58 protein-coding genes and 2 pseudogenes (1 of these 60 cut by a window edge) are annotated in these 54,868 nt (G+C 60.4%); 29 read left to right on the top strand and 31 right to left on the bottom strand.

Translation table 11 applies throughout. The annotated features are described in order from the left end of the window. Positions 1-185 precede the first annotated feature (185 nt). Entirely contained in the window at positions 186-1,403 is a 1,218-nt protein-coding gene (locus tag K5Q02_RS11785) for an argininosuccinate synthase (protein WP_225839409.1), read from the bottom strand. Positions 1,404-1,502: 99 nt separating this feature from the next. After that, on the bottom strand, positions 1,503-2,432 hold the full coding sequence (locus K5Q02_RS11780) for a flagellar protein MotY (RefSeq protein ID WP_225839407.1): 930 nt from the start codon (positions 2,430-2,432) through the stop codon (positions 1,503-1,505). A gap of 150 nt (positions 2,433-2,582) precedes the next feature. Between K5Q02_RS11780 and pyrC the strand changes: the two genes are divergently transcribed. The 5 genes from pyrC to bfr all read left to right on the top strand — a co-directional run bounded on the left by pyrC (position 2,583) and on the right by bfr (position 6,415). Next, on the top strand, positions 2,583-3,629 hold the full coding sequence (pyrC, locus tag K5Q02_RS11775; RefSeq protein ID WP_225839669.1) for a dihydroorotase: 1,047 nt from the start codon (positions 2,583-2,585) through the stop codon (positions 3,627-3,629). Continuing rightward, entirely contained in the window at positions 3,626-4,300 is a 675-nt protein-coding gene (gene rnt / locus K5Q02_RS11770; RefSeq protein ID WP_225839405.1) for a ribonuclease T, read from the top strand. The genes pyrC and rnt overlap by 4 nt, the downstream gene beginning before the upstream one ends. Before the next feature lie 5 nt (positions 4,301-4,305). Further along, positions 4,306-5,238, top strand: coding sequence for an N-acetyl-gamma-glutamyl-phosphate reductase (gene argC / locus K5Q02_RS11765; RefSeq protein WP_225839403.1), 933 nt, complete (start codon positions 4,306-4,308; stop codon positions 5,236-5,238). Positions 5,239-5,521: 283 nt separating this feature from the next. Next, on the top strand, positions 5,522-5,740 hold the full coding sequence (locus K5Q02_RS11760; RefSeq protein WP_070883855.1) for a bacterioferritin-associated ferredoxin: 219 nt from the start codon (positions 5,522-5,524) through the stop codon (positions 5,738-5,740). A 204-nt stretch (positions 5,741-5,944) separates the two neighbouring features. Then, a complete protein-coding gene (bfr, locus tag K5Q02_RS11755; RefSeq protein ID WP_225839401.1) occupies positions 5,945-6,415 on the top strand; it encodes a bacterioferritin in 471 nt (156 codons plus the stop codon). A gap of 258 nt (positions 6,416-6,673) precedes the next feature. On the opposite strand, the gene fpr is transcribed toward bfr, so the two are convergent. Next, the gene (gene fpr / locus K5Q02_RS11750; RefSeq protein ID WP_070883857.1) at positions 6,674-7,453 is read right to left on the bottom strand and encodes a ferredoxin-NADP reductase; all 780 of its coding nucleotides are present in this window, start codon (positions 7,451-7,453) and stop codon (positions 6,674-6,676) included. A gap of 120 nt (positions 7,454-7,573) precedes the next feature. Between fpr and K5Q02_RS11745 the strand changes: the two genes are divergently transcribed. After that, positions 7,574-8,500 (top strand): LysR family transcriptional regulator, encoded by a 927-nt coding sequence (locus K5Q02_RS11745; protein ID WP_225839399.1) that lies wholly within the window; start codon positions 7,574-7,576, stop codon positions 8,498-8,500. Here the strand turns inward: K5Q02_RS11745 and K5Q02_RS11740 are convergent. Further along, complete coding sequence (locus K5Q02_RS11740; RefSeq protein WP_225839668.1) at positions 8,497-8,868, bottom strand: diacylglycerol kinase; 372 nt, start codon at positions 8,866-8,868, stop codon at positions 8,497-8,499. The genes K5Q02_RS11745 and K5Q02_RS11740 overlap by 4 nt on opposite strands. A gap of 80 nt (positions 8,869-8,948) precedes the next feature. After that, positions 8,949-9,599, bottom strand: coding sequence for a response regulator transcription factor ErdR (gene erdR, locus K5Q02_RS11735; protein WP_225839398.1), 651 nt, complete (start codon positions 9,597-9,599; stop codon positions 8,949-8,951). Positions 9,600-9,751: 152 nt separating this feature from the next. Between erdR and K5Q02_RS11730 the strand changes: the two genes are divergently transcribed. After that, positions 9,752-10,648 (top strand): DMT family transporter, encoded by an 897-nt coding sequence (locus K5Q02_RS11730; protein WP_225839395.1) that lies wholly within the window; start codon positions 9,752-9,754, stop codon positions 10,646-10,648. On the opposite strand, the gene K5Q02_RS11725 is transcribed toward K5Q02_RS11730, so the two are convergent. Further along, a complete protein-coding gene (locus K5Q02_RS11725) occupies positions 10,632-11,342 on the bottom strand; it encodes a tRNA-uridine aminocarboxypropyltransferase (protein ID WP_225839393.1) in 711 nt (236 codons plus the stop codon). The two genes, K5Q02_RS11730 and K5Q02_RS11725, sit on opposite strands and share 17 nt — an antisense overlap. Positions 11,343-11,591: 249 nt before the next feature. Between K5Q02_RS11725 and K5Q02_RS11720 the strand changes: the two genes are divergently transcribed. Together K5Q02_RS11720 and K5Q02_RS11715 are read left to right on the top strand one after the other, a co-directional pair. Then, positions 11,592-11,993 carry a quorum-sensing-regulated virulence factor family protein gene (locus K5Q02_RS11720; protein ID WP_225839392.1) on the top strand — a complete coding sequence of 134 codons (402 nt, stop codon included), beginning with the start codon at positions 11,592-11,594 and terminating at the stop codon, positions 11,991-11,993. A 77-nt stretch (positions 11,994-12,070) separates the two neighbouring features. After that, entirely contained in the window at positions 12,071-13,144 is a 1,074-nt protein-coding gene (locus tag K5Q02_RS11715; RefSeq protein ID WP_225839390.1) for an LOG family protein, read from the top strand. A gap of 237 nt (positions 13,145-13,381) precedes the next feature. Here the strand turns inward: K5Q02_RS11715 and recX are convergent, their stop codons facing one another. The 3 genes from recX to K5Q02_RS11700 form a co-directional block, all read right to left on the bottom strand. After that, a complete protein-coding gene (recX, locus tag K5Q02_RS11710; RefSeq protein ID WP_225839389.1) occupies positions 13,382-13,849 on the bottom strand; it encodes a recombination regulator RecX in 468 nt (155 codons plus the stop codon). A 9-nt stretch (positions 13,850-13,858) separates the two neighbouring features. Continuing rightward, entirely contained in the window at positions 13,859-14,902 is a 1,044-nt protein-coding gene (recA, locus tag K5Q02_RS11705) for a recombinase RecA (RefSeq protein WP_225839387.1), read from the bottom strand. A gap of 83 nt (positions 14,903-14,985) precedes the next feature. After that, positions 14,986-15,498, bottom strand: a complete 513-nt coding sequence (locus K5Q02_RS11700) for a CinA family protein (protein ID WP_225839386.1) — start codon at positions 15,496-15,498, stop codon at positions 14,986-14,988. Between the two features lie 78 nt (positions 15,499-15,576). Between K5Q02_RS11700 and mutS the strand changes: the two genes are divergently transcribed. Together mutS and fdxA are read left to right on the top strand one after the other, a co-directional pair. Continuing rightward, positions 15,577-18,150, top strand: a complete 2,574-nt coding sequence (gene mutS / locus K5Q02_RS11695) for a DNA mismatch repair protein MutS (protein ID WP_225839384.1) — start codon at positions 15,577-15,579, stop codon at positions 18,148-18,150. A 143-nt stretch (positions 18,151-18,293) separates the two neighbouring features. Then, entirely contained in the window at positions 18,294-18,617 is a 324-nt protein-coding gene (gene fdxA / locus K5Q02_RS11690) for a ferredoxin FdxA (RefSeq protein WP_042552052.1), read from the top strand. 597 nt (positions 18,618-19,214) lie between these two features. Here fdxA and K5Q02_RS11685 read toward each other — a convergent pair. From K5Q02_RS11685 to K5Q02_RS11675, 3 genes are all read right to left on the bottom strand, one after another. Beyond that, complete coding sequence (locus K5Q02_RS11685; protein ID WP_225839382.1) at positions 19,215-19,571, bottom strand: PilZ domain-containing protein; 357 nt, start codon at positions 19,569-19,571, stop codon at positions 19,215-19,217. 61 nt (positions 19,572-19,632) lie between these two features. Next, complete coding sequence (locus K5Q02_RS11680; protein WP_225839381.1) at positions 19,633-20,058, bottom strand: DUF4124 domain-containing protein; 426 nt, start codon at positions 20,056-20,058, stop codon at positions 19,633-19,635. Positions 20,059-20,085: 27 nt separating this feature from the next. Next, positions 20,086-20,463, bottom strand: a complete 378-nt coding sequence (locus K5Q02_RS11675; RefSeq protein WP_225839380.1) for a tetratricopeptide repeat protein — start codon at positions 20,461-20,463, stop codon at positions 20,086-20,088. Between the two features lie 189 nt (positions 20,464-20,652). On the opposite strand from K5Q02_RS11675, the gene K5Q02_RS11670 reads away from it, so the two are divergent. Both K5Q02_RS11670 and pyk read left to right on the top strand, forming a co-directional pair. Further along, a complete protein-coding gene (locus K5Q02_RS11670; protein ID WP_225839378.1) occupies positions 20,653-21,561 on the top strand; it encodes a universal stress protein in 909 nt (302 codons plus the stop codon). A gap of 71 nt (positions 21,562-21,632) precedes the next feature. After that, positions 21,633-23,084 carry a pyruvate kinase gene (gene pyk / locus K5Q02_RS11665; protein WP_225839376.1) on the top strand — a complete coding sequence of 484 codons (1,452 nt, stop codon included), beginning with the start codon at positions 21,633-21,635 and terminating at the stop codon, positions 23,082-23,084. A 74-nt stretch (positions 23,085-23,158) separates the two neighbouring features. Here pyk and K5Q02_RS11660 read toward each other — a convergent pair whose 3' ends face one another. Continuing rightward, entirely contained in the window at positions 23,159-24,097 is a 939-nt protein-coding gene (locus K5Q02_RS11660; RefSeq protein WP_225839374.1) for an iron-sulfur-binding ferredoxin reductase, read from the bottom strand. Continuing rightward, complete coding sequence (locus K5Q02_RS11655; RefSeq protein ID WP_225839373.1) at positions 24,090-25,217, bottom strand: GGDEF domain-containing protein; 1,128 nt, start codon at positions 25,215-25,217, stop codon at positions 24,090-24,092. The genes K5Q02_RS11660 and K5Q02_RS11655 overlap by 8 nt, the downstream gene beginning before the upstream one ends. A gap of 223 nt (positions 25,218-25,440) precedes the next feature. On the opposite strand from K5Q02_RS11655, the gene K5Q02_RS11650 reads away from it, so the two are divergent. Both K5Q02_RS11650 and K5Q02_RS11645 read left to right on the top strand, forming a co-directional pair. Next, on the top strand, positions 25,441-26,964 hold the full coding sequence (locus K5Q02_RS11650) for a fumarate hydratase (protein ID WP_225839371.1): 1,524 nt from the start codon (positions 25,441-25,443) through the stop codon (positions 26,962-26,964). A 230-nt stretch (positions 26,965-27,194) separates the two neighbouring features. After that, positions 27,195-27,818, top strand: coding sequence for a LysE family translocator (locus K5Q02_RS11645; protein WP_225839666.1), 624 nt, complete (start codon positions 27,195-27,197; stop codon positions 27,816-27,818). A 59-nt stretch (positions 27,819-27,877) separates the two neighbouring features. Here the strand turns inward: K5Q02_RS11645 and K5Q02_RS24580 are convergent, their stop codons facing one another. From K5Q02_RS24580 to K5Q02_RS11635, 3 genes and pseudogenes are all read right to left on the bottom strand, one after another. Next, a complete protein-coding gene (locus K5Q02_RS24580; RefSeq protein ID WP_442964002.1) occupies positions 27,878-28,582 on the bottom strand; it encodes a methyl-accepting chemotaxis protein in 705 nt (234 codons plus the stop codon). A gap of 213 nt (positions 28,583-28,795) precedes the next feature. Next, positions 28,796-28,921: pseudogene (locus K5Q02_RS24575) on the bottom strand (hypothetical protein); the annotation flags it as partial. 800 nt (positions 28,922-29,721) lie between these two features. Then, entirely contained in the window at positions 29,722-30,249 is a 528-nt protein-coding gene (locus K5Q02_RS11635) for a DUF4124 domain-containing protein (protein ID WP_225839368.1), read from the bottom strand. Between the two features lie 771 nt (positions 30,250-31,020). Between K5Q02_RS11635 and K5Q02_RS11630 the strand changes: the two genes are divergently transcribed. The 5 genes and pseudogenes from K5Q02_RS11630 to K5Q02_RS11615 all read left to right on the top strand — a co-directional run bounded on the left by K5Q02_RS11630 (position 31,021) and on the right by K5Q02_RS11615 (position 35,152). Beyond that, positions 31,021-31,887: a hypothetical protein gene (locus K5Q02_RS11630; protein ID WP_225839367.1), complete on the top strand. Its 867-nt coding sequence runs from the start codon at positions 31,021-31,023 to the stop codon at positions 31,885-31,887. 2 nt (positions 31,888-31,889) lie between these two features. After that, a complete protein-coding gene (locus K5Q02_RS11625; RefSeq protein WP_225839365.1) occupies positions 31,890-32,897 on the top strand; it encodes a GGDEF domain-containing protein in 1,008 nt (335 codons plus the stop codon). 208 nt (positions 32,898-33,105) lie between these two features. After that, positions 33,106-33,828, top strand: a pseudogene (locus tag K5Q02_RS24570) (PAS domain-containing protein); the annotation flags it as partial. Between the two features lie 9 nt (positions 33,829-33,837). Continuing rightward, a complete protein-coding gene (locus K5Q02_RS24565) occupies positions 33,838-34,413 on the top strand; it encodes a methyl-accepting chemotaxis protein (protein ID WP_442964001.1) in 576 nt (191 codons plus the stop codon). Between the two features lie 247 nt (positions 34,414-34,660). Further along, positions 34,661-35,152: a hypothetical protein gene (locus K5Q02_RS11615; protein ID WP_225839362.1), complete on the top strand. Its 492-nt coding sequence runs from the start codon at positions 34,661-34,663 to the stop codon at positions 35,150-35,152. 69 nt (positions 35,153-35,221) lie between these two features. On the opposite strand, the gene K5Q02_RS11610 is transcribed toward K5Q02_RS11615, so the two are convergent. Next, a complete protein-coding gene (locus K5Q02_RS11610; RefSeq protein ID WP_225839664.1) occupies positions 35,222-35,617 on the bottom strand; it encodes a winged helix-turn-helix transcriptional regulator in 396 nt (131 codons plus the stop codon). A 94-nt stretch (positions 35,618-35,711) separates the two neighbouring features. Here K5Q02_RS11610 and K5Q02_RS11605 point away from each other — a divergent pair, with 94 nt between their 5' ends. Continuing rightward, complete coding sequence (locus K5Q02_RS11605; protein WP_225839360.1) at positions 35,712-36,632, top strand: aromatic alcohol reductase; 921 nt, start codon at positions 35,712-35,714, stop codon at positions 36,630-36,632. Positions 36,633-36,760: 128 nt separating this feature from the next. Here K5Q02_RS11605 and K5Q02_RS11600 read toward each other — a convergent pair whose 3' ends face one another. Continuing rightward, positions 36,761-37,378 carry a nitroreductase family protein gene (locus tag K5Q02_RS11600; protein ID WP_225839358.1) on the bottom strand — a complete coding sequence of 206 codons (618 nt, stop codon included), beginning with the start codon at positions 37,376-37,378 and terminating at the stop codon, positions 36,761-36,763. 85 nt (positions 37,379-37,463) lie between these two features. Further along, entirely contained in the window at positions 37,464-38,252 is a 789-nt protein-coding gene (locus tag K5Q02_RS11595) for an SDR family NAD(P)-dependent oxidoreductase (protein ID WP_225839356.1), read from the bottom strand. Positions 38,253-38,393: 141 nt separating this feature from the next. Here K5Q02_RS11595 and K5Q02_RS11590 point away from each other — a divergent pair, with 141 nt between their 5' ends. Both K5Q02_RS11590 and K5Q02_RS11585 read left to right on the top strand, forming a co-directional pair. Next, complete coding sequence (locus tag K5Q02_RS11590; RefSeq protein WP_225839355.1) at positions 38,394-39,278, top strand: LysR family transcriptional regulator; 885 nt, start codon at positions 38,394-38,396, stop codon at positions 39,276-39,278. A 168-nt stretch (positions 39,279-39,446) separates the two neighbouring features. Next, positions 39,447-39,950: a lipocalin-like domain-containing protein gene (locus K5Q02_RS11585; protein WP_225839354.1), complete on the top strand. Its 504-nt coding sequence runs from the start codon at positions 39,447-39,449 to the stop codon at positions 39,948-39,950. Positions 39,951-40,359: 409 nt separating this feature from the next. Here the strand turns inward: K5Q02_RS11585 and pdxR are convergent, their stop codons facing one another. Further along, a complete protein-coding gene (gene pdxR / locus K5Q02_RS11580) occupies positions 40,360-41,574 on the bottom strand; it encodes a MocR-like pyridoxine biosynthesis transcription factor PdxR (RefSeq protein ID WP_225839352.1) in 1,215 nt (404 codons plus the stop codon). A 97-nt stretch (positions 41,575-41,671) separates the two neighbouring features. On the opposite strand from pdxR, the gene K5Q02_RS11575 reads away from it, so the two are divergent. The 3 genes from K5Q02_RS11575 to yghU all read left to right on the top strand — a co-directional run bounded on the left by K5Q02_RS11575 (position 41,672) and on the right by yghU (position 44,664). Then, positions 41,672-42,301 carry a LysE family translocator gene (locus K5Q02_RS11575; protein WP_225839351.1) on the top strand — a complete coding sequence of 210 codons (630 nt, stop codon included), beginning with the start codon at positions 41,672-41,674 and terminating at the stop codon, positions 42,299-42,301. A gap of 125 nt (positions 42,302-42,426) precedes the next feature. Further along, complete coding sequence (locus K5Q02_RS11570) at positions 42,427-43,590, top strand: alpha/beta fold hydrolase (RefSeq protein WP_225839349.1); 1,164 nt, start codon at positions 42,427-42,429, stop codon at positions 43,588-43,590. A gap of 228 nt (positions 43,591-43,818) precedes the next feature. Beyond that, the gene (gene yghU, locus K5Q02_RS11565) at positions 43,819-44,664 is read left to right on the top strand and encodes a glutathione-dependent disulfide-bond oxidoreductase (protein WP_225839348.1); all 846 of its coding nucleotides are present in this window, start codon (positions 43,819-43,821) and stop codon (positions 44,662-44,664) included. A gap of 422 nt (positions 44,665-45,086) precedes the next feature. Here the strand turns inward: yghU and K5Q02_RS11560 are convergent, their stop codons facing one another. Together K5Q02_RS11560 and K5Q02_RS11555 are read right to left on the bottom strand one after the other, a co-directional pair. Further along, positions 45,087-45,869: an amidohydrolase gene (locus K5Q02_RS11560; RefSeq protein ID WP_225839347.1), complete on the bottom strand. Its 783-nt coding sequence runs from the start codon at positions 45,867-45,869 to the stop codon at positions 45,087-45,089. 170 nt (positions 45,870-46,039) lie between these two features. Continuing rightward, the gene (locus K5Q02_RS11555) at positions 46,040-47,188 is read right to left on the bottom strand and encodes a pyridoxal phosphate-dependent aminotransferase (RefSeq protein WP_225839345.1); all 1,149 of its coding nucleotides are present in this window, start codon (positions 47,186-47,188) and stop codon (positions 46,040-46,042) included. Positions 47,189-47,285: 97 nt separating this feature from the next. Between K5Q02_RS11555 and K5Q02_RS11550 the strand changes: the two genes are divergently transcribed. From K5Q02_RS11550 to K5Q02_RS11540, 3 genes are all read left to right on the top strand, one after another. Continuing rightward, positions 47,286-48,173 carry a LysR family transcriptional regulator gene (locus tag K5Q02_RS11550; RefSeq protein ID WP_225839344.1) on the top strand — a complete coding sequence of 296 codons (888 nt, stop codon included), beginning with the start codon at positions 47,286-47,288 and terminating at the stop codon, positions 48,171-48,173. A 130-nt stretch (positions 48,174-48,303) separates the two neighbouring features. After that, positions 48,304-49,026 carry a pirin family protein gene (locus K5Q02_RS11545; protein ID WP_225839341.1) on the top strand — a complete coding sequence of 241 codons (723 nt, stop codon included), beginning with the start codon at positions 48,304-48,306 and terminating at the stop codon, positions 49,024-49,026. Positions 49,027-49,306: 280 nt separating this feature from the next. Further along, positions 49,307-49,810: a L,D-transpeptidase family protein gene (locus K5Q02_RS11540; protein ID WP_225839340.1), complete on the top strand. Its 504-nt coding sequence runs from the start codon at positions 49,307-49,309 to the stop codon at positions 49,808-49,810. A 152-nt stretch (positions 49,811-49,962) separates the two neighbouring features. On the opposite strand, the gene K5Q02_RS11535 is transcribed toward K5Q02_RS11540, so the two are convergent. The 8 genes from K5Q02_RS11535 to gspF all read right to left on the bottom strand — a co-directional run. After that, entirely contained in the window at positions 49,963-50,622 is a 660-nt protein-coding gene (locus K5Q02_RS11535; protein WP_225839338.1) for a type II secretion system protein N, read from the bottom strand. Continuing rightward, positions 50,619-51,005: a type II secretion system protein GspM gene (gspM, locus tag K5Q02_RS11530; RefSeq protein WP_225839328.1), complete on the bottom strand. Its 387-nt coding sequence runs from the start codon at positions 51,003-51,005 to the stop codon at positions 50,619-50,621. The genes K5Q02_RS11535 and gspM overlap by 4 nt, the downstream gene beginning before the upstream one ends. Next, positions 51,002-52,108, bottom strand: coding sequence for a GspL/Epsl periplasmic domain-containing protein (locus K5Q02_RS11525; RefSeq protein ID WP_225839326.1), 1,107 nt, complete (start codon positions 52,106-52,108; stop codon positions 51,002-51,004). The genes gspM and K5Q02_RS11525 overlap by 4 nt, the downstream gene beginning before the upstream one ends. After that, positions 52,105-52,695 (bottom strand): prepilin-type N-terminal cleavage/methylation domain-containing protein, encoded by a 591-nt coding sequence (locus K5Q02_RS11520; RefSeq protein WP_225839319.1) that lies wholly within the window; start codon positions 52,693-52,695, stop codon positions 52,105-52,107. Before K5Q02_RS11520 ends, K5Q02_RS11525 begins: the two co-directional genes overlap by 4 nt. Beyond that, positions 52,692-53,057: a type II secretion system protein gene (locus tag K5Q02_RS11515; RefSeq protein WP_225839307.1), complete on the bottom strand. Its 366-nt coding sequence runs from the start codon at positions 53,055-53,057 to the stop codon at positions 52,692-52,694. The genes K5Q02_RS11520 and K5Q02_RS11515 overlap by 4 nt, the downstream gene beginning before the upstream one ends. Beyond that, on the bottom strand, positions 53,054-53,533 hold the full coding sequence (gene gspH, locus K5Q02_RS11510) for a type II secretion system minor pseudopilin GspH (protein ID WP_225839663.1): 480 nt from the start codon (positions 53,531-53,533) through the stop codon (positions 53,054-53,056). Before gspH ends, K5Q02_RS11515 begins: the two co-directional genes overlap by 4 nt. A 91-nt stretch (positions 53,534-53,624) precedes the next feature. Continuing rightward, positions 53,625-54,059, bottom strand: coding sequence for a type II secretion system major pseudopilin GspG (gene gspG, locus K5Q02_RS11505; protein ID WP_225839305.1), 435 nt, complete (start codon positions 54,057-54,059; stop codon positions 53,625-53,627). Between the two features lie 14 nt (positions 54,060-54,073). Then, on the bottom strand, positions 54,074-54,868 hold the 3' portion of the coding sequence (gene gspF / locus K5Q02_RS11500; RefSeq protein WP_225839302.1) for a type II secretion system inner membrane protein GspF. The gene runs 408 nt beyond the window's last position; the window shows 795 of its 1,203 coding nt (coding positions 409-1,203); the start codon falls outside the window, past its right edge; its stop codon occupies positions 54,074-54,076.

Genomic DNA, 54,868 nt, shown 5'->3' with positions numbered 1-54,868 from the left:
CCAGCTCCGCTGCCCTGCCTAGCCGGTCGGCGGCACTCCTGACAATCATCACGCCCACACTAAAACCGCCCTGCAGCGAGATCGCCAAGGGAGCCGGATGATGCGTCGTGGGTGATGCTACAGAGAAATCGCACACCGGAACCCTGGCGAATGCAGGGCCCGGCGTGGACTGAAGAGGATAGCCGTTACAGCAGCTTGCGATCCTTGCCAGCAGCGATGCGCAGGCGCAGGGCATTGAGCTTGATGAAGCCCGCCGCGTCGGCCTGGTTATAGGCGCCGCCGTCTTCTTCGAAGGTGGCGATGTTGGCATCGAACAGCGAGTCGTCGGACTGACGGCCAGTGACGATGACGTTGCCCTTGTACAGCTTAAGGCGAACCACACCATTCACGTTGGCTTGGGAGGCGTCGATCATCTGTTGCAGCATCAGACGCTCCGGGCTCCACCAGAAACCGTTGTAGATCAGGCTGGCGTACTTCGGCATCAGCTCGTCTTTCAGGTGAGCGACTTCGCGATCCAGGGTGATCGACTCGATGGCGCGGTGGGCACGCAGCATGATGGTGCCGCCCGGGGTCTCGTAGCAGCCACGGGACTTCATGCCGACGTAACGGTTCTCGACGATGTCCAGACGACCGATGCCGTTCTCGCCGCCGATGCGGTTCAGTTCGGCCAGCACGGTGGCTGGGCTCAGCTCCTTGCCGTCGATGGCAACGATGTCGCCGGCCTTGTAGGTCAGCTCGATGTAGGTCGGGCTGTCCGGAGCCGCTTCAGGCGACTTGGTCCAACGCCACATGTCTTCTTCGTGCTCGGTCCAAGTGTCTTCCAACACGCCGCCTTCATAGGAAATGTGCAGCAGGTTGGCATCCATGGAGTACGGCGACTTCTTCTTGCCGTGACGCTCGATCGGGATCGCATGCTTCTCGGCATAATCCATCAGCTTTTCGCGGGACAGCAGATCCCACTCGCGCCAAGGAGCGATCACTTTCACACCGGGCTTGAGCGCGTAGGCGCCCAGCTCGAAGCGAACCTGGTCGTTGCCCTTGCCGGTAGCACCATGGGAGATGGCGTCAGCGCCGGTCTCGTTGGCGATCTCGATCAAACGCTTGGCGATCAGCGGGCGCGCGATGGAAGTACCCAGCAGGTACTCGCCTTCGTAAACGGTGTTGGCGCGGAACATCGGGTAGACGAAGTCGCGAACGAACTCTTCGCGCAGGTCATCGATGTAGATTTCCTTGACGCCCATTGCCTTGGCCTTGGCGCGGGCCGGCTCGACCTCTTCGCCCTGACCGAGATCGGCGGTGAAGGTCACCACTTCACAGTTATAGGTATCTTGCAGCCACTTGAGGATCACCGAGGTGTCCAGGCCACCGGAATAGGCCAGAACTACCTTTTTGACGTCCGCCATGCCATCCACTCCACGGGTTGTTCGGAAAGCCCGTGATTCTACTGCCCATGGCCCGCGATTTACAGGGGTGCGACAGGCCATGGCATTGAAGCGACAGGATCAGGAGGTGGCAGCGGGCGTTGAAGGCACCGCCGGGGCGGCCTGTTCGGCAGGCTGCGCGGGGGCTTCAGGCACCTTATCGAGGCTTATGGACACCCTGCGGTTCCTTTCCCGGTTGGCGGCCGTGGTGTTGGGCGCCAGCGGGTAACGCTCGCCGTGAAAGCGCATGACGATGCGCTCTTCGGGGATGCCCTGAGCCTTGAAGTACTCCATCACCGCCAGCGCCCGGCGGCGCGACAGGTCGCGGTTGGTCAGGCGGTTGCCGCTGTTGTCGGAGTGACCGTCCAGCTCAATGCGATTGACAGCAGGGTCGGCCTTCATGAAATCGAGGATGATTTCCAGCTTGGCCTTGGCCATGGGGTCGAGCTCTGCCCCGCCGCCCGGGAAGCCGACGGTGGACTTGCGCACCTGGTCGAAGTTGACCGGTAACAGCTTGGCCGTGCAGTTCAGGTAATCGTCGTAGGCCTTGCGAAAGCGTACCGGCAGCATCCGCACCTCGAGATCACCACCCACCTGGCTACGATGGCGCACCAGCGGGCTGCGCCCTTCCAGCAAGCCGGTCAGCAAACGCCCAGCCTGCTCCTGGCTACTGTTGAACGGCACTTCGCCGCTGCCGACGCTAACCACACCGAGGTTGATGTCGCCACGCCCCGGCTGCCAGGGCGCCGCTGCCGCGAGTAGCGTTGCCGAGCCGCTGCCCAGCCAGCGCTCCCGGGGCTGCAGACGGAAGGTCGCCTGTTCGCCCGCACGGCGCACGAACTGGCCCGAACCGAAATCAGTGATCGGTTGCGTCAGCCGGCATTCGAACTGGTCGCCGGCCACCTGCCATTCGACCTTTTCCAGACGAGTCTGGAAGCTGATCGCGGCCACAGGCAGACTCAAGCCTGCGCCGGCGAGCAATCCGACGATGAGGAAAAGAGGCTGGCGCACAGCGAGCTCCACAAGAAAACATAACGTTCCCTGTGGGTATCGGTGGCGGCGGAGAAAACTTGAGCCGTGCGATGGCCTATCTGCGGCGTGCCCCCGCCGGGCTTTTCCGGTAGGATTCCGGGCATGTTTCGCCCCCGCCTGGAAGCCTCAATGACCGACCGCATCACCCTGCTGCGTCCCGACGACTGGCACATTCATCTGCGCGACGGCGCGGTACTGCCGCACACCGTCGCCGATGTCGCCCGTACCTTCGCCCGCGCGATCATCATGCCCAACCTGGTGCCGCCGGTGCGCAACGCCGCCGAGGCCACTGGCTATCGTCAGCGCATTCTCGATGCGCGGCCGGCTGGCAGCCAGTTCCAGCCGTTGATGGTGCTGTATCTCACCGATCGCACCACGGGTGACGACATCCGTGCAGCCAAGGCCAGCGGCATCGTCTACGCGGCGAAGATGTACCCGGCCGGGGCGACCACCAACTCCGACTCGGGCGTTACCAGCCTGGACAACATCACCGACGCCCTGGAAGCCCTGGCGGAAACCGGCATGCCGCTGCTGGTGCACGGTGAAGTCACCCGCGCCGAGGTCGATGTTTTCGACCGCGAGAAGGCTTTTATCGACGAGCACATGCGCCGTCTGGTCGAGCGCTTCCCGACGCTGAAAGTGGTGTTCGAACACATCACCACCGGCGATGCTGCCCAGTTCGTCAAGGAGGCGCCGGCCAACGTCGGTGCCACCATCACCCCGCAGCATCTGCTGTACAACCGTAACCACATGCTGGTCGGCGGCATTCGTCCGCACTTCTATTGCCTGCCGATCCTCAAGCGCAACACGCACCAGGAAGCGCTGCTCGATGCAGCCACCAGCGGCAGTCCGAAGTTCTTCCTGGGCACCGACTCCGCGCCCCACGCGAAGCACGCCAAGGAAAACGCCTGCGGCTGTGCCGGTTGCTACACCGCTTATGCGGCCATCGAGCTGTATGCCGAGGCCTTCGAGCAGCGTGGCGCGCTGGACAAACTGGAAGCCTTCGCCAGCCATTTTGGCCCGGACTTCTACGCTCTACCGCGCAACACCGACACCATCACCCTGGTGCGTGAGTCGTGGAACGCACCGGCCAGCCTGCCGTTCGGCGAGCAGACGGTAATCCCCTTGCGCGCGGGTGAACCGCTGCGCTGGCGTCTGCTGGAGGCTGGTCAATGAGCGAAGAACTGTACGAAGACGATCAGGAGCAAACGAGCAGCAGCGGCCCGCGTCACCCCATGGCCGCGCGTTTTCGTGGTTACCTGCCGGTGGTGGTGGATGTTGAAACCGGTGGTTTTAATAGTGCTACCGACGCCCTGCTGGAAATCGCTGCGACCACCATTGGCATGGATGAAGGCGGCTTCCTGTATCCCGATCACACGCATTTCTTCCGGGTCGAGCCATTCGAAGGCGCCAATATCGAGCAGGCGGCTCTGGATTTCACCGGCATCAAGCTAGACCACCCGCTGCGCATGGCGGTAAGCGAAGAGCATGCGCTGACCGAGATTTTCCGTGGTCTGCGCAAATCCCTGAAGGCCAATGGCTGCAAGCGCGCCATTCTGGTCGGCCACAACAGCAGCTTCGACCTGGGCTTCCTCAATGCCGCGGTCGCGCGCTGTGACCTCAAGCGCAATCCCTTCCACCCCTTCTCCAGCTTTGACACCGCCAGCCTCGCCGGCCTCGCCTACGGGCAGACCGTGCTGGCCAAGGCGTGCCAGGCCGCCGGCATCGAGTTCGACGGCCGTGAAGCCCACTCCGCCCGCTATGACACCGAGAAGACCGCCGAGCTGTTTTGCGGCATCGTCAATCGCTGGAAGGAAATGGGCGGCTGGGAAGACTTCGACGAGTGAGTGCCATGAAAAAATATCAGATCTTCATCGATGGACAGGCCGGCACCACGGGCCTGCAGATTCGTCAGCGGCTGGCCAACCACCCGCAGATCGAAGTGGTCACCATCGACCACGACAAACGCCGTGACGTAGAGGCCAAGCTCGAGCTGATGCGTTCGGTCGACGTGACCGTACTGTGCCTGCCCGACGATGCAGCTAAAGAAACGGCGGCTCAAGCTCGTGAAGCCGGCTGCAGGGTGCTCGACGCCAGCTCTGCACACCGCACTGCCAATGACTGGGTTTTCGGCATGGCCGAACTGGCCAAGGGCCAACGCGAAGCCATCGCCAAGGCCGCCGCCGTGAGCAACCCGGGCTGCTACGCCACGGGCGCCATCCTGCTGCTGCGCCCACTCATCGAGGCGGGCCTACTGGGCTCGGATCGCGAACTGTGCATCAACGCCGTATCCGGCTACACCGGTGGCGGCACCAAGATGGTCGAACGCTATGAGCAGGAAGGTGCGCCGGTCTACGCGGCCTACGGCCTGGGCTTCGACCACAAGCACATTCCGGAGATCCAGCACTGGAGCGGCCTGAACGCACGCCCGATCTTCCAGCCAGCGGTCGGCAGCTACGACCAGGGCATGCTGGTGATGATCCCCCTGCAAAGCGCCAACGGCGTCGAGCTGCAAAAAGCCCTGAGCGATTACTACCAGGGTGAGCAGTTCGTGCAGGTTCTGCCCTACAACGAGATCCCTGCCGACTCGGCGCCATTCATCACCCCCCACGGCCTGAACGGCAGCAATCGCGCCGAGCTGCAGGTGTACGGTGCGAACAGCGGCAAACAGGCCTTGCTGGTAGCCAAGCTCGATAACCTGGGTAAAGGCGCCTCGGGTGCTGCGGTGCAGAACCTCAACATCATGCTGGGCCTGGATGAAGGGCTGTGCACTCAGATCGATTGAGCGCTGCGCTGTAAATAAAAAACCGGCTCACGAGCCGGTTTTTTTATGGCCTGCCCTACTCGCCAGCCGGTATTCGCGGCATTGCAAACGATGCTGGACGCTCCCCAGCCATCTGATCTTCAAAACGCTGGAAATACCTCAAGCAAGCTGACTGATCAGGCAGATTACCGCTCATCCAAAGTTGGCTTTTTCAGCCAATCAAGATCCAGTTTATCTTTGACACGCATTCTCATTAACATTAGTATCCTTCGCCATCAGTCTCAGCCAAACGACGGGCCAAGCCATGTACGTCTGCCTCTGCGAAGGTGTCACCGACGGTCAGATCCGCGAAGCAATCTACGAAGGTTGCTGCAGCTACCGTGAAGTCCGTGAAACGCTGGGCGTTGCTAGCCAATGCGGCAAATGTGCGTGCCTGGCCAAGCAGGTCGTTCGTGAAACGCTGGGCGAAGTGCAACAAAGTCAGGTAGCCATGGCCTACCCAGGAAATTTTGTTGCAGCCTAAATAGAGACTTTTTCAAAGAACCGGATCTCGTATCCGGTTTTTTTATGCTCAAAATTCAATGAGTTAGCGCCAAGACGCACAACTTAAACATTCGTATTTATATTTATTTTCACTTATATTTCAATAACTTACGTTTGACAGTCTTATATTGCAAGCCCAGAATTCGCCATCGGTTACTCATTTCCAGGCAGGACGGGCTCTCCCATGAAAGGCGACAAGACAGTTATCCAGCATTTGAACAAGATCCTCGGCAACGAGTTGGTCGCCATCAACCAGTACTTCCTGCACGCCCGCATGTATGAAGATTGGGGCCTGACCAAGCTGGGCAAACACGAGTACCACGAGTCCATCGACGAGATGAAACACGCGGACAAGCTCATCAAGCGCATCCTGTTCCTGGAAGGCCTGCCGAACCTGCAGGATCTGGGCAAGATCCTGATCGGCGAGAACACTCAAGAGATGCTTGAGTGCGACCTGAAGATCGAGCACAAGGCGCACATCGATCTGAAAGCAGCCATCGCCTACTGCGAGAGCGTTGGCGACTACGCCAGCCGCGAACTGCTCGAAGACATCCTCGAGTCCGAGGAAGAGCATATCGACTGGCTCGAAACTCAACTCAGCCTGATCAAGGCCGTTGGCTTGCAGAACTACCTGCAGTCGCAGATGGAAGAGTAACGATCAGCAGCAGACAAAAAACGGGAGCCAAGGCTCCCGTTTTTTGTGCTCGAATTAAATATCAGAGGCATAAAAAATCCGGAACGCCTTTAGGCGCTCCGGATTTTTAGATACTGAATAGAGGAGCTTGCGAGCTAGAGCCATGCAAGGGCTAGGCGCCCCCGCGAAACCGGAATAAAAAGCTGAGTGTACTGTTGTACATGAGCATTTTTATTCCGGTTTCAACGCAGCAGGGCCGACGCGCAGCTGCTCATCAGATCACTTCTCGACGAAGGCGCGCTCGATCAGATAATCACCTGGCTCACGCATACGCGCGGAGATCTTCAGACCGAAGCTGTCGAGCACTTCGCTGGTCTCGTCGAGCATGCTCGGGCTGCCGCAGATCATCGCGCGGTCGTCCTGCGGGTTGATCGGCGGCAGGCCGATGTCCGCGAACAGTTTGCCACTGCGCATCAGGTCAGTCAGGCGACCCTGATTCTCGAACGGCTCACGGGTCACGGTCGGGTAATAGATCAGCTTTTCCTTCAGCGCATCGCCGAAGAATTCGTTCTGCGGCAGGTGCTCGGTGATGAACTCGCGGTAAGCCACTTCGTTGACGTAACGAACACCGTGAACCAGGATCACCTTCTCGAAGCGCTCATAGGTTTCCGGATCCTGAATCACGCTCATGAATGGCGCTAGGCCAGTGCCGGTGCTGAGCAGGTACAGGTGCTTGCCCGGGTTGAGGTCATCGAGAACCAGCGTGCCGGTGGGCTTTTTGCTGATGATGACTTCGTCACCTTCCTTGAGGTGCTGCAGTTGCGAGGTCAGCGGACCGTCCGGAACCTTGATGCTGAAGAATTCCAGATGCTCTTCCCAGTTCGGGCTGGCGATGGAGTAAGCACGCATGAGCGGGCGGCCGCTTTCCTGCTGCAGGCCGATCATCACGAACTGGCCATTCTCGAAGCGCAGGCCCGGGTCACGGGTACACTTGAAGCTGAACAGCGTGTCATTCCAGTGGTGAACACTGAGAACGCGTTCGTGGTTCATGTTGCTCATTTACGGGCTCCTAAAAACTTCAGACGCGCTGATTCTTAAGCGCAATTGCGCGGCATTCTAATCGCGGCCACAATATCTGTTAAATGGATTATTAAGATATAGGTTATCGGTTATATAGATATGCGATTTACTCTCCGTCAACTTCAAGTATTCGTCGCCGTCGCCCAGCAGGAGAGCGTATCCAAAGCCGCCACCCTCCTCGCCCTCTCACAGTCGGCAGCCAGCACCTCGATTACCGAGCTGGAGCGGCAATCCAGCTGCCAGCTGTTCGACCGCGCAGGCAAGCGCCTAAGCCTCAACGCCTTGGGACGCCAGTTGCTTCCCCAGGCAGTGGCGCTGCTGGATCAGGCCAAGGAAATCGAAGACCTGCTCAACGGTAAGTCCGGTTTCGGCTCACTGGCGGTGGGCGCGACCCTGACCATCGGCAACTACCTGGCGACCCTGCTGATCGGCGGCTTCATGAAAGTGCACCCGGAAAGCCAGGTGAAACTCCACGTACAGAACACGGCGCATATCGTGCAGCAGGTGGCGCATTACGAAATTGATCTGGGTCTGATCGAAGGCGACTGCAATCATCCGGATATCGAAGTGCAGAGCTGGGTTGAAGATGAGCTAGTGGTGTTCTGCGCTCCTCAGCACCCTCTTGCTCAGCGTGGCCACGCAAGCATCAGGGAATTAAGCGGCGAGGCCTGGATTCTTCGCGAACAAGGCTCCGGCACGCGGCTGACTTTCGATCAGGCCATGCGTCACCACTCCGACGCCCTGAACATTCGCCTGGAGCTGGAGCACACCGAGGCGATCAAGCGCGCTGTAGAATCAGGCCTGGGCATCAGCTGTATTTCGCGCCTGGCGCTGCGTGATGCATTCCGCCGTGGCAGCCTGGTGCCGGTGGAGACGCCGGATCTGGATCTGCGTCGACAGTTCTATTTCATCTGGCATCGGCAGAAGTACCAGACAGCTGCCATGCGCGAGTTTCTCGACATGTGCCGGGCGCTGACGGCAGGTATCCGCCGCAGCGACGAAATCGTGCTGCCAGAAGTACGTTAGCCGAGCAGGATAATGCCCCACACGCTGGCGATCAGCGTCAGCGAGACCATTTGGGCGGCGCTGCCCATGTCCTTGGCGGTCTTGGACAACGGGTGCAGATCAAGGGAGATACGATCGATGGCCGCCTCAACAGCGGAATTGAGTAGCTCCACGATCAGCGCCAGCAGGCAGACGGCAACCATCAAGGCACGCTCGCCACGGCTGACATCGAGCAACAGCGCCAGCGGAATCAACACGACGTTGAGTAATACCAGTTGGCGGAACGCCGCTTCGCCGACGAATGCGGCGCGCAGGCCATCCAGCGAATAGCCAGCAGCGTTGAGGATACGCTTTAACCCGGTTTGTCCTTTGAATGGCGACATAGACAGCGAACCGCGACAGGAAAAGGCCGGCAGGGTACGCCAGAGGCCGAGAAAAATCCCGCACAATCGGTTGCTCAAAGCCACCATCAGGCGGCCGGTAGCGACTCCAGCTGCTGCAACAGCAGTGCCGCCTGGGTGCGAGTGCGCACCCCGAGCTTGCGGAAGATCGCCGTGACGTGGGCTTTCACCGTGGCTTCGGAAACACTCAGCTCATAAGCGATCTGCTTGTTCAACAAGCCTTCGCAGACCATGGTGAGTACACGAAACTGCTGTGGTGTGAGACTGGCCAACCCGGCACTGGCCGCCTTCGCCTCGGCAGATAGACTGATGGCTTCCTCACTCTGCGGCGGCCACCAGACGTCACCTTCAAGTACCTGACGCACGGCCTGCTGGATCATTTCCAACGAACTCGATTTGGGAATGAAACCACTGGCGCCGAATTCACGGGAGCGCACGACGACGGCGGCCTCCTCATGAGCAGAAATCATCACCACGGGAATCTGCGGGTATTGCCCACGCAGTAGCACTAGCCCAGAGAAGCCGTAGGCTCCGGGCATGTTGAGGTCGAGCAGCACCAGATCCCAATCGGTCTTCTCGGCCAACCGGGCTTCCAATTCGGCGATGCTGGCCACTTCGACCAGCCGTACGCCAGCTCCGAGCCCCATTGTCAGGGCCTGCTGCAGCGCGCTGCGAAACAGTGGGTGATCATCAGCTATCAGGATTTCGTAAGCGACCATGGCAGATCCTGTTCTTTTTATTGGCAGAACGTACGGCGGACTCCATGCCCGACGGAGGCGTACGGCACCCACCAGAATGCCCAGCGCGAACAGGGTGGTCAAGCGCGGCGCTTTACGGCAAAGTCTGCGCCATTTTTGCCTGGAGCCCGATGATGGCCAACCAAGCGCTACGCGCTGACCTGCTGATGTTGCTGACCGCCATGATCTGGGGCTCGTCATTCGTCGCCCAGCGCTTGGGAATGGATGCCATCGGCCCATTTCTCTACAGCGGCCTGCGCTTTGCCTTGGCCATCATCGTGCTGTTGCCACTCATCATGCTGCTACGCCGACGCAATACAAAACCTGCCTCGCCGTTGAGCCGCCCGCTACTGCTCGGCGGCTGCCTGATGGGTGCTGTACTGGCGCTAGGCATCAACCTGCAACAGGTCGGCCTGCTGTTCACCAGCGTCACCAACTCGGGCTTCATTACTGGCTTGTACGTGATCGTGGTGCCATTGCTTGGCCTGCTACTAGGCCACAAGACCGGAATGGGCATCTGGCTGGGCGCCTCACTGGCGGTAGTCGGCATGTTCCTATTGAGCGTTGGTGAAGGCTTCCAGGTCGCCTCCGGTGACTGGCTGCAGCTGGCTGGCGCCTTCGTCTGGGGTGTACATGTGCTGCTCGTGGGGGTCTTCGCTGCACGTCACGATGCGCTGCTGCTGGCCTTGGTGCAATTCGTTACCTGCGCACTCATCAGCCTGGCGCTGGCCTTGGTCTTCGAGAACCTGCCGAGTGCGAACATCGCCCAGGCACTGCCAGCGATTCTCTATGGCGGCATATTCGGCGTAGCGGTGGGATTTACCTTGCAGGTGGTTGCTCAAAAACACGCCATTGCCTCCCACGCTGCGATCATCCTCTCCCTGGAAGCGGTATTCGCAGCCATCGCCGGCGCCCTGTTACTGGGCGAATCCTTGTCAGCACGCGGCTATTTCGGCTGCGCACTGATGTTCGGCGGCATGCTACTCGCGCAGCTGTGGCGAAAACCCGCGGTTGTTATAGATAGGCCTTGAGGCGCTGGTGCAGCTCACTTTCCAGGTTCACAGCGCGCGGCGCATTGGAAGCCAGGTAATGCTCACTGAACACGTCGAAGTAAGCATTCAACGCAGCGGCGGCTTGCTCATCGCCAGCCAGTTCCAGGCACAACGCCGCGACTTCAGCGGTGCATAGGTGATCATCGCGCGTGGAACGTCGCAGCCGATACCGTGACAGCGCCTCAGGTTGCAAACTGAGCACCGGCAATTGATCCAGGTAAGGGCTCTTGCGAAACATCTTGCGCGCCTGTGTCCAGGTCGCGTCGAGCATCACGAATAGCGGCCGCTTGCCCGTGCCCACCTCCACAGATGTCACTACACGCTCAGCCTCGGCATATTCACCGGGAAATACCAGATAAGGCTGCCACTGGGGTTCACCCAGCAACGCGGGTAGCAGCGGATCGACCTCGGTACGCGACCAGCCGAAGGCCGAGGTATCCGCGACCACATCGGCGATCAGCCAACCGGTGTTGCTTGGCTTCAACGCCTCGACGTCATGCATCAACAGACACACCCCCGCATTCGCCGATACCTGCGGGCGCCAGGCACACAGACAATGAGTACGCGCCAGCCGGCAGTCCGGGCAGCGCTCGGCTCGCGACCCTCTAGCCAGGAACGGTTTGACGCTACGCGCCAGGCGTGCGGCGCGCAGTGCGGCAACAGCGTGGCTCATGAGCGTACGCCCGGACGGGCAGAGAAAATCGGATCGAAGACAGAAAAGGACATGGCCGTCTGGAGTCGCGTAACGAAGGGCGCGTAGTCTATCAATTGCGTTGTTAAAAATGCCCCATTGCCCCTGCTAATCTCCAAGCAACAGCCGGGCTTGGTAACATCCATCCCTTGCCCGTCGATACGCTTTCTTAAAGCGAACATAAAGAGACGAGCCGGGTCTATTACCGCTTACCGTCTTCAGGAGTCAGTCATGCAGCGTTTCGCCCTTTCCGCCCTACTCGTCAGCCTTCTCGTTCCGACGGCGCATGCTGCTTCGCTAAAAGGCTATGAGCTGACGCAAACGCTGGAAAAAGTGGCTCGCGAAAGCAGCGTCGGCACACCGCGCGCCATCAACGAGGACATTCTCGACAGGGGCTACACGGTCGAAGGCAACGAATTGATCAATCACCTGAGCGTTCGCCCCGGACATGCCTCGCAGATGCGTGGCAACCCCGATACCGTGCGTGCGCAGTTAGCCAATAGCGTGTGTAGCAACCCGGGCTTCCGCAAGCTGCTGGCCAGCGGTGCGGTACTGCGCTACGAGTTCAGTGAGATCCAGAGCAATCGCCCCGTCACAACTGAACGGTTCGGCAAGGCCGATTGCCGGCTGTAAGCCAAGCGCACAACGAGACGGTTTGAAACCCTCCGGCGCAGTTGACCAGGGGGTGCTGACGCAAAAGGAGAAGCGCAATGGATGATCACGCGAACGCCCATCTTTCCCGTCACCTGCAAACCACCGGCACCGCGTTGGCGGACAGCCTCGATGAGCTGGCCGCCCAGATAACGCCAGCGGATAGCCCCAACCTCGCGCTGTACCGGGAGATGCTCGCCACTGTGGCACGCATGGCCCAAGCCGACCGCAACCGCTGGGACGCCAAGATCATGTCGCAGACCCTGCGCGAGATGGAGCGTGCCTTTAGTGTGCTGGAGCGCTTCCGGCATCGCCGCAAGGTCACCGTGTTCGGCTCTGCCCGCACCCAGCCCGGCCACCCGGTTTACGCGCTGGCGAGAGACCTGGGCGCGACCCTGGCCCGCCACGACCTGATGATCATCACCGGCGCAGGCGGCGGCATCATGGCCGCGGCGCACGAGGGTGCCGGCCGTGACAACAGCCTGGGCTTCAATATCACCCTGCCCTTCGAACAATCGGCAAACGCGACCATGCAAGGCAGCGACAACTTGCTGTCGTTTCACTTCTTCTTTCTGCGCAAACTGTTCTTCGTCAAGGAAGCCGACGCTCTGGTGCTCTGCCCAGGCGGCTTCGGCACCCTCGACGAGGCACTGGAAGTCATCACCCTGATCCAGACAGGCAAAAGCCCGCTGGTACCGGTGATCCTGCTGGACGAGCCCGGTGGCACGTTCTGGCGGGGATTGCTCGACTACATCCAGCAGAACCTCGACAGCAACGGCTACATCCTCGCTAGCGACATGAACCTGATGCACCTGGTTCACGACGTCGATGAGGCAGCCGAGGCAATCGACCGTTTCTATGCCAACTTCCACTCCAGTCGCTGGCTGAAACATCATTTCGTGATCCGCATGCAGCACCCGCTGACCGATCAAGCCCTCGAACACCTCAACATGCACTTCAGCGATCTATGCAAAAACGGCGATATCCAGCAGCAGCTCAGTGGCAACGTGGAAATGGATGGGCCGAAACTGCGCGATATGCCAAGACTGACCTTCGCGTTCAGCGGTCGTAGCGCCGGGCGGCTGCGTGAATTGCTCGATGTGATCAACCTGCCCCGGAATTGGCTGGCCTGAGCGCAAGGAGGCTTAGAGCCTTCTGTTCGTCATCTTTTCAACGAATTTTCCGCTGCAATCGCCAGAGAGTGGCGGTAGCGAGCATGAATTGGTGGGCTGAAGCGGATCGCCGCCCGGCCCACCCAGCAGCGGGTGCGCACAGGTGGGCTTCAGCCCACCAATTAGAGTATTCAAAAGAGTAATTGGATGGTTTCCACGCGAAACCCGAGCACCGCTGCCTGCCAATGGAGAGCGTTGTCAGTCGTCTTCGAGGGAACCGCGCATCAGCTGCCCTACCAGATCCATTGGGTAGCCGCGGTAAACCAGAAAGCGCATCTGTTTAGCCCGCTCACGGGCATCTGCTGGTAACTGCCCGGCAAACTTGCGTTGCCAGGTTTGCTGCAGGCCATCCCGCCAATCGATACCACTGTCGCGCAGCGCCTGTTCGATATCGGCACGGGCAAGGCCACGCTGGGAGAGGTCGTCACGAATACGCTGCGGGCCAAAGCCCGAGCGCGCTCGATAACTGATGAAGCTTTCCAGGTAACGCGCTTCGCAGAGCAGCCCGTCTTCGCTCAAGCGATCGAGGGCGATCTCGATATGCTCATCGCTGGCGCCTCGCTGTCGCAGTTTGCGCGACAGCTCGACCCGGCCATGTTCGCGGCGCGCCAGTAAATCCATGGCGGTACGGCGCACCGCTTGAACGTTATCCAGTATCACGGCCACAAGCTGGAATCAGAGGTCGACTTCGGCGTCGACTTCAGCGCCCGAATTGGCTTTTACCGTAGGACTGACAACGAGCAACTTCTCGCGGATCAGGCCTTCGATGGCACGGCCAATCTCCGGGTTGTCTTCCAGGTACTTGGCGGCGTTGGCCTTGCCCTGACCGATCTTGTTGCCTTGGTAGCTGTACCAGGCACCGGCTTTCTCGACGAAGCCGTGCTGCACACCCAGGTCGATGACCTCGCCATTACGGTAGATACCCTTGCCGTAGAGAATCTGGAACTCGGCTTGACGGAATGGCGGTGCCACCTTGTTCTTGACCACTTTGACGCGGGTTTCGCTGCCGACCACCTCGTCGCCGTCCTTCACTGCGCCGGTACGACGGATATCCAGACGAACCGAAGCGTAGAACTTCAGGGCGTTACCACCGGTGGTGGTTTCCGGGCTACCGAACATCACGCCGATCTTCATGCGGATCTGGTTGATGAAGATCACCAGGCAGTTGGCGTTCTTGATGTTACCGGTGATCTTGCGCAGCGCCTGAGACATCAGACGCGCCTGCAGGCCGACGTGCATGTCGCCCATTTCACCTTCGATTTCAGCCTTCGGCACCAGGGCCGCCACGGAGTCGACGATGATCACGTCGACGGCGTTGGAACGCACCAGCATGTCGGTGATTTCCAGAGCCTGCTCGCCGGTGTCAGGCTGCGAGACCAACAGGTCGTCAACATTGACGCCCAGTTTGCCAGCGTAATCCGGATCCAATGCGTGCTCGGCATCGACGAAGGCACAGGTGGCGCCCATACGCTGCGCTTCGGCGATGACCGACAGGGTCAGCGTGGTCTTGCCTGAGGATTCCGGGCCGTAGATTTCGACGATGCGGCCTTTCGGCAGACCACCGATACCCAGCGCGATGTCCAGGCCCAGAGAGCCGGTGGAAATGGCTGGAATCGCCTGACGATCATGATCGCCCATGCGCATTACCGCGCCTTTGCCGAACTGCTTCTCGATCTGGCCCAGTGCAGCCGACAAAGCGCGCTTCTTGTTCTCGTCCATTACATTCCTCACGTGATCAGAAGGGCCTGACGGCCAATAACTGTATAAGTAGACAGTATTATTCCACAGGGTTCGTCACTCGCCTACCCCGCTGATGGATTTTCTTGTACCAGTAGTCGTATTAGCCCGAGCAGGGCCGCTTCCACGGTCTGTGCGCGCACGGCGTCACGGGGGCCGGGGAACTGGAAACGCCTGGCGAACACCTGCTCACCATCGGCCCAGGCAACCCACACCGTGCCGACCGGTTTCTCCGCACTGCCACCACCGGGCCCCGCCACACCGCTGACAGCCGTGGCATAACGCGCACCGCTATGTGCCTGAGCGCCACGCACCATGGCCTCGACCACTTCACGGCTGACCGCGCCCACGCTGTTGAAAAGCGCTTCGGGCACGCCCAGCTGGCGGGTCTTCTGGGTGTTGGAGTAAGTGACGAAGCCGGCTTCGAACCAGGCCGAGCTGCCTGCGATACGGGTGATGGCCTCGGCAATACCGCCGCCCGTACAGGACTCGGCAGTGGTGACCTGAGCACCACACTCCAGCAGCGCTTCGCCAAGCCGAGCGGCAAGTACGGTCACGGGCTGATCATCGAAATTCATCTGCGCTCCGGGGTTAAAGGCGGTGGGGTCGATACCGTACACTAGGCGCTTTTGCTATTCAGCCGGACACTCGACACGATGAGCCAAAGCGACCTCAGTTCCCACACGCCGATGATGCAGCAATATTGGAGGCTGAAGAATCAGCACCCCGATCAGCTGATGTTCTATCGGATGGGCGATTTCTACGAAATCTTCTACGAGGACGCGAAGAAAGCCGCCAAGCTTCTGGACATCACCCTGACCGCCCGCGGCCAGTCCGCCGGCCAGGCGATTCCGATGTGCGGCATTCCCTACCACGCCGCCGAGGGCTACCTGGCCAAACTGGTCAAGCTGGGTGAGTCGGTGGTCATCTGCGAGCAGATCGGCGATCCGGCCACCAGCAAGGGGCCGGTGGAACGCCAGGTGGTGCGCATAATCACACCAGGCACCGTCAGCGACGAGGCATTGCTCGACGAGCACCGCGACAACCTGCTGGCCGCCGTACTCGGTGACGAGCGCTTGTTCGGCCTGGCGGTGCTGGACATCACCAGCGGGCGCTTCAGCGTGATGGAAATCCGCGGCTGGGAAAACCTGCTGGCCGAACTCGAGCGGCTCAACCCTGCCGAGCTGCTGATCCCCGATGATTGGCCCCAAGGCTTGCCGGCGGAGAAACGCCGTGGCTCGCGTCGCCGTGCACCCTGGGATTTCGAGCGTGATACCGCTCAGAAGAGCCTGTGCCAACAGTTCGGCACCCAAGACCTCAAGGGCTTCGGCTGCGAGACGCTGACCCTGGCCATCGGTGCCGCCGGCTGTCTGCTGGCTTATGCCAAAGAGACGCAACGTACCGCCCTGCCGCACCTGCGCAGCCTGCGCCACGAGCGCATCGACGATACGGTGATTCTCGACGGCGCCAGCCGCCGTAACCTGGAACTGGACATCAACCTGGCCGGTGGCCGCGAAAACACCCTGCAATCGGTCGTCGACCGCAGCCAGACCGCCATGGGCAGCCGCCTGCTCGGCCGCTGGCTGAACCGCCCGCTGCGCGACCGCGCCGTGCTCGAGGCGCGCCAGGAGTCGATCGCCTGCCTGCTGGATCGCTACCGCTTCGAAGCCTTGCAGCCACAGCTCAAGGAAATCGGTGATCTGGAGCGCATTCTGGCCCGTATCGGCCTGCGCAACGCCCGCCCCCGTGACCTGGCGCGCTTGCGCGACGCCCTGGGTGCATTACCGCAGTTGCAGGAGGCAATGACTCAACTGGACTGTGCGCACCTGGCGACCCTGGCAACCACCATCAGCACCTACCCGGAGCTGGCCGAGCTGCTGTCGCGGGCGATCATCGACAATCCGCCGGCGGTGATCCGTGATGGCGGCGTGTTGAAAACCGGCTACGACGCCGAGCTGGATGACCTGCAGTCGCTGAGCGAGAACGCCGGCCAGTACCTGATGGATCTGGAGGCCCGGGAGAAAGCCCGTACCGGCCTGGCCAACCTCAAGGTCGGCTACAACCGCGTGCACGGCTACTTCATCGAGCTGCCGAGCAGACAGGCAGAATCGGCACCGGCCGACTACATCCGCCGCCAGACCCTCAAGGGCGCCGAGCGCTTCATCACCCCGGAGCTCAAGGAGTTCGAGGACAAGGCGCTGTCCGCCAAGAGCCGCGCCCTGGCTCGCGAGAAGCAACTCTACGAGGAACTCCTGGAGCGCCTGATCGGCCACCTGGGCCCGCTGCAGGATAGCGCTGCGGCGCTGGCAGAGCTGGACGTGCTGAGCAACCTGGCCGAACGCGCACTGAATCTGGATCTCAACCGCCCGCGCTTCGTCGAAGAGCCGTGCATGTTGATCGAGCAAGGCCGCCACCCGGTGGTGGAGCAGGTTCTGACCACGCCGTTCGTGGCCAACGACTTGAAACTCGATGATGCCACTCGGATGCTGGTCATCACCGGCCCGAACATGGGCGGTAAGTCCACCTACATGCGCCAGACCGCGCTGATCGTGCTGCTCGCCCATATAGGCAGCTTCGTACCAGCCGCGCGTTGCGAACTGTCGATGGTCGATCGCATCTTCACCCGAATCGGCTCCAGCGATGACCTGGCCGGCGGGCGCTCGACCTTTATGGTGGAGATGAGCGAGACCGCCAACATCCTGCACAACGCCAGTGAACGCAGCCTGGTGCTGATGGACGAGGTGGGGCGCGGTACCAGCACCTTCGATGGCCTGTCGCTGGCCTGGGCAGCTGCCGAGCAGTTGGCCAACCTGCGGGCCTACACGTTGTTCGCCACCCACTATTTCGAGCTGACCGTCTTGCCGGAAAGCCAGCCGGTGGTCGCCAACGTGCACCTCAATGCCACCGAGCACAACGAACGCATCGTCTTCCTGCACCACGTACTGCCTGGCCCGGCCAGCCAGAGTTACGGGCTGGCGGTCGCGCAACTGGCAGGGGTACCGGACACCGTGATCCTGCGTGCCCGCGAGCATCTGGCGCGCCTTGAAACCACCAGCCTGCCCCACGATCTGCCGACCAAAGGCATGGGACAAAGCGCTGCGCCGATGCAGAGCGATCTGTTCTCCAGCCTGCCGCATCCCGTGCTGGAAGAGCTGCAGAAGGTCAATCCCGACGAGCTCAGCCCACGCAAGGCGCTCGAACTGTTATATGCATGGAAAGCGCGAGTCTAACGCCGGAGCCAACAAGCTGTTAGAATCCCGCGCGCTCCGGAAGCGCTGCAGCCTTTAGCCTGGTCTGACAGCCCCAATCCCGAGCCTGAGAGCTGCTGAATCAAGGAGTGGCTCGCTGCCGTAGCCCGAGGAGAGAACTAGAAATGACCTTCGTCGTCACCGACAACTGCATCAAGTGCAAGTACACCGACTGCGTGGAAGTCTGTCCGGTGGACTGCTTCTACGAAGGCCCGAACTTCCTGGTGATCCACCCGGATGAATGCATCGACTGCGCGCTTTGCGAGCCTGAGTGCCCGGCGCAGGCCATCTTCTCCGAAGACGAGATACCGGATGGCATGCAGGAATATATCGAGCTGAACGCCGAACTGGCGGAAGTCTGGCCGAACATCACCGAGCGCAAAGACGCAATGGCCGATGCCGAAGAGTGGGATGGCGTGAAAGACAAGCTGCAGCACCTGGAGCGCTAAGCTTCGGGGTTCGGCAGTGCAGACCGCCGCTAGAGATGCCGCTACCTGAAAAGGTCGCGGCATTTTTTATGGCTCACCATTGCGGCGACAGCCATCGCGATAATGCCGCTGAGTTTGGAGAACGTCGCTATCAGCAGGGCGGTGTCAGCGAGCAGGCACTTTTCTGCAGGCGAAAAAAAGGGGCGGTTTTACCCGCCCACTCTTTTGTCCCTACTCCCTTAAACTCCCAACTCATCATCCTGATGAATCGCGTCCCGCGATGTCCTGATCATTTTCCTTAACGACCTGCGCTTTTCCCTAAGCACGGTTCAGATATTAACGATCCCGGTATTAATCACAATGGATCGTCCATCCAATTGGCCCCAGGAACAGAAGTCCTCATAAATAAATAAATACTTAAAAACCAGTAACTTAAGTATTTTAAATATCGAAAAGTCAAATTTAAAGCGGCAAATTGCCATTAATGCTTACAGCGCGTGTAAGCAATGACTTACACGCTTGCGGAGAAAAACCGTGATCGGTAGGAATGCTGGCCGACGCAGACTGCAGAAGGCCACATTTAGAAGACTGATAATGACAGCGAGCGTTCGCAGATAATCAGACCGACGCAGCGAGCGGGTGGAAGCTGAAGTAGTAACGCAGGGCTTCTACCATCTCGACATAATCCGCTGGGGGGTTGCTGAGGGCGAAGCCTGAATCGAAGCTACCAGGCGTGACATCTTCGCGACACCACAGGCAGGTCGCGCTGAAGTCGATGTGCCGCAATCCATCCGGCCCTGGAATCTTCAGGCGCATGTCGAAACAGCCGCCTACCAACACCGGTAACTGGCTGATCAGCATCAACCCATCCAACGAGACATTGCCCAAGTGGCCGATTGGCTTATCGGTAAAGGCATTGAAGACGTTGAGGTAGTACGGCAACTGGTGCCGTTCTATATGGCGATTGGCATTCATAATGGCGAAGCGCTATGAGTGTCCGATGAGTATGGCGGCAGTCCAGCGAGCTGACCAGCCTTCAATTACACCGTTCGGATAACTGGCTGCGCAGGTAATCACGCCCTGCATCCAGCTCCTGATCACTGTAATAGCGGCGCTCGCCATTGTCGCCAGGTTGATAGTAGCGGCGCCCCTCAGGCATGGAGGCCAGACGATTACGCAACGTCGTGCACTCCTTCGCTCTCTCGGCTTGCTGCTGTTTCCGGGCCTGAGCAGCTTGGGCCTGCTCTTCACGACGGGCCTGAAAGTAACGTTCACTGCGCTGCTCGCGCTCCAGGGTAGCAGCATCGCGCTCCACCACCTGCGGGCGGACGTCCACCGCCTTGGCATCCGTCGCCTGGGGCTGCTGGCCGTAATGCACCTGCCCGCGCTCATCCACCCAGCGATAAACCTGCCCGAAGGCCAGTGTGGGCAGTAGAAGCAGGCAAATCCATATGCGCGTCACGACAATCCCCCGTCGATATCCGGGCCGTCAAAGCGCCCTGGCAGGCGACACCTTGGCAGGCTCCGGCAAACCATGATGACCGAGCTGGCGCAGGGTTTCCAGCCGCGCCCGGGCACGGAACGCATATTCGCTGGTGGGATAGCGGCCAATGATGAACTGATAGGTCTGCGCGGCATCGATGTACAGATTCTGCCGTTCCAGGCACTGGCCACGCAGCAGCGAGATTTCCGGCTGAATGTAGCTGCGCGAGCGGCTCACACGCTCGGCTTGCGACAGATAGAGCAGCGCATCCTCACACTCGCCCAAGTCGTAGGCCTGATAGGCCTTGTTCAGATGATGATCGAGCGACATGCGGGAGCATCCGCCAACGACCAGAACACAGCACAACAGCAACAGAATACGCATGGGTTTCTCCTCCAATGAGCAGCGTATCGGCGAGGCCGGAAAAAACTGAACAGCTGCAACATGCTGCATTGCGTTATAGCGCTGCATGCCTCGGACAAGCGAGCTCGATCTTCTAAGCTGATTCAGGTCAAGGCACCTCACCAGACAATGGGGTGCAATGCTGCCCAATTACCCTGCGAGGTCGACCCCATGAAACTCGAAAAGCTACTGGTCGTGATCGACGCCAGCCAACCCAGCCACCCGGCCCTTGAGCGTGCCGCATGGCTGGCACGTGGCACTGGCGCCCAGCTGCATATCCTGCTGGTGGAGTATAGCGCCGCGCTGGACGGCAGCCTGCTCGAGAACAGCCTGCAGACCAGAGCCCGCGACGCATTGCTCGAACAGCGTGGCAAATGGCTGGAGGAGCTGCTGAGCCCGTTGCGCGAAGCGGGCCTGCCCCTGCAGCAGGAAGTACGCTGGGGCAAGCGCCTGCACGAAACGGTGCTTGATGTGGCAAATGGTCTGCAGCCAGATCTGGTACTCAAGTCCGCCGCCCACAATAATCTGCTGCGCCGTCTGCTGCTCACCGATAGCTGCTGGCAGTTGATGCGGCACTGCCCGTTCCCGCTGTGGCTGGTTCATCACGCCGACTGGCGTGGGCGCAACCTGTGCACCGCCGTCGACCCACTGCACAAGGACGACAAGCCAGCGGCACTCGATCACCACCTGATCGATACCAGTCTGGCGCTCTCCTCCGCACTCGGCCTGCATGCCGACGTCGTGCACTGCCATGCGCCACTGCCGCGCACGCTGCTCAACAATACCGAGCTGCTGGCCACCTACGAGAAGTACCTCAGCGACGATGCAGAGCAACATCACAAGGCCTTCGATGAGCTGGTTCGCCAGCACGGCATCGCCGCCGAAGCGGCCCACCTGCTCGAGGGCGCGCCGGAAAACATGCTGCCGAACTTCGTGCGCCGGCACGAAATTGACCTGCTGGTGATGGGTGCCATCGCCCGCGGCCGCCTGGACACTATTCTCATTGGTCACACCGCCGAACGCCTGCTCGAATCGGTGGACTGTGACCTGCTGGTGATCAAGCTGCCTGCCGAAAAGTAGTGCAGAGGAACAATGACTACAGCGCTGCGGCGTAGTAGCCTCGCGGTCTGCTTCAATTCAGGAGTCCGCGCATGACCGCTCGTCGCACCAAAATCGTTGCCACCCTCGGCCCAGCCAGCAATTCACCGGAAATGCTGGAACAGCTGATCCTCGCAGGGCTGGATGTCGCCCGTCTGAACTTCTCCCACGGCTCGCCGGAAGATCACAAGGCGCGGGCCAAGCTGGTACGTGACATCGCTGCCAAGCACGGTCGTCACGTCGCGCTGCTGGGTGACCTGCAAGGGCCTAAGATCCGCATCGCCAAGTTCGCCAACAAGCGCATCGAGCTGAAGGTCGGTGATCATTTCACCTTCTCCACCAGCCACCCGCTGACGGACGGCAACCAGGAAATCGTGGGTATCGACTACCCGGATCTGGTCAAGGATTGCGGCGTCGGTGACGAGTTGCTGCTCGACGATGGCCGTGTGGTCATGCGTGTCGAAACCACCACTGCTGACACCCTCAATTGCGTCGTATTGATCGGTGGCCCGCTGTCCGATCACAAAGGCATCAACCGCCGTGGCGGTGGCCTGACCGCGCCAGCCCTGACCGAGAAAGACAAGGCCGACATCAAGCTCGCGGCCGAAATGGATCTGGATTACCTGGCCGTTTCCTTCCCGCGTGATGCGGCGGACATGGAATATGCCCGCCAACTGCGTGACGAGTCCGGTGGCAAGGCCTGGCTGGTCGCCAAGATCGAACGCGCCGAAGCGGTAGCGGACGACGAAACCCTGGACGGCTTGATCAAGGCCAGCGACGTGGTGATGGTTGCCCGTGGTGACCTGGGCGTGGAAATCGGCGACGCCGAGCTGGTGGGTATTCAGAAGAAGATCATCCTGCACGCACGCCGCCACAACAAAGCGGTGATCGTTGCGACCCAGATGATGGAGTCGATGATCCAGAACCCGATGCCGACCCGTGCCGAAGTGTCCGACGTAGCCAACGCCGTACTCGACTACACCGACGCGGTCATGCTCTCGGCAGAAAGCGCCGCCGGCTCCTACCCGCTGGAAGCCGTGCAAGCGATGGCGCGCATCTGCCTCGGCGCTGAGCGTCACCCGACCGGCAAGAGCTCCAGCCACCGCATCGGCAAGACCTTCGAGCGTTGCGATGAAAGCATCGCCCTGGCGGCCATGTACACGGCCAACCACTTCCCGGGCGTGAAGGCGATCATCGCCCTGACCGAAAGTGGTTACACGCCGCTGATCATGTCGCGTATCCGCTCCTCGGTACCGATCTACTCGTTCTCCCCGCACCGCGACACTCAGGCGCGTTCGGCGATGTTCCGTGGCGTGTACACCATCCCCTTCGACCCGGCGGCCCTTCCACCAGGCGAAGTCAGCCAGGCTGCGGTGGATGAGCTGCTCAAGCGCGGCCTCGTCCAGCAAGGCGACTGGGTCATCCTGACCAAGGGCGACAGCTACCACACCATCGGTGGCACCAACGGCATGAAGATCCTGCATGTCGGTGACGCTCTGGTCTAACCACCAGCAGCATCCACCAAAAGGCCCGCGTTGAACGCGGGCCTTTTGGTTTCTGGCGCACGCAGCGAAGCGACTCAGGCGTGTGGCAGAAACAGGTCGGAGAACAGCTGACTGCGCGGCAGGCCGACGAGATAGAGGCGTCGGGCGATGGCCTCCACGGTGTCGGGCCCGCCGCAGGCCAGCGCGATGGTCTGCCGTGAGCCCGGACGCAGCGCCGCCAGAGCTGCGGGCAGCGCTGCCGCCTCGATCAGGTCGAGCTGTATGTGTGGATGAAGCTCGGCCAGTTCGAGCAACGGGCCGGCCAGATAGTGCTCGCGAGTCGAGCGCGCCACATGCATGACGCGGATCGGCCCCTGATGGGATTGGCGCAATGCCTCGCGCAGCACTGCGTAAAGCGGCGCGAGGCCGGTGCCGGCACCCAGCAACCAGAGCGGCCTAGCCTGCCAGTCCGGATCGTAGTGCAGCGCACCGCCACTCAGGGCGCCCAGGCGCAACAGTTCTCCCACCCTGAATTGCCGGGCCGCATCGCTGAACGCACCAGGCTGGCGGCAATCCACGTGAAACTCGAGAAAGCGGTCTTCCTGCGGCAGGCTGGCCAGCGAATACGGCCTGGCGATACCGTCGGCCGTCCACAGCAACAGATGCTGCCCTGCACGGTAGCGCACGGCCTGCTGCGGTAGCAGGCGCAAGCGCAACACATGCTCGCTCAACCAATCGCACGCCTGGATCTGCGCAGGGATGCCATCGCTTCTGGGGTCGAATACCTGGATCTGCAGATCATCGATCACCCGGCACTGACACGCAAGGCGCCACCCCTGCTCCCGACGCGCCTGATCGAGGGCCTCGGGTTTCGCATCCAGCGGTTCGCCCACCAAACAGCGCACCAGGCACGCCTGGCAACTGCCCGCGCGACAACTGTAGGGCACGGAAATACCGGCACCCAGCAGCGAATCGAGCAGGTTGTTTTCAGGGTCGACGGTGACGCGCCGCTCACCGACCAGCAGTTCAGGCATCCGCCTGTTCCCAGGTCGAGGCGCAGCGATTACGCCCGGTACGCTTGGCGTGATACAGCGCCTGATCGGCGCGGTGCAGGGCTTCGTCGAGATCGTCGTGCATGGACACCAGGGTCATCCCCACGGACAAACTGAGGTTCTGCACATTAACACCGATCGGCTCAACCTCGCTGAATGCTACCCGCAGGCGCTCGCAGCAAGACAGGAAGGCATCGGTGTCGGTATTGGGAACCAGCAGCACGAATTCCTCTCCTCCGTAACGAGCGATGATGTCGCCCTCACGCAAACAAGCAGTCGCCGCCCCCGCAAAAGCCTGCAGCACGCGATCCCCTGCTGCATGGCCGTGTCTGTCATTGATGACCTTGAAGTGATCGAGATCGATCAGCGCCAGACCGTGCTTCGCTTTGGGTGATAGCCCTTCTAGTTCGAGAGCAGCCATGCGCAGAAAATGGCGCCGATTGCATAGGCCGGTGAGTTCATCGGTAGCCACCAGGTCTTCTAGCTGACGCATCATTCCGCGCAGAGTTTCCTGGTGCGCCTGCAAAGCGAAACGACGCTGACGCATGCGCTGGCGCATGCTCTGCATGTAGGCCGCGAACAAACTCAGCCAGAACAGCACCAGCCCCAAGGCACACACCTGCAGCGTGGCCAGGCCGGGGTCGCTCATGCGAAAACGATAGGCATCGTAGAGATTGATGGCCACGAAACCCAAAAAGGCCAGTGCCGCGCAACGGAAAAACACCGTGGGTGGCAGTTGGAACAAACCGAATAGCAGCGCCAGCGGATAGATCAGCAAGAAGCTGCCGCGCCCCTCATCGAGCATGGCGATCATTATCGTCAGCAAGGCCAAGCCAACCAGCACTTGAGCTTCGGTAAGGCTAGGATCACGAAGGCGCAGGTTACGGCCCGAGACGAATAGGGCAAGAAATGCCAGTTGGCTAACCACGGTCATGCCGAGCAACGTGAGTACAGCGGAACCGCGGACACCGAACAGTTCGTGGTAATGCGCGATTGCGACTAACAAGGCAATCATAAAATAGGTGGCAACAGCCATCCTGAAGCGTTTCAGCAACAGGCTTTGCAACGTTTTCTGGGTCATACGGCGGTTGCTAGAGGTCATGGGCTCCATCCCATAGTGGCAACTAGCCGCCACTCTACTCGCGCCTTACGCAAATGCCTAGCGGGTGTTTAAATGCCCCATATGACGGGCGATCAGCGACCTGCGCCGCTACTCTACGGGTGTCCCGCCTGCCGACCCCGCGGTATAATGCCGCGCCTTTTAGACGGCCCCGGCCATGTTCCGGTGCCCCATGAAGTTCCTGCCCTATAAAGGAGCGCCCCGCATGACCGTGATCAAGCAAGACGATCTGATCCAGAGCGTCGCCGACGCCCTGCAGTTCATTTCCTATTACCATCCCGTCGACTTCATTCAGGCCATGCATGAGGCCTATCTGAAAGAAGAGTCGCCTGCTGCCCGCGACTCCATAGCGCAGATCCTGATCAACTCGCGCATGTGCGCCACTGGTCACCGCCCGATCTGCCAGGACACCGGCATCGTTACCGTGTTCGTGCGCGTGGGCATGGACGTAAGCTGGAACGGCGCCACCATGAGCGTCGACGACATGATCAACGAGGGCGTACGCCGCGCCTACAACCTGCCGGAAAACGTCCTGCGCGCCTCGATCCTGGCCGACCCGGCCGGCGCCCGTAAGAACACCAAGGACAACACCCCGGCGGTCATCCACTACTCCATCGTCCCGGGCAACACTGTGGAAGTGGACGTGGCGGCCAAAGGCGGCGGCTCCGAGAACAAGTCGAAGATGGCCATGCTCAACCCGTCCGACTCGATCGTCGACTGGGTACTCAAGACCGTTCCGACCATGGGCGCTGGCTGGTGCCCGCCAGGCATGCTCGGCATCGGTATCGGCGGTACCGCCGAGAAGGCAGCGGTGATGGCCAAGGAAGTGTTGATGGAATCCATCGACATCCACGAGTTGAAAAAGCGTGGCCCGTCCAACCGTATCGAAGAGATACGCCTGGAGCTGTTCGAGAAGGTCAACCAGTTGGGCATCGGCGCCCAGGGCCTGGGCGGCCTGACCACCGTGCTCGACGTCAAGATCATGGATTACCCGACCCACGCCGCGTCCTTGCCGGTGTGCATGATCCCCAACTGCGCCGCGACCCGCCACGCCCACTTCGTGCTCGACGGTTCGGGCCCGGCGGAGCTGGAAGCACCGGATCTTTCCGCCTACCCGGAAATCGTCTGGGAAGCCGGCCCATCGGCTCGTCGTGTCGACCTCGACACCCTGACTCCGGAAGACGTGCAGAGCTGGAAGCCGGGTGAAACCATCCTGCTAAACGGCAAAATGCTCACCGGTCGCGACGCCGCGCACAAGCGCATGGTCGAGATGCTCAACAAGGGTGAAGAACTGCCGGTCGATCTGAAAGGCCGCTTCATCTATTACGTTGGCCCGGTCGACCCGATCGGCGACGAAGTGGTTGGCCCTGCCGGCCCGACCACCGCTACGCGGATGGACAAGTTCACCCGTCAGATCCTCGAACAAACCGGTCTGCTGGGCATGATCGGTAAATCCGAACGCGGCCCTACCGCCATCGAAGCGATCAAGGATCACAAGGCCGTTTACCTGATGGCAGTCGGTGGCGCAGCCTACCTGGTGGCTCAGGCGATCAAGAAGTCCAAGGTACTGGCTTTCGCCGAAATGGGCATGGAGGCGATCTACGAGTTCGAGGTCAAGGACATGCCAGTCACCGTCGCGGTCGACAGCAGCGGCGAGTCGGTGCATATCACGGGCCCAGCAATCTGGAACAAGAAGATCGCTGAAAGCCTGGCGGTTGAAGTGCAGTAATGCCACACCACGGTGAACAAACAGAAGCCCGGCCCAGTGCCGGGCTTCTGCGTTGAGTGATGCCCACAATGCGCTGTACTCATTTAACCCTAGGGGTTTGACAGGCGTGGCTAATGCCTTTCCCTACCCCGTCCAACCGCTGCCCATGCACGCCTGACGATTTCCTTCAATACAGCCCCACCGCGCACCGACAGACTGCCGGCACCTTTTCTCGAGAAGCGATGCCCGCCATGCAGCAGTTCCTGATCATTGCCGCCGCCCACTTCCTGGCGCTGCTTTCTCCCGGCCCGGATTTCTTTCTGGTCGCCCGCACGTCGCTGTCTGCGGGTTGGCGAGTCGCCAGTGGCGCCTGCCTGGGCATTGCCGTGGCCAACGGTGTGTTCATTGTCGCGGCGTTTACCGGGGTGTCGGTTCTGCAGCCGGGCAGCGTGCCCTTTATCGTGCTGCAGCTGGTCGGCTGCCTGTACCTGCTTTATCTCGGCGTGCTGTTTATTCGCCACGCTGGCAGCAGCGTGCTGCAGGCTGCGGACGGGGCCGCGCCAGCCCAGCTCACTTGGCTGCAAGCCGCCGGCATGGGGTTTCTGTCGGGCATCCTCAACCCCAAGAACGCGCTGTTTTACGTCAGCCTGGCGAGCATGCTCGGCAGTTCGCAGGGCAGCGTCGGCTGGAAGCTGTTCTACGGCGTGTGGATGTTCGCCGTGGTGCTCAGTTGGGGCCTGCTGGTGGCGCTGGCCATCGGTAACGGGCGCCTGCTGAGCCGTTTCCAGCGCGCACTGCCTGCTCTGGAGCGGCTCTCGGGGTTGTTCCTGATCGCCTTGGCGCTGGGAATGCTGGGCCTATTGCTGAGGAACTGATGATACGTGGGCTGGCGCTCACCGCACGCCCAATGACGGGCATGCGTGAGCCGTTTCGGTTAATCCTTGAGGCGCGCTGCCAGCGTCGACAGATCGCCAGACAGCCCTTGCATGGCGCGGCTTGCCGACTCGCTGCGCTGCAGGTCGGCCTCGTTGCTCTGGGCGATGGAGACAATCTCCGCCAGGTTGCGGGCGATGTCTTCGGCAACCGAGGTCTGCTCCTCGGCGGCGGTAGCGATCTGCCGGTTCATGTCGCGGATGGCTTCCACCGCCTCGGTGATGCTGTGCAAACGTTCGCCAGCAACGCCGACCTGGGCACGACCTGCTGCGCTCTGCTGGGCTCCGGCATTGATGGCAGCGGTGGCTTCCTTCGAGGCGCTCTGCACGTTGGCGATCAACTGGTGGATTTCGCTGATCGAGCTGGCGGTGCGAAACGACAAATTACGCACCTCATCGGCCACCACTGCGAAACCTCTGCCTGCATCGCCCGCGCGTGCTGCTTCGATGGCCGCATTGAGGGCCAGCAGGTTGGTCTGGTCGGCGATGCCGCGGATCACGTCCAGCACACTGCCGATGCGCTCGCTGTCGCTTTCCAGGCGGGTGATCACCTCAGACGTACGGGTGATCTCGCTGTGCATCTGCTCGATGGTGGCGATGGTGCTGGCCATGGTCGCTTCGCCTTCCTGGGCAGCCTGATCGGCTTCATCCGCAGCCCGGGCCGCTGCAGCAGAATGCCGTGCCACCTCATCAGCCGTTGCGCTCATCTCATGCATGGCGGTGGCAACCTGATCAGTGCGCGAGAATTGCTCACGAATACCGTGACCGATATGCCCGGCCACGCTGCTCAAATCATGGGTGGCAGCATCCAGCTCGCCGGTACCACGACGCAGTTGCTGCGACAGCGCCTGCATGAACTCTCGCAGGCGATTAGCGGCCTGGGCCAGGCGCCCTACTTCGTCCTCGCGGCCTTCGCTCAGACGTTCACCGAACTGCCCACGGCTGAGCAGGTCGAGTTGCCCAGTCGCCTGCAACAGCGGCGTGGTGATGCGCCGATTCACCAGCCAGGCACTGAGCAGCGCCAGCAATATTCCCAGCCCAAGCATCGCCAGGCTGCCGAACAGCACGCTGCGCTGGGCGATCTCGCTCAACTGCGTGGCGCTAGCCTGGCTGCGCTCGTGCAGTTCGTCGACCAGCAGCGACAGTTGCTCGGTGGTGGCTCGGTCGATGCCCTTCACGGCCGCGTCACCGGCCTGGGCGGAAAATCCTGCCGCAGCGAAGGCCTCATAACCGCGGCGGTAGGCCTGGCCCATCTCGGCATGTGCGCGGCGCAATTCGCTCAGACGTTGACGCAGCTCGGCGCTGCCTGCCGTTTCGATCAAGTGGCCGATCTGCGCCTGCACGCGCCCCTCTTCCTCCTGAAATTGCTGCCAGTAGCGATTGCGCTGCGATTCGTCAGCACCGCGCAGCAACACGTTCTTCCATTCCTGCACCTGAATCTTGAATGCCAGGTTGGCCGCATCCACCTGCCGCGCCTCTTCCTGCGGGCCGCTGAGCAGCGCCTGATAGCCATCCAGCTGGCGCGACAACAGCGCGAAACCCGCCAGCGCAATCAACAACATCAACACCAGACCACCGCCAATCAGCAACACCAATTGGGCACGCAGCGAACGACCAAGGCTCATGGAAAACTCGAACGGGAGGGAGAAGTGCGATGATTTTATGAAGGCTGTGTTACGGATATGTTGCAGCGTGATAGCCGGCTGTCAGGCACGCAGAACTTCGCAGATAAATGACGGAGACTTCGATAGCGCCGCCTACTTCAAGTGTCCGGAAGAAACTCGATACTGAACGCTCGCGTCGTTTTGGCAAGGCAGCGCGAACAGGCCGCTGGCGCGGATGAAAGTTACCGCTTCTGCGCCTTCCTCTTGGCCTCCTCCATGCCCTCCTCCATCGCTGCGGCGGCCAGGCCCGAGCAGACCATCACGCCGGCCCCCTGGGAGAGACATTCGTAGCGCTGCTGATCCTCACCAGAGCTGGTCACGCAGTTCTGCATGCTGATCCGCTCCTCGATGCCGGCGAAGTTCTTTTGCCCTTCCGCATACTCGGCCGCCGTGATTCGCCCGGCCTCCTTGCGCTCCAAGGCCATCTCCTTGAGGTTCTCGATATCGATAGCCGTCCAGCGCATGGCGCTCTGGCACATTTCTCGCTTCGACACTTTGCCTGGAGCAGCGCCATTGGCTGCATTCTGAGTAGGCAATGCCGGGGCAGCTGCTCGGCCATCCCCTACGTACCCATGATTGATGTTCACTGGCTCGGCATGCTGCTGAGAGGCAGGTGGCTGACTGCCGAAATGCTTCTGCCCATTCTCATCCACCCAGGTATACACCTGGCTCAGCGCCTGCGTAGAGAGGACGCTGCACAGCAGGAACAATGGAAGCGTCTTGCGAACGCTCCCCCTTGGAAGCGCGACAGGGGGCCTGAAGCAGTCCATCGGTTGCATCCTCATACAGGCTTTGATTGGTAAGCAAATCGGTACTTTTAGTGCCGTCTATCCTAATAACTTCTAGTACCCCTTGAAAAGGGCATATGATTTTACACTCAAGCTAGATAACCACAATGAAGTAACTCAACTACCCAGAAATGATTATCGCATTATCATAGATACGAAATAGCCAAATGCGTAGCCTGTCACAAATTGAATTCAGCGAGATCTCTCGCGAATTTCCGGTTTGGTCAGGAACTAATTGGTGTGCCTATGAACCTTCTCCTTAAATCCCTCGCGCGCACGTTCCAAGGCATCTATAACGTCAACACCGAGCGGCAGCCTGATCGACTTATCATCGTCTGCGAAGATCTGGATGGAAACGTCGTTGCCGTCCGCGCACTCAGCGAAGGGCAACTTAGAAACAGACTATTGGTGCTGCAGGTAATGCTTGATCTGGAGCGAAGTCTGCGGCGCGCACGGGAATCACTTTGCTGCAGTTCAAAGCCAGTTTCAGGTAATACTCGCGCATGAACGGCCAGGGTGTGCCGAACATGTCCAGCGTGGCACCATTTTTCGTGCAAGCCCTGCGCCTTATAGCTCATAGCGCCTCTTGGAACATTTTTGGGTAGTCGTGGCGTTCCGCCGAAGCCTGTGTATAGTGAGCCCTCAATGATAGCCACATGACACCCATGAATTATCGTGTGGCCTGAGGCCTATATGAAGCACGCATGCATTCGGGAACGTATAGATAAAATCACCGAAAAATTATTGAATATTGATATCGATGAGGTCATCACAGATCACTACGCTCTGATGATGACCAGGTACAAATTAAACCCCCTATTTTACAAAACCCTTTTCAAGATCGACCGCTACATGGTTGCACTAGCCTTGCTATCAAAATTTTATTCGAGCAAAGGTATGACACTATCCGCAGTTAGATCCTTCTGTGAAGAGCGTGGGTATCTGTCAAAGAACACGCTAGAGTCCTACTTTTCATTTTTCCTGATTACCAAGCGTATGACCATACTCAGCCACCCCAGCAATGGGCGTCTGCGCATATACGAACCATCGGATCAGGCGTTAGCTGAAACAAAAGCGATTCTGAATACCTATTTGCTACCCCTGGCTTCATTGAGCATAGAGAATCTGAGGTTTCTCACTATTTCCGACTCTTCATCCACTTCCGAGGCATTTCTGAGAGGCTATGCACAGCTTCTCGAAGCCAGATGCACGCTGGATATCATCGTGCCAGATGCGCATTGGATGTTGAATAGAGACGGCGGCTACATGACGGTACTTGCGCTGTACATCGACATGTCAAAAAACCGTACCGAACTGGGTGGTTACAAATCCTCAACCTATGCGGCGCTGTCTTCACGATTAGGCGTATCCAGTACGCACCTGATGCGGTTGGTTCGAGATGGCGAAACCAGGGGTTATTTCAAAAATCATAATAAAATCGTCGAAGTGACCCCAAAATTCGAGTCTTTCGTGCGAGAGATGATGGCCTGCACATTTGCCACTACTCTCGTAAGTGTGGAATTAGGTGAGGCTCAAGAGCTTAGCTCCTTTGATGAGTGAATATGATTACCCTGACGTTAGATCAGCAACGAACGATCGCGTTGCTGCGTAAAGGAATTGCCACCACTGAGTTAATGGCAATAATGAGTTGGGGGGCTGTCCAATTCATTCTTGGCGCAAGCTTTCTATCAGCGTTTACATTGCTACCACTGATAATCTTATTCTTCCTTCTTTTCGCCCAGGCCTACGCGAAATCGATAATCGCATGGCGTTTCAGCGGCCTGTTGTTCGTTGCCGTATTCGTACTCAGCTTTAAAATATTATTCATCAAAGAGCCCTATCTTTACACTCATTTCTCTCTTGCTTTTTCGATAATCTGCGTGACCGGCGAGTCGCTTCTGATTCGAAAGAAAAGTGATTTTCTAATCGCTGCAATTTTAACCTGGGCCATAGTATTTCCGTTAACCGACAACCTCTCAGACAGTTCAGACTATACCTACATCTTAGTTTTTTTCGTGAGCTCATTTACGCTTGGACTCGTCAATAACCGAACTTACTGGCAGTCCCTGGAAGACACGCTAGCAGGTGAGGCTCATTACAGAATGATTGCCGAAACGGACTACTTGACTTCAATTTACAATCGCCGTGCGTTTATGGAGAGGCTGAATAAATTCACAGAAAGCAAGCCGGGAGGCTTCTTTCTGATGATTGATATAGATAACTTCAAAAAAATCAATGACTCTTATGGCCATGATGTAGGAGACCAAGTGCTCTGTGCCATGGCAAGTTATTTTCGGGCCGTGGAAGGAAACTCTGTCTACGGGCGCATAGGCGGTGAGGAGTTCGCAGTCTTCATCGATACGCTATCCGAAAAGACCGCGTTGGCGTACGCGCAACGATTGCTGGAAATCGTCAGGAACGGTTACTCATCTCCAGTAGCTTTCACCATCAGCGCAGGATTGGTTCCATTTACAAAAGGTGATCAATTGTCCGAAATTCTTGTGCGCGGAGACCGCTGCTTGTACATGGCAAAGAACACCGGAAAGAACAAAATCAGCACCACTAGCTGAGATTCTTCACAGCTGTAAAACTCTGCACTGTCAACTTCTCATTAAAATCCATGTATCTCCTAACCAATACTCACTGCAATCAGAGATAAGCAAACACCTACCGCCATGGCGCTCCAGCCACGATAGCGAATTAGACCTGCACCACCTAAATGCACATAGCCAGACAGAAAAACTGATAAAGGCACATTAATTAACTTTAGGATAGAACATGTTTAATCGAAATCTGAAGCATGATCTGACAAAATTGGCTAACAACCTTGAACGGTTGCAGCAGGCTACAGAGCTACTGGAAATGGAGTGCCCGACAATAAAGCTAGACAGTGAGTGCAGGATAATCGCGGTAAGCGATGCACTTTGCGACTTGATGAAACTCCCGCGTGAAAGGATGCTGGGAAATGGAATTTTCGAACTAGTATCGATTGGTGAGCTGGGTATAACCAAATTAAAAGGCTTCGCTGCCGGGCTGTATCCACAGGACGTACTGCCCTTGCCGTGCCAGTACGAGGGCGCCAGCAGTGCTTGCACGAAGCTGAATATTCGCTGGTTCCACTCGAGAACCGATAATGGAAAGCGAACGATACTGGGGTATGTTTTCAGCGATTGCTTGGATCTTCAGTCACTGGACGGTCTCGAACTCTCGTCAGCTCTGACGAAGTCCACAGCGGTCATCCAGTTCTCACTCGATGGCCGCGTTCTTGCCGCCAACCAGAACTTCCTGAACTCGATGGGCTATTCCTTCCATGAAATCGAAGGCAAGCATCATCGAATGTTCTGCACACCCGAAGACACCAACTCACCGAATTACACTGAATTTTGGAGCCTACTGAACCGTGGTGAATTTATAGCCGGGAGGTTTCAGCGTATCGACAAGAAAGGCAAAACCGTCTGGCTTGAAGCCACCTACAACCCTATCGTCAATGGCAAAGGCCAGTTCTACAAAGTGGCCAAGTTCGCTAGCGTCGTGACTGAGCAGGTCGAGAAAGAGAACGAAGTCAAACACGCTGCGGAGGTTGCTTACGAGGTCTCGCAAAGAACCGACGTGAGTGCGGAAAACGGCACTGCCGTGGTCGGAGAGGCCGTGGTGGCCATGAAGAAGATCGCCGAGCAGATGCAATCGGTGATCCAGAGCATGGATGCACTCGGCTCTCAATCCGTGTTGATAAGCGCCATCGTGGAAACGATCAGTGGCATTGCCGAACAGACCAATCTACTCGCACTCAATGCAGCGATAGAAGCAGCGCGTGCCGGTGAACAAGGGCGTGGCTTTTCCGTTGTCGCGGATGAAATCCGTAAGCTGGCGGCACGAACCAGCTCCGCGACTCAAGAAATAGTTAAAGTCGTTGACCAGAATCAAGAGTTAGCAAAGCGTGCAGCCGTCCATATCGAACAAAGTCATAACCAGGCAAGTAAAGGTTTGGAATTGGCTGAACAAGCAGGCATCGCGATCATGGACATCCAGCAAGGCGCAAGGAAGGTCGTGGAGGCCGTTAGTCGAGTTGCATTGGATCTTCGATAAACAAAACGTTTGAATCAATAGGCTCTGCGTAATTGGTTCAACCACATGCTTGCTGATGATGCAGCAAGTTCCTATGCCCAGCCACCGGCTACCTCCTTGACATCAGTCTCGGATTGGAGACAGGTGTAGAGAGCAGGAAAAACAAATTCACCTCATTTGACCGACGAACCCAGCAAGACTGAATACAATGGACGCCCGATTATCCTGGGCCATGAATGTGGCTGCACCGGACAAGGAACTCGCCTCCATGGCTTCCCCTGACAAACAGCAAAAACGCGCCCAGCGGGCCAAAGCCAAGGCCAAGCAGAACCGCATGGGCAAGCCGAAGCCCAATGTGCTGCATCCGGTTCTGGCCAACCCGCTGATCAACGAACCGTTTGATGACGTCGAAATCGACCTGAGCACCTTCGACTTCAAGGACATTGAGGAGAACGGTTTCGACCCTGCACATTTCGATGACCTGTTCCAGACCATGAAGATGGCCGAAGGCATCAGCCTGTTGGCGATGTGCCTGGTGTTCCTGCAATACCCGGTGCTGGAACTGGTGGTCGCCGAGGAAGATGAAGACCCGGCGACCGACTTCATGATGGGCCTGCTGATCGTCTACCGCGGGATCTTTCACGATGACGACGAGGACGCGGCAGTGGCCTGGATCGGCAGCGATGCCTTCCAGAGCGCCTACAACGAAGCGTCGATGCTCCTGCAGAAAAGGAATGCACGCGCCAGTACCCACGCCTGAGCAGTTTGCCCCTTCAGCGCCTGACTGGGGCTACGCCCCCAGCCGTCACCTTCGATAATCCCTGCACGCTCAATCCTGGTCGAAGCGAACACGCGCTGCGTGAAAATCCTCTGCGTGCTCCAGCAGCCAGGTCCATAGCGGCACCATGTGCACCAGAAAACTTCGACCCAGCGGGGTCAGTTGGTAATCGACACGTGGCGGCACCTCGCCGTGATCACAACGGGCGATCAATCCGTCCCGTTCAAGTTGTCGCAGGCTACGGGTCAGCATGCGCTGGGTAATGCCCGGTAGGCGCCGGCCGATTTCTGCATGCCGCAGTTTTCCCTCTACTCCCAGTGTATGGACGATACCCAGCGACCAGCGATTGCCCGCATGAGTCAGAACCTCACGCTTGAGCCCGTCGTCCTCGTCACTGAGTGCGTCGCAGGTGGCTTGAGATAAGCGAATTACCTCTTCTTCGGTCATTGCGTTCATGCGGTATCACTCGTGTGCCTTCTTCTGGATGTTCGCCAATGGTGACAGGATAAAAACATCACTGATCATTCACTGCGAGTAACCGATGCAACCACAGTCTCCTGTAAAAACCGACAACATTCTCGTCCTGGGCGCGGGTGAACTCGGCATGGCCGTGCTCCGCGAACTGGCGGCCCAGCCGGCAGCGCGGGTAACGGTGATGCTGCGAGCATCCGCTCTTGATACCGGTTCAGAAAGCAAACGCCAGACGCTCGAAGAACTGAGCACACTGGGTATCGAAGTGGTATCTGCAGATGCCGCAAACGACTCCGAAGAAAAGCTCGCCGCGCTGTTCAGTGGTTTCGACACGCTGGTCAGTTGCTTGGGGTTCGCAGCCGGGGCAGGCATACAGCGCAAGCTGGCCAGGGCAGCACTGAAGTCGGCTGTGAAGCGTTATGTGCCCTGGCAGTTCGGTGTGGATTATGACGTGATCGGCCGCGGCAGCCCGCAGAACCTGTTCGACGAACAGCTGGACGTGCGTCAACTGCTGCGCGGCCAGTCACGGGTGCAATGGCTGATCATCTCCACCGGCATGTTCACCAGCTTTCTGTTCGAACCTGCATTCGGCGTAGTGGATCTGAGCCAGAACACCGTGCGCGCGCTGGGCAGCTGGGACACTGCCGTAACGGTCACCACACCGGAAGATATCGGCCGACTGACGGCTGCCATCCTGTTCGAGCCGGAGCTGGTCAACCAGGTCGTCTTCACCGCGGGCGACACCCTCACCTACCGGCAACTGGCGGACACCGTCAATCAGCTACTCGACCGCAAGGTCGAGCGCGTGGAATGGACGGTGCCCGCGCTCAAGGCCGAGCTGGCTGCAGCACCCGATGACTCGCTGCGCAAGTACCGGGCGGTGTTCGCCGAAGGTAAAGGCGTCGCATGGCCAAAGGTGGACAGCTACAACGCACGAGCGAAGATCGATACCGTCGACGTCGCGCAATGGATCGAACGGCATTTGCGCTGATACGTGATGCTGCGTACTCCAGCCAACTGCCGAGACTCGAACGCACAACCGCTGCCATCTCACCTGATGGTTTGGCTGCGATTCAGGAAGCCGTTCAGCCAGGGGCCAGGTTCTCCTTGAGGGGCACGTCAAACCAGGGTCAAGACGTCCTCGAGCGGGCGCCGTGGTTTCTGCGGCCAGTTGCCGGGCAACGGGTGCCCTACCGTCAGCAGCATCACGGGTATTTCATCCTCGGCGAGGGAAAACGCCTGCGCCACCGCTTCGGCATCGAAGCCGATCATGGGCGAGGAACCCAGGCCCATCGCCTTGGCTGCATGGATCAAGGTACCCGCGCCGAAGGTGGCGGTGCGTATCGCTTCGTCACGCTGGCGCTGGGGTTGCTCGAAATACAGCCCCTTCGCCGCCGACTCCCAGAGCGGCAGCATGCTCTCGGGCATGAAGCCCTCCTCGACACTGGGCGTCAGCCGGCGCTCGAGGGAGCGATGATCGGCGAGCTGTCCGCAGAGGATGAAGGTCACTGCGGCTTCGGTGACCTTAGCCTGATCCCAGGCCAGAGCGCGCAGACGTGCCTTGGCCTCGGCGCTGCGCACGGCGATGAAGCGCCAGTTCTGCAGATTGAATGCGGTGGGCGCGGTAGTAGCCAGCCGCACCAGTTCCTGGATCTGGGCATCGTCGATGCCGCGCGAAGCGTCGAACAGGTTGATCGTCTGCCGTTCTTCGATTGCCTTGATGATCGATGTATTCATAACAAACTCCGGGCGAGACAGCGCCGCCCCGGATCGGGCAGCGTCGGCTCTTGATTGAAGTGAAGTGGAACGCGCTAGCTTGGCGTCAGACGATGCTGTCGACGACGCCACCATCCACGCGCAACGCCGCGCCAGTGGTGGCCGAAGCCTGTTCGGAGCTGACGTAGATGATCATGTTGGCAACCTCGTCCACGCTGGATGCACGGCGGATGATCGAGGAACCGCGATGGGCAACGACGAAGTCCGCCGCTACTTTCTCCAGACTCTCGCCCGAGCTCTCCACCGCAGGTTTGAGCATCTCGGCGACACCTTCCGATAGCGTGGGGCCGGGCAGCACGGAGTTGACCGTCACGCCGGTGCCCGCCAGGCGCTTGGCCAAGCCTCTGGCTATCGCCAGCTGTGCGGTTTTGCTGAAGCCGTAATGGATCATGTCAGCGGGAATGTTCAGGGCCGACTCCGATGAAACGAATACAATGCGGCCCCATTGGCGCTCCACCATCCCGGGCGCGTAGGCCCTGGAAATACGCACGCCTGACATCACGTTGGTTTCGAAGAAACGCTGCCACTCACTGTCCGGTGTTTCGAAGAAATCCTGCGGGTTGAAGATGCCCAGGTTGTTGACCACCACATCGAAGCTCGGATGTTCAGCCAGCAGTTGCTGGCAGGCTTCATCGTGACTCAGGTCGGCGGCGAACCCCACGGCATTGGCCGCCAAGGGCCCCAGTCGCTGCAAGGCGGACTGCACACTCTCCTCGCTTCGACCATTGATGACCACCCGCGCGCCCGCCTCGAGAAAGCCTTTAGCGGCGGCAAAGCCGATGCCGCTGGTGGAGCCGGTGACCAGAACATTGCGACCGGTAAAATCGATATTCATTGCTGAAACTCCTGATCTAGTTGATGGGCTCATGCTGGCGCATTTTTCCCCTCTCGATAACCGGGGCAGACTCAAGATGACTTTTCGAGATACTCGAACTATGGTCTTTCAGCATCTACCTTTCTTCGAGGCTCACAGGGATTGGACACTTTCGATGCACTACGCCTGTTCGTCAGCATCGCCGAAACGGGCAACCTGAGTGCCGCCGCCCGTCGAAACTCGGTAGCCAGCTCGACGGTCACCCTGGCCCTGCAGCAACTGGAGGAGCAGACAGGTACGCCACTGATCATCCGCTCCACACGCAAGCTGACGTTTACCCACGAGGGTGAACAGTTCCTGGCCAACGCCAGGCGACTGCTGATCGACTGGAGCAACTCCATCGACTCCATACGTCCGGAATGTTCGCTGAGAGGACCGATACGCATCACCGCAACCAGTGATTTCGGGCGCCTGAAACTGGTTCCCATCATTGACCGGTTCATGGAGCTGCACCCCGATATCCAGGTCACCTTGCTGTTGGGCGATGGCGTGGTCGACTTCATCGAAAACAACCTGGACATAGCCCTGCGCAACGGTCCCTTGGTGGACTCGAACCTGGTGTCTCGGGGGCTGATTCGAAGCCAAAGAATCATCTGCGCGACACCTGGCTATTGGCAGTCCAGGGGCAAGCCGGAGCACCCCGAGCAATTGGTCGAGCACAACTGCTTACTGCTGCACCGCCCGGGCGTGGCGTTCTCCACCTGGCCCTTCTTGGTCGACGGCAAGACCGCCTCGATCCGCGTCAGCGGCAACCGCATCGCCAACGACGGTGGCGTGCTGCGTAGTTGGGCCATGCAGGGCTATGGAATCATGATCAAGAATCGCTGGGAGGTGCGCAGGGAGTTGGAAAGCGGCGAGCTGGAAACGGCTCTGGACGAATTCGCCCTGCCCCACGTCGATCTGTACGCCGTGACGGCGACCAGCAACCCAAGCCGCCGAGTGCGGGCAATGGTCGAGTTTCTTGCCGATCAGTTAGCGAACGATTAGCGGCCTGCTCCTTCTTATCAAAACTCTCGAAGGCGAGCCCGACAGGCACTCGACTGGTGAAATCCCCTCACCGGCCCATCCCGATTGGTGGGGATTATGTTCTGGACAGGGATGATTATGGTGAATGCTCAGCGGGCACAGCCGCATCAGGCATTCGAGGTTATCTCCATGGGCATCGTAAAACTTGCTGCATCCCTGATCATCGCGGCGACCTTGTGCAACGCCAGCTTCGCCGACACAACGAACCGGTACGTTGGCACCTGGCGCATGGTCAGTGCCACGGTGGAGCGCCAGGGTGTCGAGTCGGATGCATACGGGCCGAATCCGCATGGCTGGCTGGTTTTCACAGAGGATCTGACGTTTATCGAAGTGCTTACCGACCCGCGGGTTGCCAAGTTCGAGTCCAGCGTGCGTGGCGAAGGAACCGATGAAGAAAACCGCGCAGCGATGTCAGGCAGCATTGGCTTCTTCGGCCGCTACACCCTCGACGCGGACGGCAACTTCAGCGGTAACAAGGTCGAGGGCTCGACCTTTCCCAATTGGGTCGGCTCGGTACGTACGAAGGAAGATCTGCAATTGACGATCGACGGCCCGCGCATGACCGAACACTTCACCCGCCCCGACGGCACCAAGGTGCACATCATCTTTGAGCGAGTGAAAGCAGCTGACTGACTGTGGGAGCTTCGACTTCGGCGCGAAGCGATGGCAGCCAGTGCACAAAGCCCGCCATGCACACCAATCACTGCAGCTCCCAACGGCAACAACCGCTCGACTGATTGGCGTCTGGTCTGAGCCAATGTCATCTGGCTGAAAGTCCAGGCGACTTACTGCCCCTTGAGCAGCCGGCCAAGTTGACGAGCGGCGTGCCTGGCCTGCGCGGGAGTGAGCGCTGCGAAACCCAGCACGAAGGCAGGCTCGAGCGTGATCCGATGGCAGGCTTGGCGAAGCGGTTGTAGCTGCAAGCCCAACTTCTCTGCACCAGCCAGCAACACCTGCTCATCCTGATCGGGCGACAGCCAGAGGATCAGGTGAAAGCCCGCGTGCTCGCCACTGATGCGATACCGGCCAGGCGCTTCAGCTTTCAGGGTATCGATAACGATGTTGCGCAGCGTCTGATACGCCTGCCGTGCGCGGCGCAGATGGCGCAGGAATGCAGGATACGCATGAACTCCGCCAGGCCGAGCTGCTCCGAAACCCCGACACTGCGCCCCACCGTATCCCAGAGCGCGAGAATGCGGCTGTGCAACTCCGGCGGCGCCAGCAGATAACCCAGCCTCAGGTTGGAAAACAGCGCCTGGTTGAAACTGCCGCAGTAGACGACGCGTTGCATCGAGTCGATGGATTTCAGCGCCGGCAGTGGCGCGCTCTGGTAGTTGAACTCACTGTCGTAATCGTCCTCGATGATCCAGGCGTTCTGGCGCTGCGCCCAATCCAGCAGCTCCAACCGGCGATTGGCCGACATGATCACGCCCAGCGGTGACTGATGCGCCGGCGTGACATAGGCCAGGCGACATTCGACAGACGCCGGTAAGCCACGTAGATCGAGCCCCTCATCGTCGATGGGCGCGTACAGCAGCCTGGCTCCCGCCTCTGCGAAGATGCGGTGAACCGCAGCGTATCCAGGGTCTTCGACACAGGCATGGTCACCAGGGCGCAGCACACAGCGAGCCACCATATCGATGCCATGGCGAATACCATTGGTGATGAGCAATTGCTCGGCCTGGCAATTGATCCCCCGATGATTACGCAGATATCGCGCAATCTGTTCACGCAGCGCCAAGGTTCCCTGGGGCTCGGCGGCGCACATCTGCTCGGGCTTCATTGCCGCCATTGCCCGCTGCAGATGCGCGGCCCATTCCGCTGGCGCGATGAGGTTCGGGTTGGCCAGGCGGGCGACGAAGGGCACGCCTACCTGCGCCCGAAGCCGCTTACCTTTCGGCGCTAGGTGCTTCTCGACCGCGGTGGGCTCACTACGGACTGGCGCAGTGGTGCGAGAGTCGGCGACGGCCTTCAGGTAGCTATCAGGAATGATCGCGCTGACGCGGCTGCCGGAGCCGACCTGGCGGGTGATATAGCCCTCGAGCTGCAAACGCTCGAAGACGCTTTCCAGCGTACCGCGGGCGATCCCCCAGCGCTGGGCAAGAACACGTGTCGATGGCAATCGGTCGGCAGCATTTATAAGCCCAGTGAGAATCGCATCGCGTATAGCCAGGTAAGCCCTTTCCTGCTTGGTGGTCGCAGCACCATGCACGGGCAAGGGCAGCTCCATGGTCAGGGCGACTTTGCCTTTACGCATAATGGTTCATACCAGTTTCGCTCATATGGCCCTGATGACCGAGCCACTTAGCCCCTAGTGTAGCGACATCTTTCCCGATTCAACTCAGGTCGTCGCCATGTCTCTCACGGACTATTTTCTATTCGCGCTCATCGCCGTCGCTCAGGTTGGCTCACCGGGGCCTTCAACGATGTTTCTGATCAACAACGCACTGGTGTATGGCCCAGGCCGAGCAGTGCTGATTCTGACCGGTGATCTAGTAGCCATTGCAGTACTTGCCAGTTGCGCACTGCTGGGGCTCGATGCTGTGCTACTGGCCAACCCGAACCTGTTCATGGCCATAAAACTTGCCGGAGCGGCGTATCTACTGTGGCTGGGCATTCAGCAGTTTCGCCTGGCCCGGCCCCGTCGCCTGAACGATATGGAGCCAGCGCCGTACGAGCGTACGTCAGCACTGTGGGGCAAGTCGTTCGTGGTAGGCATCAGCAACCCGAAGGCGATTCTGTTCTTCTCTTCCTTGCTGCCTCAATTCGTGGGCAACCCGCAGGACGCAGATATCGAAGCGCTGCTGAGCCTGATCCTGCTCTTCGTGCTGATCAAGTTTCTGGTATCGGGCACTTATGCGCTCACCGCGAAAAAGATGGCAGATAAGCTATCGAAGCCAGGCGCAGCAATCTGGGGCAAGCGGATCACCGGGGTGGTATTGGTGACGTTTGGGGCGGTGATGGGGGTCAATGCATTCGAGTGAGCAGTGCTGCTGATCTAGGCATCCAGTGCGAGTGGGTGATGACCAGGCGGCTGACTCTTGGCAGAGCTGACGACTGAACCCGTCGAGCCCCGGAGCAGTCCCTACATGTCCGGGACTCTTTCACGGTGACGCGTTATGAAAACAAGATCGGCAACGGTGAGCGCACCCTCCTCTTCAGGATGTACTGCGCGGATGGCCACCTGACGATGAAAGACAAATCACGATACTCACTGCTCAGCTGGGCGCTTGCGTGCACAGCCTCCCTCGCGCCTGCATCCCTCTCTCTGCTTTCACTGTCACGCAGCATGGCGCTGGTCATGGCTGGGCTGGCATTGGCCACGCAGGCCTTCGCTGCCGAAACACCCCAACAAACCATTCGCCTGGGCGCCTCCAACCCCTACTCGTTCGTCACCTTCGCCAATGCCGACCTGGACACGGCGGTCAATGCCGAGCGTGCGGTGGTCTTGGTGCATGGGGTCAAACGTAATGCCGATGAGTATTTTCATTCTGGTCTGAATCTGTTGAAGCAAGCAGGGCTGGCGAAAACCGACACGCTGTTACTGGCGCCCAACTTTCTGACCGAGAGGGACAAGCACGCGGACGCTGACATCCCTCTGTGGCCTCACGATGAATGGATGCAAGGCACCCCATCGAGCGGTGCCCGACCCGGCATACATGCCCTTGGCGTGCTGGATGATTGGCTCGCCTACTTGGGCGACCGCAAACGGTTTCCCCGCATGCAGGAGATCATCCTGATCGGCCACTCCGCAGGCGGACAGCTGGTGCAGCGCTATTCCCTCCTGGGGCGTGCTGATCAGGTGCTGGCTACTCGTGGCATTGCCGTCCGCTACGTGGTTTCAAGCCCGTCTTCATACCTGTATCTGGACGACAACCGCTGGCAGGCGGATGCATTCCAACCTCCGGCCGATAGGACGTGCCCGGATTACAACCGCTATCGCTACGGCCTGGAGGGCGCGCCTGTCTATCTGACCGAGCAGAATTTGTCACCCGAGCAACTGCTGCACCGCTACGCCGCTCGTGATGTGACCTACATGGTTGGAGCACTGGACAACAACCCCGATGATCGGGTCATGGATCGCAGCTGCAGCGCCATGCTGCAGGGGCATACGCGGGTCGAGCGACAATTGACCTACATGCGATACGAACAGTTTCTAGCGACCAAATGGGGCATGGACATTCACCACCGGCAATTTCAGGTGACGGGTGCCGGTCACAACGACGCACATCTGTTCAACGCAAAAAGCGTGGCGAACGAATTGTTCCCGTGAACCGATCCTTCGGTAATGCAGCAGCAGGAAATACGCCGAAAGCAGGTGTTTTTTAAAAGAGATCAGGTTGCCTGCCGAATGTAGCCGGCCACATCTGCCAATCCCACTCCACGAACCGACATCATCGAAATCGATGATCGACATGCGCAAAACGCATTCGAATGCCGGGCGCAATCCAGATAGCCTTGGTCTCGACTGCATGTTCATGACGCTAACGGGGAGGAATCGATGACCCAATCTACCTACGTACCGCCAAAGGTCTGGAAGCACCTCGAGGCTTCCGGCGGCCAGTTCTCCAAGATCAACCGGCCCGTTGCCGGCGCGACCCACGACAAGGAGCTGCCCGTCGGCAAGCATCCGCTGCAACTGTATTCGCTCGCCACGCCCAACGGCGTGAAGGTGACCATCCTGCTCGAGGAGCTGCTTGCACTGGGCCACAGCGGTGCCGAGTACGATGCCTGGCTGATCCGCATATCCGAAGGCGACCAGTTCTCCAGCGGTTTCGTCGGGGTCAATCCCAACTCGAAGATTCCGGCATTGCTCGACCAGAGCGGGGATACGCCCATCCGCGTGTTCGAGTCCGGGTCGATTCTGCTCTATCTCGCGGAAAAATTTGGCGCGTTCCTTCCGAAAGATCCGGCTGGCCGTACCGAAACCCTCAACTGGCTGTTCTGGCAAATGGGCTCAGCGCCCTACCTGGGTGGCGGCTTCGGACACTTCTATGCCTATGCGCCGGAGAAGTTCGAGTACGCAATCAATCGCTTCACCATGGAAGCCAAACGTCAGCTGGACGTACTGAACCAGCGACTCGCCGAAAACCGCTACTTAGCGGGCGACACCTACACCATCGCCGATATTGCCGTGTGGCCCTGGTACGGCGAACTGGTGAGGAACAACGTGTATTCAGCAGCCGAATTCCTTGCCGTTCACGAATACCCACACCTGCTACGCTGGGCCGATGAAATCGCCAACCGCGAAGCAGTCCAGCGCGGCAAACGCGTCAATCGCACCTGGGGCGACGAAGCGCAGCAAGTGCCCGAGCGCCATCAGGCTTCGGATCTGGACAAGGCCTAAGGCAGTAAGGCCCTCGGCGAAGGCCGAGGGCCTCCGATTAGAAGTGATTGTTTCGACCTGCGCGCCAAAACCCCAGCAGTAAATAAGCGAGTAGAAACGACAAAGCCCCGATGCTTTTAGCATCGGGGCTTTTTTTGATATGGCGGGAAGATAGGGATATTTGAACCCGTTTTTGGGCGGTTTGGTTACGTCGTAGTGCGAGCCAGTATGTGATTTTGCTGGGCCTCAGCGTGTCAATTCATGGCTTTGAAGCTCAGTATTTCCGACGCTTTTTTCGACACATGTCGCGTTCCGTTGTGACTCTACAAACTCAAGGTCGCCGAAATGGAAAAGCGCATAGCCACAATCGACACCCTGCGCAGGCACAACCTCATGGCAGACTACTGTGAGTACGTGGACTGAATATCAGCGACCGCAAGGAGTCACCGTAACTCGAACGGGTCGGCATCCTGGTGCGCGGGAAAACGCTCGCGATAGGCAGCCAATGCGGCGCCATCCAGGCGCTGATGGAACACGCCGGCCTTGTCGTGAGCATCGAGCAGGCTGTCGCCCTGGAAGTCCAGCACCTGGGAGTCGCCGCTGTAGGGGTGATTCTTGCCATCCACACCGATGCGGTTCACCGCTGCCACGTAGCACAGGTTCTCGATCGCCCGGGCCGGCAGTAGCCGATTCCAGTGCGAGCGCCGCGCCGCGGGCCAGTTGGCGGTGTAGAGCAGCAGGTCGGTGCCCTGGGGATCACGGCTCCAGACCGGGAAACGCAGGTCGTAGCAGATCAGTGGCCGCACTCGCCAGCCCTTGACCTCGAATACCTCCTGCCGGTCACCGGCCGCGTAGTGCTCGTGCTCTCCGGCCATGCGAAACAGGTGGCGCTTGTCGTAATGCGCCAGCGAACCATCGGGTCGCGCCCACAGCAGACGATTGCGATAACTGCCATCGGCAGCCTGGATGATCAGGCTGCCAGTGATCACCGCGCCAACCCGCTGTGCCTGCGCGCTGAGCCAGCGGCTGGTGGGGCCGTCTTCCGGTTCGGCCAGCTCGGCCGACTGCATGGAAAAACCGGTGCTGAACATCTCCGGCAGTACGACCAGATCGGCGCCAGCAGCCTGTTGCAGCTGCGCTTCGAAATGCCCGCGATTGGCCTCGGGATCGTGCCAGGCGAGGTCGCTCTGGATCAGCGCCAGTTGCAGATTGGTTGTTTCGCTCATCTATGCCTCTCTTGCTGGATGCGGTTCCGTGCGATGTGAATAAAGCTGCGTTGTCCAGTTGTAGGAGCTGCGACCCCGCAGCGATTATCGTCACGCCCGCGATTCTGCGTGATGGCCACCACCATCGCGCCGGGGGCGGCGCTCCTACAGTTCGCTTCCCCGCGGCGCAATTATATCTGCCGTAGTTTTTCCGCCGCCTGGCGCAGGGTCTCTTCACGCTTGGCGAAACAGAAGCGCACCAGACGCTGCGCCGGATCTGGCGTCTGGCAGAACACCGACACGGGAATCGCCGCCACGCCGTGCTCACGGGTCAGCCATTGGGCCATGGCCACGTCGTCCAGGTCAGGGCGGATCGCCGAATAATCGGCCAGTTGGAAATAGGTGCCCGGCGTGCGGCTGAAGGTGAAGCGCGAGCCTCCCAGCAGGTCGCAGAACAGGTCGCGCTTGGCCTGGTAGAAGCCGGGGAGTTCGTCCACATGCTCGGGGCAGGCGGCCATGAAGTCTGCCAGCGCCCACTGCAGCGGGGTCACGCCGCAGAAACTGACGTATTGATGAACCTTGCGCAGCTCGGCGCTCAGCGCGGGTGGCGCCACCACGTAACCGGTCTTCCATCCGGTGACGTGATAGGTCTTGCCGAACGAGCTGACCACGAAGGCGCGGGCATAGAGTTCGTCATGGCTCAGCACACTGGCGTGTTGGCGACCATCGAACACCAGGTGCTCGTAGACTTCGTCGCTGATCAGATAGATATCACGGTCGCGGATCAACGCGGCCAGGCGATCCAGTTCTTCGCGGCTGATCAGCGCACCGCTGGGGTTGTGCGGTGTATTGAGGATGATCAGTCGGGTACGCGGGCTCAGCGCCGCGTCCAGCCGTTGCCAGTCGATGGCGAAATCACCGCTGGCCAGCGGGACATGCACGCAGCGGCCGCCGGCCAGGGTGACGCCCGGGTCGTAACTGTCGTAGCTCGGGTCGAAGACGATCACCTCGTCGCCGGGGTGAATCAGCGCCTGGATCGCGCAGAAGATCGCCTGGGTCGCGCCGGGTGTGACGGTCACCTCACTGTCCACACCGACCTGGCGTCCATACAGGCGCCCGATCTTCAGGGCGATCTGCTCGCGCAGCGCCGGCAGGCCGGTCATCGGCGCGTACTGATTGTGCCCGGCAGCGATGTGCCGGCTGACGGCCTCGCGCAGCGCCTCGGGGCCATCGTAATCGGGAAAGCCCTGGGACAGGTTGATGGCGCCGGTCTGGGCGGCGAGCTGGGACATGGTGGTGAAGATAGTGGTGCCGATCGACGGCAACTTGCTGGTGAACATCGAAACGTCCTGGGCAATTGAGGCAGACGCCGAGGATAGCCGATGGCGTGAAGCCCACGCACCCGGTAATAATCGCAGGCCAACCGATGAGAAGCCCATGAACGTCGAAGACCTGCGTCTGTTCGTCACCACCCTCGACACCGGCAGTTTCACCGCAGCCGCCGATGCCCTTGGCGTCACCAAGCAGTACGTCAGCCGGCGTGTCGCCGCGCTCGAGGCGCTGCTCGGCGTGCGCTTGCTCAACCGCACCACGCGCCGCCTGCAGGCCACCGAGCTGGGCGTGCTGCTGCATGACAAGGCCACCACCATCCTGGCCGACCTGCGCGACGCTCAGGAACTGGTGTCGGCTCAGGGGGCTTCGCTGCGCGGCACCCTGCGGGTCAGCGCGCCGATGACGTTCGCGACCCTGCACCTGAGCCACCTGTTGCCGCTGTTCATGCAGCAGCACCCGCACATCAATCTGGAAATCGACCTTAATGATCGTGCCGTCGACCTGCTCGCCGACGGCTACGACATGTCGATCCGCATCGGCACGCTGGAAGATTCCAGCCTGATCGCCAAGCGCCTGACCGACATGCAGACCATTCTCTGCGCCAGCCCGGCCTATCTTCACGAGCACGGCACGCCGGAAAACCTCGATGATCTGCAGCGGCATGCCTGCCTGCTCTACGGCCATAGCCGGCATGTCGAATGGCGCCTGCGCGATCAGGGCAAGGCCCGCAACCTGACCATGCGTGGTCAGCTGCGCGCCAACAATGGCGAACTGATCCGTGATGCAGCCATCGCCGGCATGGGCATCGCCTACCTGCCCACCTTCATCGTCGGTCAGGCGCTGGAAAGTGGCGCCCTGGTTCCGATACTCGAGGCGCATTGGCCAGCGGCGGCGGCGGTTTACGCGGTGTATCCGCAACACCGGCAATCCGCGCGGGCGGTGCAGGTGTTCTCGGACTTCATCAAGCAACAGATTCAGCATATGGGCGATTGAGCCCTGAATAATAGTCAACCCAAAGAAGACAATCATTCCAATTTCAGCCGGTTAATCAATCCACAGATAGTCAGTAGACTCACTCCCATGCCGCCGAATCAGGCAGCGATCATCAACAGGAGGATTCATCATGCTGGCTATCCGTAAATCGACCGATCGTGGCCACGCCAACCATGGCTGGCTCAACTCCTTCCATACCTTCTCTTTCGCCAGCTACAACAACCCGAAAGAAAGGGGCTTCTCCGACCTGCTGGTCATCAACGACGACACCGTGGCTGCCGGCCAGGGCTTCGGCGAGCACCCGCACCGCAACATGGAGATCTTCTCCTACGTGCTGCAAGGCGCCCTGGAGCACAAGGACAGCCTGGGCACCGGCTCGGTGATCCGCCCTGGCGACGTGCAACTGATGAGCGCCGGTACCGGTGTTTCGCACAGCGAGTTCAACCACTCGCCCAGCGACTCGGTGCACTTTCTGCAGATCTGGATAGTGCCGAGCGAGCGTCAGGCCGAGCCACGCTACCAGCAGGAGCACTTCAGCGAAGCGCAGAAACGCGGTCGCCTGCAGTTGATCATCTCGCCAGACGGCGCCGATGGCTCGTTGACCGTACGGCAGAATGCGCGGGTATATGCCGGGTTGTTCGACGGCGCCGAGCAGGCTCAGTTGCAGCTCGACGAGAACCGCTATGCCTACGTTCACGTGGCACGCGGCAGCGTCGAGCTGAACGGCCAGCCGCTGCAGGCGGGTGATGGTGTACGGCTGCGCGATGTGCGTGACCTGCACCTGAGCAACGGCGAACAGGCCGAAGTGCTGGTGTTCGATCTGCGCCCCAACGAACTGCCGTCGCTGTCCTGACAGGCAGTAACCCGGCGTTGAGCGAAGCGATACCCGGGGGAATCCCCTGGGTGTCGCTGCCTGCTTTCGTAGCCTGTCTCTGAGCGGAGCGATGCGCGGGGAACAGTGCTCGGTCTTGCTGGCTTGAGTAGAGCGGATACCGCTTCCTGGGTTTCGCTTCGCTCTACGCCAGGCTACCAATGCCAATGGCGGCTCTTGTCGCTATCCCCTAGGCGCCCCTATACGCCTGCCTTAGAATGAGCCTCCGCCGCTCGCCGGCCATCCGCTCAGTCGAAATCCCATGCGTTGGTTGCTCGCCTTCACCCTGCTCTCTCTGACCTTCGCTGGCCAGGCCGCCACCGCGCCTGCGTCTCCCGCCGCGACCGTCGACAAGATCCTGGTGGAAAAGTCCCAGCGTCGGCTGCACCTGATCGGCAAGGGCGAAACGCTCAAGTCATACCGCATTTCCCTGGGCAAGCAGCCGCTTGGCGCCAAGCAGCGCGAAGGCGACCTACGCACGCCGGAAGGTTTCTACTGGATCGACTGGCGCCGCAAGAGCGAGAACTATCAGCTGTCCCTGCACATCTCCTACCCCAACGCCCGCGATCAGGCCCAGGCCAAAGCCGCCGGGGTGAAGCCGGGCAGCATGATCATGATCCACGGTACGCCAGTGGACGACGAATACCCCGAGTGGTTCTTCCACACCCTGGACTGGACAGAAGGCTGTATCGCCATGAAGAACGCCGATATGCGCGAGGTCTGGGCGATGGTGAAGGACGGCACGCTGATCGAGATTCGCCCCTGAGAACCTATCCAAAGTCTGCTGCGCGTCGGCCCTGCTGCGTAAAAACAGGCTCGGACTGCTCATTTACAACGCGTAAACTCCGCGTCCTCGCCTGTTTTTGCCTTGCATGGCTCTAGCTCGCGAGACTTTGAAAAGGCTCTTAGGCGAGGCGCTTACCAGCGGATGCTGCGCGCCACCTCGGTGCCGCCCGGCGCCAGCCATTGCGCACTGACCAGCACCGGTTGCAGTGCCGCGCCGGGTTCGACTCGCCCCGTCAACCTGGCCTGCCGGGCGAGCAGATCAGCCGCCAGGTCGGCCTGATGCTGACCAGCCAAGCTCAACTGCCCAGCCAACTTCCAGCCGGCGCGGCAATCGAGCGTCACACGCGCTTGTCCCAGGTCCAGCTGCCAGGGCGCCAGCAGCGCTAGACCCTCTCCCTGTAAATTCCCGTTGGCTGACAGGCAGCGTGTTCCACTGCCCTGCAACTCGATGCTGCCCTGCCACTGCCCTGCCAAGCGGTAACCGGTTACGAACGTATGTAGATCGCTGGCGGGTTGCAACGAGGCATGCCAGGCCCAGGGCCAGCCGGACACCTGCAGTTGCCAGCGCTGCCCCTGATATCCAGCACTCGCCTGCGCGCTGAGCCGCCAGGGTTGCCAATTCCAGCGCAACGGGCCGAGATCGCCCAGGCGCTCGGCCTGCCCCTGCCAGATACTGCCGCTGATGCCTGCCAGCGGCACGGGCAGCGGCGCCAACAGCCAACGGGCGGGCAGCTCGACCAGCAGCGTCATGACAAAGACCAGCAACGCCCACAGCCAACGACGCCGCGTCATCGTTGCAACGCCAATTCGAAGTGCAACGCCGACTCGCCACGCTGCAGGCCCCAGCGCAGCGGCCGAGCGCCTTCTCGTTCCAGTTGCAGAAGCCAATCCTGCAGCACGCGCTCATCTTTCAGCTGGCCGCGCACCAGCCACTCTTCGCTGCCGGGCTCCAGGGTTTCGATGCTGATTTCCCGGGTCTTGGCGGCCTGCTGCAGGTCATCGGCGGTCAACGTCCTCTCGGCACGCAGCGCCAGGGCCGACTGCGCCAGCGTCTGCCACTGGCCGAACGCCTGCCAGTGCTGCCGGCCTTCACGCCAGGCCAGCAGCGCCAGCAACACGGCGACGATCACAACCGCCAGCAACCGCATACCGCGGCGCTCAAGATTCAGATTCATGATGCGGCTCCCAGGTCGAAGGTCAGATTGAGCTCGTCGCTTGCCTCGCTCACCTGCACCGCTACGCCTATGGCGCTGGCCATCGCCTGCCAGGGTGACTCGTCGATGACCTCATGCCCTTGCAGGCGCAGCGTCCAACGCTGACCGTCGAAGTGAGCAGTGCTCAATTGCCAGCTACCGTTGGCGCGCAGCCAGCCATCGAGTTCGGTCTGCAGGTGCTCCAGTTGCCGCAAGCGAAGCTGTCGTTCATCTGCCCCCTGGCGTTGCTGCTTCAACCGTTGCGCCGCTTCACGGGCAGAAGCGACTGGCCCGACCACTTCTTCCACCTGCGTTTGATAGATGCCCTGCTGCCGCCACTGCTGGCTGGACCACAGGCCAACCCAGAGCACTGCCAGGGCCAGACAGGCAGCAGGCAGGCGCCATAGACCAGGGCCCATCTGGCGGGCCTGACGTTTGGCGCGGCGCGGCTCGAACAGAGTCGGCAGGCCATCCAGCGCGGCGAAGCGCTCAGGCCAAGCCCCCTCGAACGCCTGCATCTCGAGCTCGCGCCAAACACCGGCGGGTGCTGCTGCCTGAAGCTCGATGGGCCACGCCAGCCAGTGCTGACGTGCCTCGGCGCTGCTACCCACGAACAGGCTCAGCCGCGCGTCCCGCTGCCAACAACACGCTGTGCCTAGAGACGGCGCCGGCAGCAGTTGGAACTCCGCCCAGCAGCGCTGCACGTCGAGCTGCCACGCCGCACACTGATCCAGCCAGCCATCCAACAGCGCCTGGTCGACGCAGACCAGTTGCAGGGAGCCGGGCTCACGGCCCAGGCATCCGCAGGCCGTCGTCTGAGCGTTCTGCAGCAGGCGATCCTCGAGCAACAACGGCCACTCGTGGCGTTTCAGCCCCGGCGGCGCGGGTACCTGAAAATGGCTGCACAGCTCACCCGGCAGCACCAGCGCCACCCGCGCGCCAGCAATTGGGGGCGGCGCGCCAGAACCAGAGGCCTGCACGTGCCCCAGCTCAATCTGCGCCCACTGCCAGGCCTCGCCATGGGTACCTGGGCGCAGTAACAGCCAGGGACGTGCCGCGCGGCGGCGCCAGCGTTCACGCTTCATGAGCGGCCCCAAGGCAAGGCAAACGTACAAACATAGGGTGCTCCATCACGCTGAAAAGTCAGGCGCACGCCCCTGTCCGGGCGCAACCTGTCCGTAGATGGCCAGGCCAGCCAGCGGCTGTCCTGGCGAAAGGTAAAACTCACCGACTCCACCCGATCCAACTGCTCGCGCAGTGTCCAGACCGGTGCGGCCGCGGCGTACAGATCACTGGATGCCTGCAGCAGCAGATGCTGGCTGCGACGGTCGTAAACGAGGCGCTGACGCTGCAGGCGTGCGCCACCTTCTGCGCTTGGCCAGGCGCCCAGCGCCACCCATTGCAGTTGCAGTTCATCCGGCTTCCAGTCCAGCCAGTTCAAGGCGAGCGGCAAGCGCCGCTCATGCAGCTGACGCAGCACGGTGGTATCGAAACGACGCTCCAGCGCCAGACAAAAATCCAGTACCGGCATGCCTGGCGAGCCCTGTGACAAGCGCTCGCGAACGTTGATCCAGCCATTGACCAAGGCAGCCAGAAGCACACCGAGCAAGGCGGTGAGCGCCAGGGCGACCAGCAGCTCCACCAGGGTCAGGCCACGTTGCCACGTCCTCACGGGCGCACCAGAAACAGTTGATACAGCCCCAGCGACTCGCGGCGATCGCCATCAGCGAACAGGCTCAACTCGGCACGCCGCAGATCCCGTACACCGGTGCCCTGCATTTGCAGTTGCCAGTGGCAGTTCCCGTGGCCCTGGACGAGAACCCCGGTGAGGCTGTTCTGCGCAGGCCATAGCTGCTCGACCGCGAAACGTGCCTCCAGCTCACGAGCACACAACGCCCCCAGTTGATGCTGCTGGACGCTCTGCTGCACGGCCAGGCGCTGGCGCAGGGCCTGGCTGGTCATGACCGCCAGCGTGGCGGCGATACCCAGGGCGACCGTCACTTCAAGCAGGGTGAAACCCCGCTGGCGCTTCATGGCAGCGACGTCCGCTGCAAGCGACCGGCGCTGTCCCACTGCCATTGCTCGCCACCCTCCGGCCATTGCCAGCGCAGTACCTGCGGACGACCGACCCCGTTTGGCGTGAAGACCAGGCGCGGCTCGCCAGCAGCTGGCCAGTCAGGCCTCAGCACTGCCGGCCACTCGCCCAGCGCGACCGGCTCGACCTGCCAGCGCAGTTGATCGTTCTCCCGCACCTGGCGCACGAACTCCGGGCGCTGGCCGTTCCAGCGCAGGCCATGAATCTGCCCAGCGTGCAGCGCCACTCCCGCCTGGGCGCGGCTGGCGGCGGCAAGGCGTTCCAGCGCCTGCTGCGCCGGCGCCTGGCCGCTGTCGAGCCAGGCCACGCTGAGGCTGGTCAGCAGGCCGGCGATGAACAGCACGACCAGCAACTCCAGCAGGCTGAACCCGCGCTGCGCAGGCGTAGGATGGATGACGCGCTTTTCATCCACCATGGCGGCAGTGGAACGGTGGACGGGTGAAGCGTCGTCCACCCTACGTTGGTTGACTACCATCGCGTTCTGGCAAAGGGTCATAAGCCGCAGCTCAAAGATTCCAGTTGCCCAGGTCGCCATCGATGCCTTCGCCGCCATCGACACCATCGGCGCCCAACGAATAGATATCGACCCGGCCATGCTCTCCCGGGCTGCGGTACTGGTAAGCATTGCCCCAGGGGTCCTGCGGCAGGCGGCGGATGTAACCGTCGGCGCGCCAGGAGCGCGGCATCGGTTCGACGGTGGGCTTGGTCACCAATGCCGCAAGCCCCTGCTCGTTGCTGGGGAAGCGCAGGTTGTCGAGGCGGTACATGTCCAGGGCCTGCTCGAAGGTCGACAGGTCGGCCATCACCTTCTGCTTCATGGCCTTGTCCTGGCTGCCCAGTACGCTGGGCGCGACCACGGCGATCAGCAGCCCCATGATGAAGATCACCACCATGATTTCCATCAGGGTGAAGCCCCGTTGAGTGAAACGATTGCTGCGCATGATGGCTTTCCTCTTCAAAGTGTCAGGCCCTGATTGAGCTGCATGATCGGCAGCAGCACGGCCATTACGATGAACAGCACCACGCCGCCCATCACCAGAATCATCAAGGGTTCGAATAGCGCCATGGCGGTGTCCACCTGGCGGGCGAAGCCACGCTCCTGGTTGTCCGCCACGCGTTCGAGCATGTCCGGCAAGGTGCCGCTGGCTTCGCCACTGGCGACCATGTTCAGCAGCAACGGAGGAAAATGGCCGCTGGCCTCCAGGGCGCGGTGCAGGCTGACGCCGCCCTTCACCTCGCTGCCGACCCGTTCCAGCGCCAAACGGATGCGCCGGTTGTTGACCGTGGCGGTCGCCACCTGCAGGGCTTCCAGCAGCGGCACGCCACTGCCGGCGAGGATCGCCAGGCTGCGCGACAGCCGCGCGCTCTCCAGCACCTGCAACAGCACGCCGACCTGGGGCAGGCGCAGTAGCAGATCATCGCGGCGCAGGCACCAGTGCGGCTTGCGCAGCAGTAGCTTGCCGACCAACGCCGCCAGCAGTGCCGCGCCCAGCAACCACGGGCCGAGCAGCACCAGCGTATTGCTGATGCCGATCAGCAGCGTGGTGATCCACGGCAAGCTCTGCCCGGCATGGGCGAACTGTTCGGTGAGCTTGGGCACCACGAAGGTCATCAGGCCGATCACCACGGCCAGGGAAACGCCCATCAGCACGGCCGGATAGATCAGCGCGGTGCGGGCCTTGTGCTGTTGCCGCTGGACCTGCTCCAGGTGCTCGGCCAGGCGCTCGAGCACCTGGGCCAGGCGACCGGA

It is taken from the genome of Pseudomonas sp. MM211 (assembly GCF_020386635.1).
Lineage (GTDB): Bacteria > Pseudomonadota > Gammaproteobacteria > Pseudomonadales > Pseudomonadaceae > Aquipseudomonas.
Note: the sequence above shows the minus strand (reverse complement) of the source record. Positions and strands in the feature narration are given on the sequence as shown.

Coding starts and splice junctions, on each gene's coding strand:
- K5Q02_RS11535 (WP_225839338.1), bottom strand. CDS start 50,622: ATGACGCGGCGTCGTTGGCTGTGGGCGTTGCTGGTCTTTGTCATGACG.
- pdxR (WP_225839352.1), bottom strand. CDS start 41,574: ATGCGTAAAGGCAAAGTCGCCCTGACCATGGAGCTGCCCTTGCCCGTG.
- K5Q02_RS11625 (WP_225839365.1), top strand. CDS start 31,890: ATGATTACCCTGACGTTAGATCAGCAACGAACGATCGCGTTGCTGCGT.
- K5Q02_RS11585 (WP_225839354.1), top strand. CDS start 39,447: ATGGGCATCGTAAAACTTGCTGCATCCCTGATCATCGCGGCGACCTTG.
- K5Q02_RS11615 (WP_225839362.1), top strand. CDS start 34,661: ATGGCTTCCCCTGACAAACAGCAAAAACGCGCCCAGCGGGCCAAAGCC.
- recA (WP_225839387.1), bottom strand. CDS start 14,902: ATGGACGAGAACAAGAAGCGCGCTTTGTCGGCTGCACTGGGCCAGATC.
- K5Q02_RS11675 (WP_225839380.1), bottom strand. CDS start 20,463: ATGCGTATTCTGTTGCTGTTGTGCTGTGTTCTGGTCGTTGGCGGATGC.
- K5Q02_RS11575 (WP_225839351.1), top strand. CDS start 41,672: ATGTCTCTCACGGACTATTTTCTATTCGCGCTCATCGCCGTCGCTCAG.
- K5Q02_RS11725 (WP_225839393.1), bottom strand. CDS start 11,342: ATGAGCCACGCTGTTGCCGCACTGCGCGCCGCACGCCTGGCGCGTAGC.
- K5Q02_RS11715 (WP_225839390.1), top strand. CDS start 12,071: ATGGATGATCACGCGAACGCCCATCTTTCCCGTCACCTGCAAACCACC.
- K5Q02_RS11660 (WP_225839374.1), bottom strand. CDS start 24,097: ATGCCTGAACTGCTGGTCGGTGAGCGGCGCGTCACCGTCGACCCTGAA.
- K5Q02_RS11720 (WP_225839392.1), top strand. CDS start 11,592: ATGCAGCGTTTCGCCCTTTCCGCCCTACTCGTCAGCCTTCTCGTTCCG.
- K5Q02_RS11655 (WP_225839373.1), bottom strand. CDS start 25,217: ATGACCTCTAGCAACCGCCGTATGACCCAGAAAACGTTGCAAAGCCTG.
- K5Q02_RS11605 (WP_225839360.1), top strand. CDS start 35,712: ATGCAACCACAGTCTCCTGTAAAAACCGACAACATTCTCGTCCTGGGC.
- gspG (WP_225839305.1), bottom strand. CDS start 54,059: ATGCGCAGCAATCGTTTCACTCAACGGGGCTTCACCCTGATGGAAATC.
- K5Q02_RS11685 (WP_225839382.1), bottom strand. CDS start 19,571: ATGAATGCCAATCGCCATATAGAACGGCACCAGTTGCCGTACTACCTC.
- K5Q02_RS11515 (WP_225839307.1), bottom strand. CDS start 53,057: ATGAAGCGCCAGCGGGGTTTCACCCTGCTTGAAGTGACGGTCGCCCTG.
- K5Q02_RS11610 (WP_225839664.1), bottom strand. CDS start 35,617: ATGACCGAAGAAGAGGTAATTCGCTTATCTCAAGCCACCTGCGACGCA.
- K5Q02_RS11785 (WP_225839409.1), bottom strand. CDS start 1,403: ATGGCGGACGTCAAAAAGGTAGTTCTGGCCTATTCCGGTGGCCTGGAC.
- fdxA (WP_042552052.1), top strand. CDS start 18,294: ATGACCTTCGTCGTCACCGACAACTGCATCAAGTGCAAGTACACCGAC.
- K5Q02_RS11595 (WP_225839356.1), bottom strand. CDS start 38,252: ATGAATATCGATTTTACCGGTCGCAATGTTCTGGTCACCGGCTCCACC.
- K5Q02_RS11760 (WP_070883855.1), top strand. CDS start 5,522: ATGTACGTCTGCCTCTGCGAAGGTGTCACCGACGGTCAGATCCGCGAA.
- K5Q02_RS11645 (WP_225839666.1), top strand. CDS start 27,195: ATGCAGCAGTTCCTGATCATTGCCGCCGCCCACTTCCTGGCGCTGCTT.
- rnt (WP_225839405.1), top strand. CDS start 3,626: ATGAGCGAAGAACTGTACGAAGACGATCAGGAGCAAACGAGCAGCAGC.
- pyrC (WP_225839669.1), top strand. CDS start 2,583: ATGACCGACCGCATCACCCTGCTGCGTCCCGACGACTGGCACATTCAT.
- K5Q02_RS11745 (WP_225839399.1), top strand. CDS start 7,574: ATGCGATTTACTCTCCGTCAACTTCAAGTATTCGTCGCCGTCGCCCAG.
- argC (WP_225839403.1), top strand. CDS start 4,306: ATGAAAAAATATCAGATCTTCATCGATGGACAGGCCGGCACCACGGGC.
- K5Q02_RS11630 (WP_225839367.1), top strand. CDS start 31,021: ATGAAGCACGCATGCATTCGGGAACGTATAGATAAAATCACCGAAAAA.
- pyk (WP_225839376.1), top strand. CDS start 21,633: ATGACCGCTCGTCGCACCAAAATCGTTGCCACCCTCGGCCCAGCCAGC.
- gspH (WP_225839663.1), bottom strand. CDS start 53,533: ATGGTGGATGAAAAGCGCGTCATCCATCCTACGCCTGCGCAGCGCGGG.
- K5Q02_RS11525 (WP_225839326.1), bottom strand. CDS start 52,108: ATGAAGCGTGAACGCTGGCGCCGCCGCGCGGCACGTCCCTGGCTGTTA.
- K5Q02_RS11730 (WP_225839395.1), top strand. CDS start 9,752: ATGGCCAACCAAGCGCTACGCGCTGACCTGCTGATGTTGCTGACCGCC.
- fpr (WP_070883857.1), bottom strand. CDS start 7,453: ATGAGCAACATGAACCACGAACGCGTTCTCAGTGTTCACCACTGGAAT.
- K5Q02_RS11545 (WP_225839341.1), top strand. CDS start 48,304: ATGCTGGCTATCCGTAAATCGACCGATCGTGGCCACGCCAACCATGGC.
- gspM (WP_225839328.1), bottom strand. CDS start 51,005: ATGAATCTGAATCTTGAGCGCCGCGGTATGCGGTTGCTGGCGGTTGTG.
- K5Q02_RS11700 (WP_225839386.1), bottom strand. CDS start 15,498: ATGAATTTCGATGATCAGCCCGTGACCGTACTTGCCGCTCGGCTTGGC.
- K5Q02_RS11560 (WP_225839347.1), bottom strand. CDS start 45,869: ATGAGCGAAACAACCAATCTGCAACTGGCGCTGATCCAGAGCGACCTC.
- K5Q02_RS11555 (WP_225839345.1), bottom strand. CDS start 47,188: ATGTTCACCAGCAAGTTGCCGTCGATCGGCACCACTATCTTCACCACC.
- K5Q02_RS11670 (WP_225839378.1), top strand. CDS start 20,653: ATGAAACTCGAAAAGCTACTGGTCGTGATCGACGCCAGCCAACCCAGC.
- mutS (WP_225839384.1), top strand. CDS start 15,577: ATGAGCCAAAGCGACCTCAGTTCCCACACGCCGATGATGCAGCAATAT.
- erdR (WP_225839398.1), bottom strand. CDS start 9,599: ATGGTCGCTTACGAAATCCTGATAGCTGATGATCACCCACTGTTTCGC.
- K5Q02_RS11650 (WP_225839371.1), top strand. CDS start 25,441: ATGACCGTGATCAAGCAAGACGATCTGATCCAGAGCGTCGCCGACGCC.
- K5Q02_RS11540 (WP_225839340.1), top strand. CDS start 49,307: ATGCGTTGGTTGCTCGCCTTCACCCTGCTCTCTCTGACCTTCGCTGGC.
- K5Q02_RS24580 (WP_442964002.1), bottom strand. CDS start 28,582: ATGAGCGCAACGGCTGATGAGGTGGCACGGCATTCTGCTGCAGCGGCC.
- bfr (WP_225839401.1), top strand. CDS start 5,945: ATGAAAGGCGACAAGACAGTTATCCAGCATTTGAACAAGATCCTCGGC.
- yghU (WP_225839348.1), top strand. CDS start 43,819: ATGACCCAATCTACCTACGTACCGCCAAAGGTCTGGAAGCACCTCGAG.
- K5Q02_RS11550 (WP_225839344.1), top strand. CDS start 47,286: ATGAACGTCGAAGACCTGCGTCTGTTCGTCACCACCCTCGACACCGGC.
- K5Q02_RS11600 (WP_225839358.1), bottom strand. CDS start 37,378: ATGAATACATCGATCATCAAGGCAATCGAAGAACGGCAGACGATCAAC.